Here is a 57,671-nt window from a genome sequence, read left to right on the forward strand (position 1 = left end):
GCATGAACCTGGTGACCGGCGATTACGCCCGCCAGAAGAGTGCCGCCACCGCCGGCGTGCGACCCGAGCACCTGACGCTGTCGAAAGAAACCGGCCTCTGGCAGGGCAAGGTCACGGTTGCCGAACATCTCGGCTCCGACACCTTCCTCCACCTCGATGTCGCAGGCATCGGCCCGATCACCGCCAGAACCGACGGCGAATTCGAATGCAGACACGGCGATACCGTCTTCATCACACCGGATGATACCAAAATCCACAGGTTCGATGATAAGGGCATCGCGATATCGGCCTGAGGTCAGGCCTCGCCGATCCTGACACCGTTTCTGTTAAAGACATGAAGCCGTTCCTGCGGGAAACCGACCCGCAGGGACTTGCCCGGCTGCAACAGTGCCCGATCAGACGAAAACAGCTTGAAGGGCAATCCATGCACGGTCAGATGCAGAATGATGCCGAGACCCGTCGGCTCGACGAGATCGACGGTCGCCTCGACAGCTCCATCCGCAGGCGAAACGGTGACATGTTCCGGCCGGATACCGAGTGTCACAGGTTCGCCATCGGCGAGCTTCACATCGCGGCCGAGTTCGAGGCGCGTGCCATCGCCGAGCACGACGAAACTGCCGCCATTCTCCCGTCCGAGCCGTCCTTCCAGAAAATTCATGCCTGGCGAACCGATGAAACCGGCGACGAACAGATTGGCGGGGCGATCGTAAAGATCAAGTGGCGCGCCGATCTGTTGCACGTGGCCGGCATTCATCGCAACGATACGGGAGGCAAGCGTCATCGCCTCGATCTGGTCATGGGTAACGTAAACGGAGGTGGCGCCAAGATCGGCATGCATGCGCTTGATTTCGGCCCGCATCTGCTCGCGAAGCCGCGCATCGAGGTTGGAGAGCGGTTCGTCGAACAGAAAGGCCTTAGGCTGGCGCACGATGGCGCGTCCCATGGCGACGCGCTGGCGCTGGCCGCCGGAAAGCGCCTTCGGACGACGCGCCAAGTATGGGTCGAGACCAAGCTTTGCGGAGGCACCGGCCACGGCCGCCGCGATGGTTTCCTTGGTGCTGCGGCGCAGGCGCAGGCTGTAGCTCATATTGTCGGCGACGCTCATATGCGGATAAAGCGCATAGGACTGGAACACCATGGCGATATCCCGGTCCTTGGGCTTTCGGTCGTTGACGCGCTCGCCGTCGATGGTCAATTCGCCCGCTGAAATCTCTTCCAGACCGGCGATCATGCGCAAAAGCGTCGATTTTCCGCAGCCGGACGGGCCGACGAGGACGATGAATTCGCCGTCCTCGATCTTCAGATCGACCCCGTGAAGGACCGCAAGGTCGCCATAGGTCTTGCCGACATTCTTCAGCTCGATGGAAGCCATGGAATTATCCTTTCACCGCGCCGGCCGTCAGGCCCTGCACGAGATAACGTTGAATGAGCAGGAAGAAGAGGCAGGCCGGAATGAGCGCCAGAACGCCTGCGGCCATCATCTGCCCGAAATCGACGGAAAATTTGGAAACGAAGGTCAACAGCCCGACCGGGAAGGTGGCGCTCTGGTTGCCCGAAATCAGCATCAGCGCAAAAAGCAGCTCGCTCCACGCGGCGGTGAAGACGAAGCCGAGCGTTGCAGCGATACCCGGCAGTGTCAGCGGCAGGATGATCTGGCGGAAGGCCGTGAAGCGGCTTGCCCCGTCGATCATCGCTGCCTCTTCCAGATCCTTCGGAATACCGTCAAAGAAGGACTGCATTAGGAAAGTGGCAAACGGCACGTTGAAGGCGGTGTAGACGATGACGAGACCGGTCAGGCTGTTGGTGAGGCCGAGCGGTGACAGCATCTTGAAGATCGGCGCAACCAGCATGACCAGCGGAAACATCTGGGTAATCAGCATCAGCGCCACGATCCAGTATTTGCCCTTGAAGCGGAACCGCGACAGCGCATAACCTGACAGTGACGAGAGTACCGTGACGGCAAGTGCCGTAGAGCCGGCCACGATGACACTATTCTTAAAAAACGTCGGGAAGGCACTGTTTTCTATGACGTACCGATAATGATCCAGCGTGGCGTGCGACGGCCACATCCGCACGCCTTCGCTATAAAGCAGGTCATTCGGCGTAACCGAGACCTTGAGCAGCCAGAACAGTGGAAACAGCGCAAAGACGATATAGGCAAGGATCGCGAGGCGATGGGCAAGGGTGAGGAATATCCTTGATGTCATCGGTCAGTCCTTCTCGATAAGGCGTTGGCGCAGGAGCACGATGAGCATGGAATAGGCCAGAAGTAGCACCAGAAGCACCAGCGCGATGGCCGAGGCATAACCGAAATCGAGCCGCCGGAAGGCCTGCGTGAAGATGTAGCTGGCGACGATCTGGGTGCGGTCTGCCGGTCCGCCATTGGTCATGACGATGATGAGATCGGCAAAATTGGCGATCCAGACGGTGCGCAGCAAAACGGTGATGGCGATGGTGGGTGCGAGAAATGGCAGGGTGATGGAGGTGAAGCGCTGCAACGGGTTTGCCCCATCGATGGAAGCGGCCTCATAAAGATCACGCGGGATCGCCTGAAGTGCGGCAAGCAATGTGATGGCAAAGAAGGGAATGCCCCACCAGACATTGGCGATGATCGGGCCCCACATGGCAAGATGCGGATCGGCGAGAATATTGTTGGGCGCGGAGAGAAGCCCGAGCGAGACCATCCAGTGCGGCAGCGGTCCTATGACCGGATTGAACAGCCATGCCCAGTTGAGACCGGCGAGGAAGGTTGGAACCGCCCATGGCAGAAACACCAGCGCCTGCGCCAGCCCCCTGCCCGCGAAAGGCTTGTCCAGCAGCAGCGCCAGAATGAGGCCGAAGAAAAATTGCAGGAACACTGAAGCACCGGTCCACCACAGCGTGTTCTTCAGTGCCCGGTAAAAGGCCGCGTCCTGCGACAAGGCTTCGAAATGTTTCAGGCCGACGAAGCCGCCGGAAAAAGGATTGAGCAGTTGCACATCGCGAAATGCATAGGACAGGCCGAGCACCAGCGGCACCAGCATGACGGCAACGATGAGGACGAGCACAGGCGCGCTATAGAGCCAGGGTTCGGCCCAGTCAGCAAAACGCCGCATTGCCGGCTTGCCGGCGCGGTTGCGCGAGGCCACGGGTCCGGCGCCATGGGCATAGGACATGATTGATCGCTCCTGATCGGACGGCGGGGCGGACAGGTTTTTCTAATGCTTCTGGCCAGCCGGTCCGCACGTTTTGAAATGGGGTCTGCCGTTTGAGACAGCCCGCAAGAACGGCCGCGCGGGTTCAAACCTCGCGCGGCCGACCGTGTCGGTTTATTTGGAGGCCAGGAACTTCTGCTGCGCCTTCGTCATGTAGTCTGCCCATTGCTTGGCGAGGTCTTCCGGCGAGATATCGCCAAGGAGCGCTTCCTGCGATGTCTTGATAACAAGCGAATCCTTGAAGAAGGCGAATTCTTCAAGATAGGTCGGCATCTTCGTCGGCACGGCGTTCTTGTCCGCCAGTTCGTCGAACCAGCCCTTGAACTGCTCGCTGGCATAGAAGGGGTCCTTCTCCGCCGACTTGTGCACCGGCAGCGCGCCCGTCTTCTTGTTCCACTCGATATTGCCTTCCGGCCCTTCGAGCGTCTCGACCAGTTTCCAGGAGAGGTCCTTGTTGGCGGATGCCGACATGATCGACCAGCCGGCGAAACCGATGGTCGGGAAAGTCTTGCCATCAGGTCCCTTCGGCATGGTCATGACGCCGAAATCCTCCGGCTTCATGCGCTGGGCAATGGCGATAAGGGCGTCCGGGTCTTGATCGAGGAAGGCACAGGTGCCGGAATAAAAGCCCGCAACGATCTCGTTGAAGCCCCAGTTGACGCTGTCCTTTGGCGCCAACCCGTTCTTGTAGAGATCAATCACATAAGTCAGACCCTTGACCCAGCCGGGGCTGTCGAAGGTGGAGGCGCCGTCCTTGGTGAAGAAGTCGTTGGAACCCGCCATGGACGCGCCGAACATGACCCAGCCGTTAAGCCCGCCCGGGCCGCCGCGCAGGCAATAGCCATATTTGCCGGGAAGCGCCGCGACCTTCTTCGAGGCGTCGGCGAATTCGTCGAGCGTCTTCGGCAACTCCTTCACGCCAGCCTGTTCCAGCAGTTTCTTGTTGTAGAACATGGCCCGCAGATAAAAGCCGTAGGGCAGCATATAGGCCGTGTTCTTCACATCACGGCCGAGTTCCAGCGTGCGCTCGCTCAGATCTTTGGTGTACTCCCACTTGGCGAGATACGGCTCGAGGCTTTCGAGCATGCCGTTATTGGCATAAAGCGAAAGCCAGGTGTCGGGCATTTCCATCACATCAGGCACATCGCCGGCAGAGACCATCGTTGCAAATTTCTGGAAGGCTTCACTCCAGGGCAAAGAGATGATCTCCACCTTGGTGCCGGGATTGGCGCTTTCGAACTTCGAGACGATGCCCTTCAGCGTTTCCGTCCGCTCGGGACTTGTAATGACTTCGACCAGTTTCAAGGTCGTATCCGCCAGCGCCGTTCCGGTCATCAGGGCGGTGAAGATTGCTGCTGCTACCAGTTTTTTCATGTCGTTCTCCCCTTTTATAGTCAGCTTTAAAACGCGTCAGGCGGCGGTGGAGGCCGCCTTGATCGCGGGTTCGAGATCGTTCCAGAGCGCTTCCGTGCCCTCCAGTCCGACATGCAGGCGCACCGAACGCGCGCTGATGCCGAACGTGTGGGCAGAGTTCGGCTGCGCCTTCTGTTCAAGCACCACTTCACCGGGGACAATCAGGCTTTCGTGCCCGCCCCAGGAAACACCTAGTTTGAAAAGCTTGAGGCGGTCGGCAAAGGCGCGCACATCCACCCCTTCCTTGAAAATGAAGGAAAACAGGCCGGACGTGCCGTTGAGGCCCGGCGGCAGACGGTTCGCCAGCCCCGGATGGCAAACCTTTTCCACCACATCGAGCGCCTGCAGGCGGCTTGCAATATCCAGCGCCGATGCCTGATGCGCCTTCATACGCAGCGGCAGGGTGCGCAAACCACGGATGAGCAGCCACGCATCGAAGGGTGACATCTTGCCGCCGAGATAGGGATAGGTCTCCGCCCGGATGCGGTCGATCATCGCCTTGGAACCGGCAACCACGCCGGATACCACATCGCTGTGCCCGCCAAGATATTTCGACGCCGAATGCACGACGAGATCGACGCCGAGCGAGATCGGCTGCTGGAAGACCGGGCTTGCCCACGAATTATCGATGACGGTGACGGCGCCATGGCGCTTGCCAATCGCGGCGAGTGCACCGACATCATGGGCCTCCATCACCCAGCTGGTCGGGCTTTCCATATAGAAAAGCTTCGCGCCCGGCATAGCCTTTTCAACCGCCGCCTCGTCGCGGCCGTCGACATAGACCACCTCGATATTCATCCGCTGCATGAAGGTTCCAAACAGGCGAAACGCATCGGGATAGACATGGCGCACCGCGACGATGCGGTCGCCCGGAGACACGAAGGAGAGCACGGTGGACGAAATGGCGGACATGCCGCTTGCAAAACCGAGCGCATCTTCCGCACCCTCCAGCTTTGCCAGCATTTCCTCGAACAGGCGAACTGTGGGATTCAGCCCGCGCGTATAAACTGGCCGCACCTTTTCGCCGCGATAGGTGGACACCATTTCGTCATAGCTGGAAAAGGTGAAAAGCGAGGTCTGCACAAGCGGCGGCACCACGGCTTCGAAAGCGTGGGTCTCGTCATGCGCGACGATCAGGGAGGCGGGATCGAAGAGATCGTTGCCTTGGTTCATTTCGACATGTCCTTGATATCCTCCTCGACGACGGCGAGGATTTTCAGTGTTTCTTCACGGGCGGTCTCCGCATCGCCGGCGGCGATGGCGTTGAACAGCGTGCGATGAAAGGGAAAGGAGCGGCCGGCGAAATCCGGACGGTCGAACGGCTTTGACCAGAAACGCTCGAAACCTTCGCGCATCTGCTCCAGAAGCTGCTTGAAAAGCGTATTGTGGGTGGCCTCGTAAATCGAAAGATGGAAGGCAAGATCGGCCTTGCCGGAGGTTCCTTCGGCCAGATGCACACGCTCCATCTCATCGAGCCGCGCTTCCATGGTGACAATATCCTCGACTGTCCGGCGGCGGGCAGCGGCCATGGAGGCCTCCACCTCGATGCCGCGCCGCACTTCCAGCGTCATCAACAACGCGTCGCGCAGGCTTTCGGCATCGATAGAGATCGGCATATGCACGGTGGCGGCAGAGATCGGCTTCAGCAGATAATTGCCGCTGCCCTTGCGGCAGTCGATGACGCCCAACGCCTGAAATTTGCGGATAACTTCGCGAATGGTGGAGCGACCGACACCCAGCGCTACCATCAGTTCGCGCTCAGCCGGCAGCCGGTCTCCAGCCTTCAGCCCCGCCCGCTCGACATAGTCGGAAAGTGCGGCCTCGACCTGGCGCACGCGGTCGCTCGGCGGAATAGGCTGCATCAGTTGGTGACTGGATCTGTCCAAGACGTATCCCTTAAATTGGTCTGACATCTTACCATTTCAAAGGGTAAATCGATTGTCAACAGGGGAAGGAGAAGAAGGGGGATCGCCCAAAAAAAAGAAGGTGACGCAAGTCACCCTCCCCAAGATCATACGAAACCGCGCGTCTTACTGGGTAAGAACAGCCGCCTTGATGGTATCGATATTGTGGTTGATCATATCGATATAGGTCGCGGCCGGACCATCGGCCGTGGAGAGCGCATCGGAATAAAGCGTGCCGCCAACCTTCAGGCCGGTTTCCTTGGCAATCTGGTCCATCAACCGCTTGTCGGTGATATTTTCGACGAAGATCGCCGAGGCTTTGTCGTGCCTGATCTGATCCACCAGCTTGGCAACATCCGCGGCAGAAGCTTCGGAGTCCGTCGAGATACCCTCCGGCGCCAGGAATTCGAGACCATAGGCATGCTCGAAATAACCGAAGGCATCATGCGAAGTGATGATGGTGCGCTTTTCCGGAGGAATGGCGGCGATCTCGGTTTTCACCTTTTCGTTAAGGGTGGCAAGCTTGGCGATATAGGCCTGCGAATTGGCGGTGTAAGTGGCGCAACCGGCCTTGTCGACCTCGCAAAATGCGCCAGCGATATTCTTCACGTAGATTTCCGCGTTCTTGATCGACTGCCAGGCATGCGGATCGAATTCGCCATGATGGTGTCCCTCATGGTCATGCGCTTCCGCGGTTTCATGGCTGTGGCCGGCCTCTTCCGCCTTGTGGTCGTGGCCTTCCTCTTCCTCGGCTTCCGGATGGGCGTGACCGGCCGGTTCTTCGGAGAGCTTGAGCGGCTGCACGCCCTTGGTTAGTTCCACCACCGGCGCCTTGGTGCCGCTGGTATCGATCAACCGCTTCAGGAAGCCTTCGAATGCAAGGCCGTTCACCAACACCACATCCGCCTTGCTGACGGCAACGGCATCGGCCGGGCGCGGCTCGTAGACATGCGCATCGCCATCCGGCCCGACGATGGTCGTGATATCGACGCGGTTGCCGCCGACATTTTTCGCGAAGTCGGCGATGATCGAGAAGCTGGCTACGACCTTGAGTTCGGCAGCCGTTGCCTGCGCCATCAGGACCGGGGAAAGGGAGAGAATGCTTGCGCAGGTGGCAAGACGAATGGTTCTGAACATGAAAGGGTCTCCTTTTTTCAAACGCTGTTTTCAGGCCGTTCTGTGACGGCCGGAACCGAGAAGATCGCGAAGCACACCACGTGTGCCGACGATGATGGACAGGACATAGATGACGCCTGCCGAAAGGATGATCGCCGGACCTGATGGCAGCGACGCGTGATAGGATAAAAGCAGGCCCGCAAAGCACGAGACCATGCCGATGCCGATCGAGATGAAGCACATGGGCGCGACGCGGTTGGACCAGAAGCGGCTGGCAGCGGCGGGCAGCATCATCAGACCGACGGAAAGCAGGGTACCGAGTGCCTGAAACCCGCCAACCAGATTGAGGACGACGATGGCGAGGAAGAGGAAGTGTACCGGACTGCCCCAGTTGCTGACGGAGCGCAGAAACAGTGGATCGAGGCATTCCGCCAGCAACGCCCGCCAGAACACCGTCATCACCACCAGCGTGACAACGCAGATACCGCCGATCAGGCCGAGCGCTTCATTGTTCAGCGCCAGCACCGTGCCGAAAAGTACATGCATGAGATCGACACTGGAGCCGCGCCATGAGACGAGCAGCACGCCGAGCGCCAGCGAAATGAGATAAAAGGCGGCAAGCGAGGCGTCTTCCTTCTGGATGGTGAAGCGCGACACCGCGCCCGCCCCGAGTGCGACCAGAAGGCCAACAACCAGCCCGCCGATAGTCATCGGCAGAATCTCCAGTCCATAAAAAAGAAAGCCGACTGCAGCGCCCGGTAAAATGGCGTGTGCCATGGCATCGCCCGTCAGGCTCATGCGGCGCAGCATGAGAAACACCCCGACCGGCCCGCAACTGACAGCAAGGATCAAGGCGCCAGCAAGCGCTCGCTGCATGAAGACATACTGGATGAATGGTTCGATGAAGATATCAGACATGGATATGCGAATGGGCCTGAGAGTGTTTGGGGAAATGCTGCAGCTTTTCCACTGGGTCGGCGTCGTCTGTCGTTTCCGTGGGTCCGCACCAGGGGGCGTCACCGTCCCATGCCTCGTGAAACCGCTGTGCCTGCTGCAACGTTTCGGGCCGCAGAACTTCCCGCGTCGGGCCAAAACCCACCAGCCGTCTGGCGAGCAGAAGAGTTTGCGGGAAATGCTGGCGCACCAGTTCGTAATCGTGAAGAACAGCCAGAACCGTGCGCCCCTCCGCAACCCATGTCTTGATCAGCACCATGAGGTCGGCGACGGTGCGCTCATCGACGGCATTGAAGGGTTCATCCAGCAGGATCAGCTGCGCATCCTGCAACATAGCTCGGGCGAACAGAGCGCGCTGCATCTGGCCACCGGAGAGTGAATCGATGTTGCGCTTTTCAAAACCGGAAAGCCCGACGGCCTCCAGCACATCACCCATCGCTGCCCGGTCCGACTGGCGATGGCGGCCGAGTAGGCCACGTTTCGGCCAGAGACCGAGCGCAACCAGATCTCGTACCTGCGCCGGAAAGGAGCGGTCGAGCTCCGATTGCTGCGGCAGATAAGCGACGGAAACGCTTGGGCTAACCCGACATTCACCGCCGAGCGGTTTCAGAATGCCCGCAATGCCCTTCATCAGCGTCGATTTTCCCGACCCGTTGGCGCCGACGACAGCCGTGAGCGAGCCTTTGGCAATATCACCATCAAGGTGATGCACCGCCGCGCGGCCGGCATATCCAAGTGTCAGATTTTTAAAGGCAAGGCACGGATCGCTCATCGTCCCCTCCGGGGCAGGATTTCATTCGTTAGCTCTTGATATGTAATGTTATTACATCCGTCAAACGAATACGTAATGAAATAACATTAAATCCCGTCCATGTTCGTGGGTCTGAAACCGCACAACAAAGGACGGTTGACAAATGGATATCTTGTTATGTTATTACATTACACATGATGCGTTCCAGGAATTATCCCTCCGCCAATGAGGCTATTCTCTAGTCCGTGCCCGATGTCATCGATAACGAGGTCCCATGTCGAAAAAACTTCCCGTCACCGTCCTGTCCGGCTTTCTCGGCGTCGGCAAGACGACGCTTCTGAACCATATTCTCGCCAACCGCGATGGCTTGCGGGTCGCGCTGATCGTCAACGACATGAGCGAGATCAATATCGATGCCGCACTGGTGCGCGATGGTGGCGCCAATCTTTCGCGCACCGAGGAACAGCTTGTGGAAATGACCAATGGCTGCATCTGTTGCACGCTGCGCGACGACCTTCTGAATGAGGTGCGGGCGCTCGCCGAACAGGGCCGTTTCGATTATCTGCTGATCGAATCCACCGGCATCGCCGAGCCGCTTCCGGTGGCCGCGACCTTCGATTTTCGTGACGAGAACGGCCGCAGCCTTTCCGATGTCGCGCATCTGGACACGATGGTGACGGTGGTGGATGCCGCCAACCTTCTTCATGATTACGGCTCCTCCGATTTTCTGGCCGACCGGGGCGAGACGGCGGGCGATGGCGACAACCGCACCATTGTCGATCTTCTGGTGGAACAGATCGAATTCGCGGATGTCGTCGTCCTCAACAAGGTTGGCATTGCTACACCGGAGGAGCGCGACGCCGCCCGCAAGATTATCGTCGGGCTGAACCCGGATGCGAAACTCATCGAGGCGGATTTTGGCAAGGTGGAGCTGAAAGAAGTGCTGGGCACTGGCCGTTTCGACTTTGCGAAGGCCGAGGAACATCCCCTGTGGTTCAAGGAACTGCACGGTTTCAAGGACCATATTCCCGAGACCGAGGAATATGGCATCCGCTCATTTGTCTATCGCGCCAAAAAACCGTTCGATCCCGTGCTGTTCCAGCGCTTCATCGACCGCGCCTGGCCGGGCGTCGTGCGCGCCAAGGGGTTCTTCTGGCTGGCCACCCGGCCGGATTATGTGGGTGAGATCAGCCAGGCGGGCGCGCTGGTGCGCACCGGTAAGATGGGTCTGTGGTGGTCGGCTGTGCCCAAGGAACAATGGCCGCGCGAACAGCAGTTCCTCGACATGATGAAGCCCTATCTCGACCCAGTCTTCGGCGACCGCAGGCAGGAAATCGTCTTCATCGGTTCTGATCCAATGAGCGAAGCACGCATCCGCGCCCAGCTCGATGCCTGCCTGATCGACACCGAGACCTTCACGCCCGACGCATGGCGGCACCTGCCCGACCCCTTCGCCAGCTGGGACCGGCAGGCGGCTTGATTGAAAGACGCCGTCTTGTTCGGATGAGACGAAACACCCGTACTCAGTCACCTTCACGGCGCAGACGCGCCATGAGGGTGACTGATCTAGTCCGGCATGACGAGGAGAGGTCTCAAAGAAAATTCAGCGTCACCAGCGTCAGCAAGAGATAACGTCCCACCTTGGCGATGGTGACGAGCAGCAGAAAAACCGGCAGCGGCTCTTTCATGATGCCGGCCGCAACCGTCAGCGGGTCACCGATCAGCGGTGCCCAGCTGAGAAGAAGTGACCATCTTCCGTAACGCCTGTACCAGTTCTGCGCCCTTTGCAACGCGGCTTCCCCGACGGGAAACCAGCACCTGTGCCGGAAACGCTCGATGCCGCGACCGAGCAGCCAGTTGATGAAGGAACCGGCGACATTGCCGGCACTGGCCACCAGAACCAGCAGCCAGACGGGTTGGGATTTCAGAAGAATAAGTCCGGCAAGTGCTGCCTCCGACTGCATGGGCAGGATGGTTGCCGCGATAAACGCCGTCAGAAACAAACCCGCATATACCGCCAGATCGGCCATTCCCTATCCTTCACCCTCCGCGAATCTCGCGGTCGCCCCTGAAGTGCCGGATGACGACGCCTGCCGTCAAGCGCAGCGATGCGTCTAGACAATATCGCACTTGAGCAGCGCATTTCGCACACCATGGACGTAACCACACGAGAAAACCGAAATGCCCGCGAAATGGAACAATAAAATTGTTTCCTTCACTTTCGTTTCAATCGTTCCACGTTCTATTGCATTTTCATTAGAGTTCGCTTTAAATCAGATCGCTAATGCAGAAAAGGTCGCCCGCAGCCGGATCGAGGAGGAAAGGCTGCAATAAGGGCATGTATCTTTTACTGTTTTTGAAACGGGAGGAATCACCTTGAAAAAACTCAGCTACCGCCTTGCTGCGGCATCCGCGCTTTCGTTTTTTGTCACATCGAATGCATTCGCTGCGACGGAGATCCAATGGTGGCACGCCATGACCGGCGCCAATAACGAGGTCGTGGACGCGCTTGCGAAAGAGTTCAACGACAGCCAGAAAGACTACAAGATCATGCCCGTCTTCAAGGGCACCTATCCGGAAACCCTGAATGCCGGCATTGCCGCATTCCGCGCCAAGCAGCCGCCGGCGATCATTCAGGTCTTCGATGCCGGTTCGGGTGTGATGATGGGTGCCGCCGGCGCGATCAAACCGGTGGCCGACGTGCTGAAGGAAGGCGGTTATACCTTCAACAAGGACGAATATCTGGCCGGCATCGTCGCCTACTATTCCAAACCTGACGGCACCATGCTGTCCTTCCCCTACAATTCGTCCTCGCCGATCCTCTATTACAACAAGGATACCTTCCAGAAGGCGGGCCTCGATCCGGCCAATCCGCCGAAGACCTGGCCCGAGGTTTTCGAAGCCGCCAGGAAGATCAAGACCAGCGGTGCTGCGCAGTGCGGCTTCACCTCGACGTGGCTCACCTGGATCCAGACCGAGAACTTCGCTGCCTGGAACAACGTCTCCTATGGCAGCAATGAAAACGGACTGGGCGGCACCGATGTGAAGCTTGCGGTCAACGCGCCGCTCTTCGTCGAACACTTCCAGGCCATCGCCGATCTTGCGAAAGATGGCGTCTTCCGTTACGGCGGCCGCACCTCCGAGGCCAAGCAACTGTTCATGTCGGGCGAATGCGGCATCCTGACCGAATCTTCGGGCGGCCTTGGCGACATCGTCAAGACCGGCATGAACTACGGCATCGGCCAGCTTCCCTATTATGAAGGCCATGGCCCGCAGAACACCATTCCCGGCGGCGCCAGCCTCTGGGTCTTCGGCGGCAAGAGCGATGCCGAATACAAGGGTGTGGCCGAGTTCTTCCATTTTCTCTCACAGACCAAGATCCAGTCGCGCCTGCATCAGGTCTCCGGCTATATGCCGGTGACGATCGCGGCCTATGAGGAAACCAAGAAATCCGGCTTCTACGACAAGAACCCCGCCCGCGAGACGCCGCTTCTGCAGATGATGGGCAAGCCGCCGACGGAAAACTCCAAGGGCGTGCGCCTCGTGAACCTTCCACAGGTGCGCGACATCATGAACGAGGAGTACGAGGCGATGCTGGCAGGCAAGCAGGACGCAAAAACGGCGCTCGACAAGATTGTCACGCGCGGTGATGCGGCCATCAAGCAGGCCAACGGCAACTAAGCGACCCCTGCCCCCGCCCGCATCCCTAATCCGGTGCGGGCGGCGTTCCCATTTTATCAGGAGATCGCCGTGCAAAGCGTCGTATTCCCCAACAAGATCCTGCCCTATCTGCTGGTCGCCCCGCAGATCATCCTGACGGTGATCTTTTTCTTCTGGCCCGCAAGTCAGGCGCTCTACCAGTCGATGATGCGCGAGGACGCCTTCGGGCTGAGCAGCAATTTCGTCGGGCTGGCCAATTTTTCCGCAGTACTTTCGGACGAAAGTTATCTGAACTCCCTGCACGTCACGGTCATCTTCAGCGTGCTGACAGCGCTCGTCTCCATGGGACTGGCATTGCTTCTGGCGACGGCGGCAGACCGCGTGGTGCGCGGCAAGGGTTTTTATCGCACCATGATGATCATGCCCTATGCGGTGGCACCTGCCGTCGCCGGCATGTTGTGGCTGTTCATGTTCAACCCGGCCATGGGAACCTTCTCCTACATCCTGCGCCGCAACGGCATCATGTGGGATCCGCTGCTCAACGGCAATCAGGCCATGTCGCTGGTAGTCGCCGCCGCCGCATGGAAGCAGATCAGTTACAATTTCCTGTTTTTTGTCGCAGGCTTACAGGCAATTCCTAAGTCATTGCTGGAGGCGGCTTCCATTGACGGTGCGCGCGGTGCGCGGCGCTTCTGGACCATCGTTTTCCCGCTGCTTGCGCCGACAACCTTCTTCCTGCTGGTCGTCAACACGGTTTACGCCTTCTTCGACACCTTCGGCATCATCCATGCGGTGACCGGCGGCGGTCCCGCCAAGGCGACGGAAACACTGGTCTACAAGGTCTATAATGATGGCTTCGTGAACCTGAACCTCGGCTCTTCCGCCGCGCAATCCGTCATCCTTATGGTGATCGTCATTGCGCTGACCGCCTTCCAGTTCCGCTTCGTTGAGAAGCGCGTGCATTACGGCTGAGGATTTCCTGATGATTGAAAATCGCCCGGTCGCCCGCGTGATCGCCCATCTGATGCTGGTGCTCGGCATCATCATCGTGGCCTTCCCGATCTATTACACCTTCATCGCGTCATCCATGACGTCGAACGACATCATCCGCCCACCGATGTCGCTGCTGCCCGGCGACCATCTCAGCGAGAACTACACCGAGGCCATGGTCGGCGGCGTCGAAAGGGTGGTTGGCGTCAGCCTTGAACGGCTGCTGTTCAACAGCTTCGTGGTCGCGCTGGCCATCGCCATCGGCAAGATCGTCATTTCGTTCCTGTCGGCCTTCGCCATCGTGTTTTTCCGCTTTCCCTTCCGCATGGGCTTTTTCTGGATGATCTTCATCACGCTCATGCTGCCAGTGGAGGTGCGCATCCTGCCCACCTACAAGGTCATCGTCGATCTCGGGTTGATCGACACCTATGCGGGACTGACGCTGCCGTTGATGGCGTCCGCGACGGCGACCTTCCTGTTCCGGCAGTTCTTCCTGACCATTCCCGGCGAAATGGTCGAGGCGGCGCGCATCGACAATGCAGGGCCGTTCCGCTTCATGCGCGATATCCTGCTGCCGCTGTCGAAAACCAATATCGCCGCTCTTTTCGTGATCCTGTTCATCTATGGCTGGACCCAATATCTCTGGCCGTTGCTCGTCACCAACGACGCCAAGATGAACACGATCATCATTGGCCTCAAGCGCATGGTGGATTTCACCGACGCTTCGACGCCCTGGAATTATGTGATGGTGACGGCGATCCTCGCCATCATCCCCCCTATTATCGTTGTGGTGCTGATGCAGCGCTGGTTCGTCAAAGGTTTGGTGGAGACCGAGAAGTAATGGCAAAAATTGCGCTGAAAGACGTCCGCAAGGTTTACGGCGGTAATGTCGACGCCATCAAGGGCGTATCGATGGAGATCGCCGACGGCGAGATGATCGTGCTGGTCGGCCCCTCCGGCTGCGGAAAATCGACATTGCTGCGCATGATCGCCGGGCTGGAAAGTATATCGGGCGGTGAGATCGTCATCGGCGACCGCGTCGTCAATGATCTCGAACCGTCGGACCGTGACATCGCCATGGTGTTCCAGAACTATGCGCTTTATCCACATATGACGGTGCGCCAGAACCTTGCCTATGGCCTGAAGAACCGAAACACACCGAAGGACGAGATCGAGCGGCGTATCACCGAGGCGGCCAAGGCGCTGGAAATCGAGCAATATCTGGAGCGCAGGCCGCGCCAGCTTTCCGGCGGTCAGCGTCAACGCGTTGCCATGGGCCGCGCCATCGTGCGCAAGCCTGCCGCTTTCCTCTTCGACGAGCCGCTGTCCAACCTTGATGCCAAGCTGCGTGTACAGATGCGCGTCGAAATCCGCCGTCTGCAACGCTCGCTCGCCACCACCAGCGTTTATGTGACCCATGACCAGATGGAGGCCATGACGCTGGCCGATCGTCTCGTGGTGCTGAATGCCGGCCGTATCGAGCAGATGGGCACACCGATCGAGCTTTACGAAAAACCCGCCACCACCTTCGTCGCCACCTTCATCGGCTCGCCATCCATGAACTTGCTGACCTACGGCGCGGCGGTAGCCAACAGTGCGTCCGGCTGGTCGGTGAACGGAACCGATGCACTGCCGCAAAACGTCGCCACGCTCGGCATCCGGCCGGAGGACATCACGCTGGCGGATGCAGAGCCAGCCGATGCCGCCTTCACCGGCACCGTGCAGGTGGACGCCGTGGAACTGGTGGGCGCGGAAAGCTATGTGCACGGCTCCTTCGCAGACGCCACCACCATCGTCTTCCGCGTTCCCGGCCGTTCACAGCTGGGCATCGGGCAGAACCTGCGGATTGCCGCACAGGCGAAGGATTTCCATTTGTTCGATGCGGCGGGCAAGCGGATTTAGGCTTACGACAGACAAGGAGACACCCGCCTCCCGGCGGGTGCTCGATCTACCACACCAGTTCCACCTGCGGCCGGCCGTTGGAGGTTTTTTCCACCGTGCGTCCTGACGTGTCGATGTTGCAGTGGATACGCTGCCGGAAAGCGGAGAAGCTTTCAAAGGTCACCACATCTACGGGATCGTCGAGATGCAGGGTCAGCCGGTAGCGTTCCGGGTCGCCGCCGAGCGCTTGCACGCCCAGCACGGAAGCCACGAAGGGCTGGCCGAGATAGAGGCCTTCTACCCGCGAACCCAGAAGATAGGGATTGAAGGCAGGGCGGTTTCCAGCCATGGCATGCAGGGTGTTCCAGTCGCGGAAGCCATATTGCGCGGCGATGAGTTCCAGCGCCTTTGAATGGGTGATTGCCTGCCCCTCTTCCTCAAGGGCGGCGCGCAGCCGTTTGGCCTGTTCTTTCAGTCCCTCAAGCGCGGGAAGCGGTTTGGACACGTTCATAACGGTTCTCCAATATGCGCATGCCGAATTTTCCGAAGGGGGTCCGCGTTGCCATCGACGACATGCAAGAACATGGGGATGACCGTTATTCTAAAAAGAGCTTCACCATGGGCGTAAACGCCTGCGGACGGCCGGGGCTCTTTTGCCCGTGGCCGTCCCTATAGCTCAGAAAGCGCCACCCGTCAAAGGCGGCGCGCTATCACGCCGCCTGAGGCACGAGAGTTGCCGAACCTGGCTTTTTGAGAAGCAGCACCGAGACCGCCGCAATCATGCACATCACGCCGGCAATCTGGAGTGCGGGCATGTAGGTGTCGAAGTCGCTCTTGAAGAACCCGGCGCCGAAGGCGGCGGTAGCGGCCCCCAGCTGATGGCCCGCAAACACCCAACCGAAAACGAGACCAGCTTTTTCACGGCCGAAGCTTTCAGCGGCAAGCTTCACCGTCGGCGGCACGGTTGCCACCCAGTCCAGCCCGTAAAAGACGGCGAAGACCGAAAGCTCCACGAAGCTGAACCCTGAAAGAGACAGATAGATCAAAGACAGTCCGCGCAGGCCATAAAACCAGAAGAGCAGGAAGCGATTGTCGAAACGGTCGGAAAGCCAGCCGGCGAAGATGGTACCGAAGAAATCGAAAATGCCGATCACCGCCAGCGTGCCCGCTGCCGTGATCGCAGCCATGCCGAAATCGCCGCAGATGGAAATCCAGTGCGTCTGGATAAGGCCGTTGGTGGACAATCCACAGACGAAGAATGTGCCGAAAAGCACCCAGAAAACCGGGTTACCGGACACGCTCTTCAGCGTCAAAATCGGCGAGGCCAGCGTTGCGAGAAACTTGTGGTCCTGCTTCGGCGGTTTTACCACCACCGTCTCGCCATAGGCCGGCAGGCCGACATCGGCGGGATGGTCACGCATCAAAAGCAGCACGAGAATCATGGCGATAGCAATCACCGCAACGGACAGCGTCAGCGCAGTGCGCCAGCCATAGGCTTCCGTCAGCGCCGCGAGCAACGGCAGAAAAACCAGCTGGCCGGTAGCGTTGCTGGCCGTCATCAGACCGATCACCAGTCCCCGGCGCTTAGAAAACCAGCGCGACGCCACGGTCGCACCCAACACCAGTGCCGTCATGCCGGTTCCGACGCCGATCACCACACCCCAGAGCAGCAGCAACTGCCACACCTCAGTCATGAAGAACGACGCGACGATGCCGCCCATGATCAGCGCAAGCGCCGTCGACACCACCTGGCGGATGCCGAAATGGTTCATGAAGGCGGCTGCAAATGGCCCGAGCAGGCCGAAAAGCACCAGCCTGACCGCCATGGCGGTGGAGATATCGGCGATATCCCAGCCGAATTCCTGATGCAGCGGCTGGATCATCACCCCGGCCGATCCCATTGCACCGGCTGTTGCCAGCATGGTCAGAAAGGTGGTTGCGGCAACAAGCCAGCCATAATGTATATTTTTGCCGGCCATCCAGCTGGCGAGGCGTGTGGAGAGCATGTTCAAAATCCCTTTCCAGCGGCCAATGGCCGAAATTTTACGGGTATCTACCCGTTTCATCATTAAAAAATCACAGGGCTGCGAGCAGTTCCTGCAATTGTGCTGTCTTTTCCGGCCCAAGCCGGGCTTCGATCTCGTCCTGCACCGCGTCCCAGATCGGCGCGCCCACTTTCAGGATCGCCTGCCCCTTTTCCGTTACGGTCAGCATCGCCTCCCGCTGGTCTTCGCCATGGCCGATCGCCACCAACCCCATGCGCACCAGCACCTTGGCGTTGCGGCCAACGGTGGAGCGATCCAGTTCCACACGCGCAGCCAGATCTGTCAGCGACACCGGCGCCACACGGTTTATGTTCCGCAACAGGCTGAACTGGCCGATATTGACGCCAAGCGGCGCCAGCGCCTCGTCATAATAGGACGAGACCTTGCGGGATGCTTTGCGCAACAGAATGCAGTGGCAAGTATTGTTTGACATTTTTTCGGGTATATACCCGTAAATTCTCGCGTGCAAGAGGTCACCAATATCAAGTGGCGTTGCCCGGAAATGGTCCGTCGATGATCCTATGCGATTCCATCTATCTCCTTCATCATCCTATTAGGGCGGAGTTGGACTTGGCAATCTTGGCTGATTCGCCCGAAGAAGTCATCACTGAGCGCGGGCTCAAAAGGTCAAATGGCGATACCACCCGCGCGGCCTACGTGGAGCGCCTTCGGCGCTCTTACTCCGTGCCGTATTTTGCAGCCCTACGACATCAGGCTGATCTCGTTTATCGGACTTAGACTCAGGCCGCTTTTTCACGTCGTCTGGATTGCAGAAGCTTGTGGCACTTGCTCCATAATGCCGGAATATTCTTCTTCAAAAAAAAGAAATTATACTTATTTTTGCGCAATATTATTCATGGATTATAGTCAACGATATAGCGGTCACCCAGTTCCATTTGCAGTCGCTTAACCAATTCGCTTCCTTTTTCAATATGAGCCGTTTCAAGTTGGGGTGATTTGAATGCGGAATCTGGGGGATAATCGGTATCAAACGTCGCCTGATATTCGTCATTCCACTCCTGAATCTTTTCTTTTAAGTCATGTGATATCGGCAAGTCATTGACATCGACATGCCCCATATACTGCGAGTCAGGGCAAAATATGGGATCGGCCAAATACTCTCGCCCTACTATCAATTTCATTGTCATGGCAATGGCTTCCATGTGCTAACCGGATTTGCACGAACAACAAATCCATTTGAACCGACACCAATTGCAATGTGCTGTTCGACGCCATTCTCGACAATTCGATATACCGGAGCACTCCCGTTTATGCCGACATCTGACATCAACTTCATCTTCCGGTTCGGACGGTTCATCAGACCCTGCGGCGAGTTCCTCAGCGAGCCCCACGGCCCTGTCTATATAGTTCGTCCACCTCATCCGTGTGTGCCTGCCAGCCCATCGTTTTCAGAGCGTCTGAACGTCTTTCATCTACATCGAGCTCCTCCCGGAGACGCCCTGATTTCAATGCGAATGCCGTCTGAATAATCATTGCTCACGCAATGAACACCAAGACTAAGACCAAATTCACGGGCATCCAAGGAGTGAACCACCCCGTAGAGATCACAAACGAGAAAAATCTCCTCTATTGACATCAGCTAGCACGCGTCGATCACTCGTAAATAGTTTTTGATACTCTATTGATCGCGTTCACGGCTGATTTCCGCTTGAAGAGTATGAAGTAGGCCTTCCCATCTTCGTAGAATCTCGTCTTCTCCTGTTATAGCTCCATCTGAAGCCGGCATGTACCGAACAAGCGGAGAAATATATTCTGGGTAATCGAAGTCAGCGTATATTTTCTCAACCTCTCCCAATGGGTCCTTATATTCTTCGCGACAAATGTACAGTTTCTTCAAAAAAATAAATATCCACGATCTCTTCGCGTCCGCCGTATCTATTATCATTCCGTTGGTGAGATTATTGAGTATTTCGGAAACCACAGATTCGTGCTTTGGATCACACATTGCGAGATCATATTGATAAGATGAGGAATCAATTGATAGAGACGCTGTGGCGAATTGAACTACAGAATTTGAATCTAGGTATTTGTGATCGAATCCATACTTTATATCCCCCCAATTCAACCAGGGAGCTGTGTCCAAACAAAATTTTCCGTCAAGACTAACTCTCATTATACACAGCTTTCAATTTGGCATTTTACTTGGAATTTGGTTTGGCGTGCCATTTATCCGCCCTCCGGGAATAAATCGCTGATGAGTCAATTGCTTTTGAGCGTCAACGATCCATTCGAAAATGCCGGCCTTCCCATCAACTGAACCTACCATTTGAGTTAGATTATAGGATTGCCCGTCGTTGCCTCGGATGGTGAATACTCGCCCATCCTGCGGAATCCTGTCAACGACATAGCTTGCAGCGCGATGAAGAGGATCATCTTTCAGAGCGCTACCTACAGGTTTTGCATTTAGTATTTCTTGAGCGGCATAAGTCGCTCGTTGCCGCTCAAAATTCGCAGCATTTTGTGGTGTCAGGATTTCCAAGGTTGCCCGATCAGCCGTGCTGACCTTGGCACTGTTGACGGTAAAGCGGTAGACGGCTTGACCACCGACGACGCCAAGGGTGACGACGACGACACCTGCATCGACATAGGCCTGATACTTGCGGGCATCGGCAAGGCTCAGGCCGCTCGAGGTCAAGGCCTGAACTAGGACGGTCCGTGCTTCATTACCCGTCAAAGCCTGTTGCACGTCGCCGTAGAGATGGTTACCGCTGGCAAGGGCACCAAGCGCCCCGGCTGCACAAGCCATAGTACCGACGCCTGATGCGCAGACGCCGACCCCGCCGACTACGCCGACGGCGCTGAGGAACCCGTTGACGGCTCCCTCCCGTTTCGACATGTCGACCACGAAGTCACGGATTGCAATATCAGGAGATTTCGACCCGTCCATCAGACTACGTGCCAGAAGAAGATCATAGTCGAAGATCGATTGCTTGACGCTGAACCCGCTGGCGCTGTTCGTCGGGTCGGCGAATACGAGACCGGTATCGCGTTCGCTTTCCAGCCGTGATGCAAAGCCCTTGAGATCGGCAATTCGAGATGAGCAGGCCTGTGAAGCTGGGGCGGCAAGGCATACCTGCAACAGTGTGCTGGTATTGGTCTGCGAAAGGTCAACGAAGCCCGCGTCTTTATTGATAAGCGCGGATATTTCTTCCCGAGAGCATACTGATCCGAGTTGCGTGCATCGCTCCAGAGCTTTTCGATTGGCGAGTGCCGCCTGCAGCTCTTCATGGTTCAGATAATTATACTGATGTGTCGTTGCAGCGGTGTTGGCGGCGGCATCGACAGCGCTGGATGAGCCTGTGGCAAGTGCCCCGGCAGCGCCCGCGATAAGGGACAGGAGCGCCGTTTGACGTGCCGGATCGGGAATGGCTTCGGCTATCGGTTTTCCGAGGAGTTCACCGAGGCCTGACCCAATCGCGCCAGCCACGCAATCGCCGGAACCCGCTGCACCGGCCGCACATCCGGCCAGAGCGTGCAGAACCACTTTCTGGATGTCGCCATCTTTAACGCCATTGAAAGCGGCATAGTCGCCGATCTGGTTTGCCAGCACCGTGCCGATCGTTCCGGCGGCAGCCGACCTGAATGCATTTGCAAGCGCCTTAACCGGGTTTTCTCCGCCGATCGTCATATCGACGCCGGCGCGGATCGAAGCCTCAATAAGCTTCTGCTGTGCGACGTTCACAAGGTTATCCTGGAAACTTGCGCCAGGAGAGACACCTTGCAGTTCCATCATCCCCGCGACCTGTGTCGTCAACCCGGCGGCCACCATGGAGGTGAGCAAGGCGCGGATATTGGCCGATGAGCCAAGTTCCTTGAGAGCCGCACCGAGATCGCCCTGATTGTTGACCAGTGCTACGGCAGTCTTGTTAATGAGCGACTGCACACCTGCATTCAATGCCGTCTGCATGGCGGCATTCTGAATGCCAAGAGAGGAAGCGAGCGAGTTGGAAAGCGAGGCTGTGAAGCCACCTGCACCGGCCGTGAGGGCGGTGGCGACCAACGTCACCAGCGCGGCTCCAGCTTCCGTCAGACCCTGCGACTTATAATCCCATTGCTGGAACTGAGCATCGACAGCTTTCCAGTCGACCTGCCCGGCGAGGGCGGGATCATTGCGGATTTCTCCAACCCATGCCAGTCCGGGTGACTGCGCAAGCTGATCGAGCGAGGCTTCGAGATTGCCGGTCTTGTGGTATTCGATGACGATACCGTTGCCAGCATCGATCTTGAGGCCGCCGCCGGCCTCGATTTCGACATGGCGGATCGTTTCTTCCGCCTTCCCCTGATCACGCTCGTTCCACCAGAACAGGTCTTCTTCACGCTTGAAGTCCTGCTTGAAACTCTGGTCGGTGTTGGTGAGAAGGGCAACCTTGCCTTCTTCCGCTTCGAGGCGTGTTTCGCCACCGCTTTTGACATGCGGAGCCTGGAGTGCCACATCGCCGCTTTCGGAGATGACGGACACATCCTTACCAGCGGTGATCGTCGTGGCTTCCGTCTCCACGGAAGAGGACTGGCGGCGGATATTGGTTTCGGTTCCGAGGAAGCCGCTGGTTTTGATGTCAAGCTTCAGGTCGCGGTTTTCACGGTTCTGAACCGAGGTGATGCTGACGTCGCCATCGGCTTGCAAGGTGACATTCTCGCCCGCCGAAGCCCTGGCACCACGGAGGGCCAGATCGTCACCGGCATCGATGAGTAGATTGCCGCCCGCCTGCAGTTCCGCCAGCGTATTGGTCAGGCTGTAGGCGCGGTCATATCCACCCTTGATCTTGTCGTCGCGCGACCGTTCCAGTTCGAGCGCAGATATATCGATCGCCTCGCCCGCATCCAGCGTCATGTCGTCGCCTGCGACGAACTGCCCGCCTTCTGAGACAATGGAGCCGGACGCCTTCAGGAGAAGGTCCTCGCGCGCTTCAATACGCGCTGCCTGCTGAGCACGGTCGGCGAAACCATTGGCGTAGACGTCACGAATCTTCACCGTGTCGTTGACGATAGTGTCTGCCTCAACGGTGACGTTGCGACCGGAGACCGTCCCGGAACGGTTGGAGAAGATACTGCCTGCGTCGATAACGATATCGGCACCCGCAAACAGGCTGCCACCATTGTTGAAGAGGGCAGCTGTGGTATCAATCGCGAGATTGCCGGTTGTGGAGATAGCCCCGGAATTGGTCAGCGCTGCCGTTTCGATGCTGGCCTGCCCTGCCCTGATCTGGGCACTGGCGAGGCTTGTGTTCGCGGTGGTTGAACTGGAGAGATAAACGCGGGGGACCAGCACCTCCTGTCCGTCAACGATCTGCTTTTCCAGCCAGACGATGTCCTTCGTCAGCGCGGCTCGCTGGGATGGCGTAAGAGAGACGCCGAAGGTCAGCCCCAGTTCCTGCTGTGCGTCGGCGGCATTGTCATAGAGCGCCTGCACCAGCCGGTACGGATCGAGGCCGGAGCCGACCGAGCGGCTTCCGGTCAGATTGAATATCTGGTCACGGATGAGGCGATATTCGACATAGGCATCGCCGAGCCGTTTCAGCGGCACGTCAGGATTGTAGCTGCCAATCGTTTGGAGGAAGTAGTCCGAACCGAGGAATTTGGAAGGATCGATGAACTCGGAACGGGTCTCGATGAGATACGGCATGTTGGGTGCCGCGACCTGCTGGAAGGTCGCCTGACGCCCTATAAGCGCGTTGATGCTGACATCGATGGCGGAGAGGCTGGCAAGATTGCGGGCCTGCGATGCGGACGCTACGTCCGCTGCCGAAAGCGCCCGGTCGCCGGAGGAAAGCCCGATTTGGCCAGCCTGGCTTCTAACAGCATTGTTATTCAGATAGCCGGTGACATTGGCGCTGAGAGCACCACCTGCCTCTATGGTGCCGAAGACGGCATCATACGTCCGCGACGAGGTACTGGAGTCCGTGGTTGTCCAGCGGCGAGTATCGTGGTCGACACAAATACCAAGGATGCGCTTCGCGCAATAGCGCTCAGAATGCTGGGTGACAGCCGTCGTCTCGACTGTTTCAACGAGGTCACGGCCTTCATTCAGGATCGAAGCGGCCGTAATCGCGATGTCGCCATTGGCCGCAATCTGGCTGTAGCTGTTGGTCAGCACACCGGTGTCGATGGTGATGTCGCCGCCAGCCAGAAGCTGGGAGGCTGGACCATTGGCGGTTGCCATCTCGCGTTTGGTCACGACGGTCGTGGTCGTGTCGCCAGACTGCGTGATTTCGGTCGTGGTGTCGACGGTCGAGGTCAGGCCGTCGCGACGGTTGGTCAGAGATGCGACATTGAACGCCATATCGCCTGCCACAGCCTCGATTGTGCCGGACCTGTTATCGAGCGCGCCAGCACGGGCACCGCTCAGTCCCTTGATCGCCAGGTCTGTTTCAGCGAGCACATCGGCATTGACGTTGGTGAAGCTGCCGTCAAGCAGGTAGCTTGAGGACGTGCCGGAATAGAGAAGCCCTGTATTGGAGAGGTTGCCGGCAAGTTCGGCGAGCAGGGAGCCGCTGGCAGAGCCCACGCTGCCTGCATTGTCGAGCGAAGCGGCGCGCAGGGAAAGCGCAGTGCCGCCATTGACGACACCGCCCGCCAGAACCGACACACTTCCGGCTCTGCCGTTGTCGCGACCGGTAAGACTCAGTGTGTCATTGGATTTCAGCGTACCCGAAAGCGTGACGTTGCCATCGACCGCAAGGCCAATGGCGTTACGGGCCGAGATTTCTCCGGCGTTTTGCAGGTTGCCGGACAGGGAAACGGCCACGGACTGGTCATGTGCCGTGAGAAGTCCCTGATTGACGAGGGATGCAGCTTCGAGACCGATCGCTCCGGCATTGATGGTGCCGCTGTTGGCGACGATGCTGTTTGCTGCTCGAAGTGAAAGCGCATCCTCGACAAGCAGATCACCGGAGTTACCAATCTTGCCACCGGCGGTAACGCTGGCACCCTTCATGCTCAACAGCTTCCCGGCATTGGAAATATCGTTCTGCGCTGTAACGTCGAGCGTCCCGCCCTGCGCGGCAATCGAGCCGTCGTTGGCAATCGAGCCTGCCGAGACGGTGACGCCGCCGTCAGCGGCGACAAGGCCAGCGGAATTGTTGCGCAAGGTGCCTGCAGTGGCCAGCGTCACCTTGTCCGTCGAAACGACCCGGCCGGAATTTGTAATATCCTGTGAGGATGACAGGACTGTACCGCCGTTGCCTGCGATTTCCCCGGAATGGTTCAGATTTCCGTTCAGCGTCTCCAGCTTTGCTACTGATCCTGCCGCAAGGCTGGCGCTGGAGGTCAGCTGCGCCGCCTGTGCTAGCAGCATGCCGCCAGCGACATAACGCCCATCCGTCATGGTGAGGCTATTGGCGGACTTTACGGTCAGGCCCCCGCCAGCCGTAATACGCCCTTTCCGCGCGTCGATGCTGGCTGCCTCGATCACGATGTCCGAACGGGACCGGAGCGTGTCGCGCCCTGTATCTGCCGCTTGCGCCAGATCGATGGTGTTCGCCTTGATCGACAGCAGCCCGCCAGCAGCAAGCTGTCCCTGACCGGCGGAGAGCGCTGATGCCTCTATGCTGAGCGTACCCGTGGCCGCCTGCTGTCCGCTGCTGTCGGTTCCAGACGCGGCAAGCGCGTCTACCCCGAGGGCGACGGTCTCACCCCTGAGCGAGACGTCGCCCTTGGCAACGACAAGGGCGCTATCCGCAAGCTCGACGCCGCTCAATCCTTCTAGCGTGATTGCCTCATCAGAGAACAGCGTGCTCTCAACCCGCACCGCCTGTTTTTGCGAGCGAGCAGTGATCGCCTGTTTTGCCTGTGCCTTGCCGAGCGTCAGCTTGCCGTTGGAACTGAGCGTCATCGCTCCGGCATTGGCGGCCATCTGGCCGGACATTTTGACGCCCGCGCCCTTGTCGGTGGAGATGATCTTGATGCTGCCGGCATACATGCCGCCGAGCAGAGAGGAATCGATAGCGATTGCCGGTTCGTCGCCGTCCGAAGCAAGCGGTGTGACGAGACCCGACTGATAGGCGTAGGAATTGCGTCCGGCGACCAGAGTGAGGTCGCCACCCGCTTTGACTGGCCCGTCAATGGCGATCCTGCGCGAAACGATATCGAAGATGTTGACCGAGCCGAGGTCGGCCCCGTTCGCCCCGATGCGCACATCACCGCCTTCGACCCGGAGTCCTGAAAGCGAGCCGTCGGCCCCAATTTCCGGCACGCCGGTAGAAAGCGTCACGCGTGGTGTATTGATAAAACCGCAGCCGTTGCACGTCAGTCCGTGCGGATTGGCAATCACGACATTGGCCGATTTGCCATGGACTTCGACCGCACCTTCAAGGACGGAACGGCTTGAGCCGGTCACTTCATTGAGGATGACGCTGGCCGGACCGGAATTGCGAAGATTGCCATTGCCCTGAACCAGGCCGCCAAGCTGTGATCTTAACAGGTCCTGGTTTGAATTGTTCAGGATCGCCCCGTTTGGGCCGACATTGAAGTCACTGTATTTGTTGTGGGAGAGGCCAGCGCCATTTGGCGTGACGATGTTTATGAGCGGCACGCCATTGCCGCTTGCGCCGACGCCCGGTTGATTGGCCGCATTGGCTGCCTGATCGGCCCGGATTTCCTGCGCCTGCACCATGAGAGGCTGCGTTGCGACAAGGATGCTGAGGGTTAAGGCGAGAGATTTTCGCGCAAACAGGACAAGACGGGAGCCTTGCCGGGACGACTGCAGATCGCCATTCTGCCTTATGCGTTTTCTGTCTCTTGCCATGTCATCACCTGTGCACTGTAGACCACGACCGGCGGGTGTTCCCCCGCATTCTTAAAATGAAACCGACACCCGCGCCTGAACGAGACCCGAGGACGGTTTGGCGTCGCCGGGTAAGTCAGGCATGGAGAGAATATCGGTATAGGACAGATCAAAATTGATCCGCCCGCCTCTGTTGCGAATACCTATGGCAGCGCCGACAATATTGCCACCGAGGCTGTTTCCGCGACTGTCCGAAACGCTATGTCCGAGATCGAGAGCGACGTAGGGTTCAAGCCTTCCAATCACCTCGACCGATCCGGCGTCGTTTATCGGCGGCAGCAGGAACGACAATTCGTTACGCATGAGGACGGCCTTGTCGGCGTAAAGAACCGCCTCGCGCACGCCGCGAACGGTTGAATAGCCACCGAGCGACATTTGCTCGGAACCGAACAGAGGGTCAGGGGACCATTGCCCGGAAACATTCGTGCTGAGAATCATCGTGGACGCGCCAACGTCCTGGGTCCGGAAATAGCCGAGCGAGGCCGTCACCTTGTCGAACTGGCCCCGAGGCGAGCCATCGGGTGCGGTCGCGTCGTCAAAAGCCCCGAGAATGTCTAGGCCACGATGATAGCCGACGCTGGCGCTCGCCTGTCCGCCGAACAACTGACGGGAATGGCCAAGTTCGAAGCTCGCGACCGACAACACACGGCTGGAAACGTCAATACGGCTGCCGAGCAGGAAGTTATCTGTTTCCTTCCATGTCAGCCGACCCGTAGCCCATGTCTTTGAGGTCTGATCCCGGTAAAGGATACGCGAGATATAAGGCGAAAGCGATTTCGACCCACCAGACGTGTCGATGGCGGAAAGCGGGCCTGCCAATGACGAGTGGTAATCGCTCCAGGAGCCGTTTATACCAACAGTCCAGTAACCGTAGGGAATGGACAGTGAGCCGGTCAACGTGTTGCTGTTGGGGCGCTCGTTGCTGAAGAACAGCGGATGATGATCCATCGAGCGCTGGTAGCCGAATTGCCATTCGTCATTGATGCCGAATAGATTATCGAGACCAAAATCGGCCCGCGACTGATAGATACCAGTAGCGACACCGCCGAGGTTGTCCGAGGAAAGGCTTGCATGCCACGGGCGACCCTGCTCGACTTTGACGTCCAGTACTGAACCACCCTGTTCCTTGCCGGACTGGAGCGCTATCGTCGCCTTGCTGGAGCGCAGGCGGTTGATCTGGTCAAGGCCCTGCTCGATGTCGCGCAGGTTGGCCGGCTTGCGCCGCATGCCCGGGAATGCCGTTGCTATCCGATTATCGGTCGAGATTTTACCGTTTAACGTGATGTCTTCGAGACTTCCTTCGATCACGGAAACATCGAGCGAGCCATCAGACAAATCCTGTTCCGGAAGATAGGCGCGTGACGCAATGTAGCCGCGTTCGACATAGAGATATGTCAGCGCTTCGAGGACGCTATTGAGTGCGGCAAGGCCGAGGCATTGCCCTTCGAAGCGTGCCGCTGTGCGCCGGAGTTCATCCCCTGGAATGAGTGTCGCGCCACCCACCGAGATGCTGTTGACTGAAATACAGGTCTCGCCGGGGCCAGAAGTCGTTACTTCCGGCGGTGCGACCGCTTTACCGCTCGGTGCGCGCGTCGTCTTGCGCAAGGTTTGCGCTTCGCGAAGGCGCTCCTGTTCGGCTTGTAACCGGTCGATCTGATTTGCCTGACGTGCGGCATCGTCGCGGATGTTCTGCGCGAGAGCGGTGTCCCCCAACGTAGCAGTGAGCACAACACCCGCTAAAAGAGCGCGGTGGAGGCTGTTCGTTCCATATCGTAAAGCGGGTACCTTCAATTATTGGCACCCTCTTTGCCAGCGTCCATCGGTGTCTCTCCGGTCGTTTTTCCGGTGGCAGGCACAATTCCAGCTGACAGTGCGTCGAATGCCCTGGTGAACCCCTTGAGCGAAAACGAGACCTTCACGGCTTGGCCGTTCAGAAGCCGAAAGAACGTGGCACCGTCCGATGCCTGTTTCATCTGGCTGATGCGATTGTTGTCCAGTGGAATTATGACGAAGCAACCGGCATGGTTGCAGTTACGATAACGCACCAGTGACGGCTTTGCGCTGCCCGCGCCAAAACCGAAATCGGATGCAAGATGAACATCGAGCGGCGTCAGCGCAACCAGCACCCAGTTCGCCTTGCCTGCCTTGTCGTTGGCACGGGAAATGGCGAGGTTCAGCACCTCGACAGGCTTGCCGCCCTGATCGACCATCAATGGCTGGGCGATTTCGCAGGAGGCTTTTTCTGGCACGTTGTGGTCCACTCCGGCTGCAATGACACAGCGCAACGTCCAGTCATCGAAGCGTTCAGTACGAACTTCCGTGGACGGCTGTTTTGCAGCATCGGATTGCGCAGCAGATTCCTGCGCATGGACAGTCGAGGTCATCAGTGAGAGTAAAACGGCAGTTGCCGAAGCCACCAGAGCTTGCCTTTTCGACACTAATGAGCAGACCCGCAACGGGCTCTTGCTGAACACTGGCCCTGCGCGGAAAAACTGTACAGGCATTGCAAATGTCATTCGGACCGCTTCTTCAATGCTCTAGGAAATCTGCTTTTGCCGTAGCAAAAGATGAACGTTCTTCCAAGGTATGAATCAAAAATTAACGCCCGTAAGTTGAAAAATATCACCAGAACTCACGTTCCGATGTTTTCCCTCTAGTGATGATAGTGCTCATTCCGTCTCTGTCCCGACGGGGAACGGACATGCTATCTGGCTGATTATTCAGTTATCGGGAAGGCAGCTATGTCCGCATTTGGTGCGCGCAGCGGTAAGACGCCCCTCGGCGCAAATCGGTCATCGCATGCTCGGTGGCGGCCCTACCGCACACCAATAAATGGTGCCTTCCGAGCTAGATATTCCTTGATTCCGTGTGCATTCGCAGATTCCAACTCTAGCTTCAGGTCCTGATATTCCTGCCGCAGGTAGTCATCTCATCCTGCCTGAGCATGTCGGGGAAGCAAAGCATCCTGGAAATCTGCCAATGCCCTAGAAGGCAACCGTTACAGTGCGTGACTTCTGGGCTGCCACGACAGGATGTTCGACCGCTTATTCCAAGCTTGGCACACATACATTCGCGACACTCCGGCAGATTTGAACTGGTTTAAATTGTCCGCACTATCGATCAACCGGATTTGCGACCTTCGCTTTGTGAAGAGCAAACGGTGCTGGGAGCGCACTCAGTCGCTGCGCGTCGATCATTTTCTCTAGCTGCAGGATCGCCCGTTCCAACGGGCTGGCGGCAGCCGCCGGCATCTTTGGCGTCGAAATCCTAGCGGAGGCTAGTAGTTAGTTTTAGTCAGGTGTATCCATCGCAGGTTGTTATCAGCGTGGCAGGTTCGGAGGCACCGAATGCATCTTCAACATGGACAGCGCGACGGGCCGGTGGAGGGCGATGAGCTCGATCGAATCGGAGCGATCGGCGAAGTGCATTTCAACGCCCTCTGCTTGAAGGCCAAGCTGAAGTGTAGCATCGTGTTCCCCGACAAGACTGGAAAAGACTTCGTCGTAGAGACATCGTTGCAGCCTGCGACGCCCGAGCGATCCCTAGACAAACGGCCTGCGCCCACGCAGATCATCGCTCAGGTCAAGACAATCCTTGCCAAGAACAGCACCGTACGCATCTCGATGTCGGTCGCCGAGCGCCTCACGAAAGACACTAGGCCGGCGATTATATGCGTTTTCAGGATTGGGGCTGACGACACCATCAAATCGATGGCGATCATACATCTACTGAATGACCAACTCGCGTCGATCCTCAAGCGCATGCGGCGCGCGTCGACAGGTGGACGCGTTCAGCCCCATAAGAATTCGATCTCGATCAAGGTGCCGAATGCCTCATGGGTCGAGGCCTCGAAGACCGAACTCGCCCGGATATTGATGGCGCTGCCCGGCGCAAGCATGGCCGACTATGCAAAGGAAAAGATACGGCAATTGGACGAACTTGGGTTCGACAAGGCGAGGTTTACAATGCACTTCAGCGTGACGACGAGGTCGAAAGATGATCTCGCGGACAAGTTTCTAGGCCTATCCCCCCTATCCGCCGAAAACGTCAATCTCTTCGAGAACCGATTTTCGATTCCGCTTCCCATCGAGGATGCTTCTGGTCCGGGCACCCTGCATTTCGAACCGCACCACAGCCTCCATGGTACACTCGAACTCAAGTCGACGGTCACCGGAACAACGGTGAAGACAATAGCTAGCATTGCGATGATCGGCCCTCCAATCTTGAGCGAAGACAACATCAGGGTCTCGGTGCAAACCCCGCTCGGTCGCTTCATCCTTGGCGGCGGAGGATGGACCTACAAGTGCCCTGATGACTTCTCCTTGGCCGATCACCATACGGCCAAGACATGGGAGGACTACCTTCTATTCAACGGCATCCTCGCCCGCGGGAGGTTCCGTGTCACGTTGTTTGCAGACGACCGCGAACCGCTCGCCATGGAAGTCGACGAACCGCCGCGAGCATTCGACAAGTTTGACCAGTACGCAAACCTTGCAGGCCTGGTTCGCAAAATCTTGTCGCATGCCGATCTGGAGGACGTAGGATTTCCGATGGCTCGAGCGCGCGACGAGAGTAGACAGTTGAGCTACCTCGCGCGCGTCTTGGAAACGACCGATGGCATGTTCAGTGTCGTGGACGACAGCGAACCGCCCATCGAACTCAAAAGCGAAAAAACGGCCTATGTTTCGGCCCTTGATCTCATGGGCACGTGGGTCGGTGTCTTCTTCCCGATGACGGTGAACACGGAGGAAGTCGGCGGCGTGAGGTCGTTGGTCGGCAAGCAGTGGAGCAAGGCGATAGTTGAGAAGCTCAACGACGCGAAGCTGGAGGCATCCTTCAAACGCTTCCGGGAGAAATACTCATCGATCAGTGGCGTGACGTCGATTTTTGTCCAAGCGCCGGGCGAATTCTGGTCGTCAAAGGTTGCGGTCGTCATCGATTAACCGACGGCAGCCCAGTTCTGGAGGACGTGATGGCCCGCTAGATGCACGCGCAGAGTCTGCGTTGCGCCAATACTGGTCATTGACAACGTACAACCCTGACCAACTTGCACGTGAAGTCGCAGCAAGTGGTGCCGAACTGATCACATTCAACAGCAACGGCGGCAACGTTGTGACGGCGATGGCGTATGGGAGAATGATCAGGTCGCTCGGGCCGGCATTTTATTGTTTCACGCTTTTCTGCCCACGTGAGCTTGAATTGCCAGATGCAGTGCGACGCTTGGAACGCCTATGGCTTCGCTGCTGTACATGTCCAAAAACATTCCGTCGTCTTCTGCATCCGCGAACCGAACCGAAAGCAGCTTAATGGCCAACTCGACGCCGCCATCTTTAGACGGATCATCCTCGTTCGATGATGGGAATCCTCGCCCACAAGGCGAGGATTGGTAAGACTTGGTCAGATCTAAGCTGACGGGCTATCAGGCAAAGAGCCGGCGGCCGCTTGCGACCAGCATGCCGGCCGCACCTTCCAGCCAGCCGGATTTCAGTTCCAGCGCCAGAAAACGGCTGCGCTCGAACGGGCCGGGCATGATCAGGTGCTGGGCCTTGTCGGCGAAAAAGCCGAAACGCTCGTAATAGGACGCGTCGCCAACCAGGAGAATGCCGCCGTGGCCGCGCTTGGTGGCTTCGGAGATCGCCGCACGCATCAGCGCCGAGCCGATGCCCTTGCCCTCATGGGCGGCATCGACGGCCAGCGGGCCAAGCAGCAGCGCTTCGACGGCGCGGCCTTCGCGCGAAATGCCGGCTTCGACATTCCAGAGGCGCACCGTGCCGATGACATGGCCGTCCTCATCGCGGGCGACGAGCGCCAGACCTTCGGCCGGAACGCGGCCGGCGCGCAGCTTTTCGGAAGACTTGCGGCGGCGGCCAGCGCCCATGGCGCGGTCGAGCAGGTTTTCACGGGCGACGACATCGCCCGGATTTTCCTGATCGATATGAAATGTCTGCGGTGTGAAAAATGCACGTACCGAATTCAGAAGAGCGGCCATCTCTCGGCCCTCCATCACACAACCGCCCACACGCGGCCCTTGATCAAAAATGGTGGAGCCGTTCCGGCCCGCCGACACGCTTTCCTCGGCTGGAAGAGGAGCAGCAAGCAGGGATTTGCGCGACAGCACAATCGGCAAAGCCGGAACGGAAGCTTGTTCGAGACGCCGCCCTGTTCAGCGGACGGCGTTCGGTTTAGATGACGTAGGCTTTCAGCGGCTCGAAACCGTTGAAGGCAACCGCCGAATAGGTCGTCGTATAGGCGCCTGCGCCTTCGATCAGAACCTCATCGCCGATGGTCAGAGAGACCGGCAGCGGATACATGTTCTTTTCATACAGCACGTCGGCGCTATCGCAGGTCGGACCGGCCAGAACGCAGGGCTCCATCTCATCCTGATCGCGCTCGGTGCGAATCGGGTAACGGATAGCCTCATCCATCGTTTCGGCGAGACCGCCGAACTTGCCGATATCGAGGAACACCCAGCGGTGGTTGTCATTGTCGGACTTACGCGACACGAGGACGACTTCCGCCTTGATGACGCCTGCATTGCCTACCATGCCGCGGCCCGGCTCGATGATCGTCTTCGGGATCTGGTTGCCGAAGTGCTTGCGCAGCGCCGTGTCGATCGCGTGGCCGTATTCTTCGGCAGCAGGAACGTCGCGCAGGTACTTGGTCGGGAAACCACCGCCCATATTAACCATCTGCAGGTGGATGCCCTGCTTGGCAAGCGAAGCGAAAACGCGCTTGGCATCGCCCAGCGCCGCATCCCATGCGTCGAGATTCATCATCTGCGAACCGACATGGAAGGAAACGCCGTAGGATTCGAGACCGAGCTGATGCGCGTAGACCAGAACGTCGACAGCCATCTGCGGCACGCAGCCGAACTTGCGCGACAGCGGCCATTCGGCGCCTTCGCCATCCGTCAACACGCGGCAGAAGACGCGCGCGCCGGGAGCGGCACGGGCAACCTTCTCGACTTCCTCGTGGCTGTCGACGGCGAAGAGGTCGATGCCGAGCGCGTAAGCGCGGGCGACATCACGTTCCTTCTTGATGGTGTTGCCGTAGGAGATCCGGTCGGAGGTCGCGCCAGCATCGAGCGCCATCTGGATTTCAGCCACGGAGGCGCAATCGAAGTTGGAGCCGAGCGAAGCGAGCAGCTTCAGGATTTCGGGAGCCGGGTTCGCCTTGACGGCATAATAGATCGCGCTGTTCGGCAGGGAATGCCGGAACGCGTTGAAATTGTCGCGCACGACGTCGAGATCGACCACAAGGCAAGGACCTTCGGGGCGTCGGGTTTTGATGAAGTCGAGAATGCGTGCAGTCGTCATCGATATATTCCCTATAAAACCGGCTCCGGAAAATCCGGAGGACAAAGGACGCTCGAGATATGCTTTCGAATCAGCCGGTGGAGGCGCAGAATCGATAGCATACGCTCAAGGCGCGAATGTGAATGACGCCCTGCCAGAGCATCATTCGGCTTTGTCTGCCATCGATTGGAGGGAATGACCCGACCGCACTTCAGGCAATGATGGTGTGCCTCTTCAGTACCCCGGCTGATGGAAAGCCGGCAGAGAACCAGAAAGGCCCGCACCGTCGTTGCTTCATATGTCCTCGCATTTCCCGGTTGGCCGGAATAGCGACTGGAGGGGTTAGTTCCAGGTACCTTACCGAACTCCTCACCACATCGAGGACTCGGCGGACACACATGGGCACGTGCGACTTTGGGCAGCACGGGAGATAAGAATATTCGCCGTCATAATCAAGAGGATTTTTTCACCAGAGAGCGGATTTTTTCAGCAACCATTTTACGGGTTGAACAGTGACCCCTCACCGTTCAATTATATGGAACGAACCGGAGGATTTTTATGGACACGCTCACCCGCATCCGCGCCTTTATCGATGTCGTCGAAGCGGAGGGTTTTTCCGCCGCCGCCCGCAAGACCGGGCGTTCCAAGGCGCTTTTGTCCAAATATGTCCGGGAACTGGAGGATGATCTCGGCGCATTGCTTCTCAATCGCACCACCCGGCAATTCTCGCTGACCGAGGCCGGCCACACCTATTACCGCACCGCCTCCGATATTTTGAAGGAAATCGACAATCTCGCCGATCTCGTGCGCGAGAAGAATGCCGATCTGAAGGGCAAGCTCAGGATTTCGGTTCCCCGCACCTTCATCGACGCCGATGTCGGCCAGAGCCTCATCGATTTCGCCAAGGAAAACCCGGAACTAACGCTGGAAATCGTCGCCGATGACCGATTTGTCGATCTAATCGAGGAAGGCTTCGATCTTGCGGTTCGAATCACCCGGCTGGAGGATTCGGGCCTCATCGCCCGCAAGCTTTCCGATTTCCGGGTCTATGCGGTGGCGACGGCGGATTTCGTGGCCAGGCACGGCCCGCTCGATGGCCCGCAGGATTTTTCCCGCGTGCCCTTCATCATCGATACCAACACCCGCTTCCACAATACCGTGCGTTATTTCGAACCGGATGGCGGTTCGAACTCGGTCACGATCAGCGGGCCGATCGAGGTGAACAGCCCGCAGGCGACGCTGCGCGCAGCCCGTGCCGGGCTCGGCATCGCCATGGTGCCGGATTTCATCGCAAGGCCCTACATCCAGTCCGGCGAACTGGTGACGCTGTTCGACGACTATATTTCCAAGGACCGCGGCATCTACGCGGTCTATCCGCACCGCCGTTACCTGCCCGCCAAGGTGCGCAGCTTCGTGGACTATCTGTCAGCCTGGTTCAGGAAGAACGGGTGAAAAGCGGGGAACTGATGGCTTTCGCGAACCGTGCCTCAGTCATGCCAGACTAACTCCGGCATCCAGCCACGGCGCGTCCGCGCCGTGAAAGGACTCTACTGCGATCAAGGACTTGATCACGCTGGACCTCGGAACTAGTCCGGGGTGAGGAGTGCGGATGCAACGCCCGCCTTCCAGCGGCCGTCGCATAGCCGGACCCCGCTTATCAGAACGGCGAATCCGGGAAGTAGAACTGCTCGGCATTGTCCTTGGTGATCAAGGTCGCGTCGAGAATATACTCACCGGCAACCGGCACCTGGTCGTAGAAATGCCCGGCCGTCAGCTGCATGGCGGTCGCCACCATCGCCGGCGGGTAGAGCACGTCGACAGGCACCAGCTTGTCGCCGTCCATGACCTTCTTGATCATGTCCTTGGAGCCCGCACCCGCAACGATGTACTGGACATCGGTGCGTTTCGCCTGCTGGATTGCCTCCAGCACGCCGATCGCCATGTCGTCGTCCTGACACCAGACCACGTCGATCTTCTTGTACTTCGTCAGATAGTCCTGCATCACGCGGAAAGCGTCGTCACGGTTCCAGTTGCCGTATTGGCGGTCGAGAACCTTGACGTTCGAGCCGGCGATACCCTTGTCGAACCCATCCTGGCGCTGCTGGTCGATCGGGATCGGCAGGCCGCGAATGACCACCACTTCCGCGTCAGGCGTGGTCTTCTTGATGTATTCGCCCGCCACTTGCCCGAGTGCCGGATTGTTACCCGCGACGTAAAGATCGCGGATCGAATTGTCGTTGACGCTCGGCGCGCGGTCAACGAGCGCGACGAAGGTGCCCTTGTCCTTGATTTCCTTGATGGCGTTGACGAGCGGATCGGGATCCGACGGCAGCACGACCAGTGCGTCCAGCCCCTGCACGGCAAGATCCTGAAGCGCGTTCGCCTGATTGGCGGCATCCGGCGAGGTCTTGACGATAATGTTCAGACCCGGATGCTCCTTCATCAGAAGCTTTGCCACCCGCTCGGCATGGTAAACGACGCCCGCCGTCCAGCCGTGGTCGGCTGCCGGGATGGATACGCCGATCGTGACCTTCTTGTCCTGCGCATGGGCAGAACCTGAAAGGACGACAGCCAGCGCGGCAAATGCCACGCCGATGAATTTTCTACGCATAGTCTCTTTCCTCCCAAGACCGGGGCGTTCCTCCGCTTAACGACCGCGTCTGCCCCATAACGCGACCAAACTTCCCATCCTCCCTGCTACCTGCGGCTCAAAGAGCGCTGCACCAGCATGGCGATGATGATGATCGCGCCCTGAATGGCGCCGATCAGATATTCGCTGACGAAGTTCGACAGGATCATGATGTTGCCGACGATCTCCAGAATGAAGGCGCCGCAAATCGTACCCCAGATGCGCCCGACGCCGCCCCGCAGCGCCGTGCCGCCGACGACGACGGCGGTGATGGCCTGCAGCTCCCACAACATGCCTGTCGTGGCAGAGGTAGAGGCGAGGCGCGGCACGTAAAGCAAAACCGCGACGGCAACACAAAGCCCCTGAACCACATAGGCAATCGTGCGTACCCGGACGACCGAAATACCGGAATAACGCGCTACATCCTCGCTGGAACCGACCGCAGTCAGATGCCTGCCGTAACGGGTGCGATAAAGCACGAAGGCGGCGATGGCGGCGGTGACGAAGATGACGATCACCGGGACAGGCACACCGAAGACGTTGCCGAAATAGACCGGGCGATAAAGCGCCTGGATTTCCGGGTTGCGTAGCGTGATCGCCCCGCCCTGCGACAACCAGGTGGTCAGCCCGCGATAAATGCCCATGGTACCGAGCGTGGCAATGAAGGGTTCGATGCGGCCGATGGTGGTGATGAGACCATTGGCCAGCCCGCAGGCCGCACCGATGGCTATAGCCAGCGCCATGGCGGCGAGCAGCATCGCCAGCGGATGCGCGATGACGCCGCTGTTCATGAACAGGATCATCAGGCTGGCGACGAAAGCCACCATCGCGCCGACGGACAGATCAAGCCCACCGGAGGTGATGACATAGGTGGCGCCAAGCGCAATGATGGCGATGAAAGCGCTGCGGGTCACGACATTCAGCAGATTGTCGATGCCGATGAAATTCGGATTGGCGATAGCGCCGAGAACCAGAAGCAGAGCCAGCGCCACGAACGGCGCGACAGCGCGCAGGTCCCAGTCCTTCGAGGTCTTCGGCGTTTTGCCGTTATCAAGTGCGGCCTCAGTCATTTTTCCCCTCAGTCTTCTTCCCGTCAGGCATTGCCCTCAGGCAACCTCTTGCGTGTGAACGCCCGTCGCAAGCGCCACGATATCGTTTTCGGTCATGCGTTCCCCCGTTACCTCGCCGACGATCCTGCCGGAGCGCATCACAAGCACGCGGTCGCAAATGCCGATCAGTTCCGGCATTTCCGAAGAGACGACGATGATCGATCTCCCCTCGTCCGCAAGCTTCGCGATAAAGCGGTAGATCTGCTCCTTCGTGCCGATATCGATGCCACGCGTCGGCTCGTCGATGATGACGATGGACGGATCGAGCAGCATCATCTTGGCGAGCAGCAGCTTCTGCTGGTTGCCACCGGAAAGCTGGCCGGCGAGCAAATCCTTGCTGCCCGTGCGGATATCGAAATCACGCACAGCATCGTCGAGCGCTTGCGTCTCCCGGCGGGTATCGATCTGGAACAACCGGCTGAATTTGCCGAGCGAGGCAAGCGTGAGATTGACCCGCAAATCCTTCGTCAGCAGCAATCCCTTGCCCTTGCGGTCCTCGCTCAGATAAACGATGCCGGCCTTCAGGCTGTCTTCAGCCTTTGCGAAATGTACCGGCTTGCCGAGATGACGGATCGTCCCCCGCCCTGGACGCAGGCCAAGTACGCCCTCCATAAGTTCCGTTCTGCCCGCACCGACGAGACCTGCGAAACCGAGGATTTCTCCCCTGCGCAGGCTGAAACCGGCATCCTGCGCATAACCGGGAACGGTGAAATGCTCCACCTGCAGGACAGGCTCATGCTCGCCGCCGGCATTTCGGTCCGGATAGAGCTTGGCCACATCGCGCCCCACCATCAGCCGCGCCATATCGGCCGGCTCAAGCGCCGATGCCGGGTGCGAAGCGACCAGCCTGCCATCGCGCAGGACCGTCACCCGGTCGGCGATCTCCTTCACTTCCGGTAGCCGGTGCGAAATATAAAGCACGGCCACGCCCTTTGCCCTGATGTCGCGAATGACGTTCAGCAGCGCATCGGTTTCGATGGGTGTGAGGCTCGCGGTCGGCTCGTCGAAAATGACGACGCGATGCGGCACGAGCAGAACGCGGGCAATCTGCACCAGTTGCCGCTGGGCAATCGACAGACTGCCGACGATGGCGTCCGGATCGACCGTGCTGCCGAGATCGGCTATCGCCTTGCGGGCGCCGATGCGCATGGCGCGGTCGTCCATCATCGGACCTCTACGCAATTCGCGACCCAGATAGATATTCTGAGCCACCGTCAGATCGGGAGCCAGCAATATTTCCTGATGCACGAGAACGATGCCGCGATGTTCGGCGTCAACCGGGCCGCTCAGCGTAACGGCCTCGCCGTCGATCCGGATTTCACCACCCGACGGCTTCTCATTGCCGGCAAGCAGCTTCATCAGCGTCGACTTGCCAGCGCCATTCTCGCCGATGATGGCGTGAACCTCACCGGCGCGCACGGCAATCTCTATATCCTTCAGAACCTGTACCGGGCCGAAGGATTTGGACAGCCCGACAGTCTCTATAAGAACCTGATCTGGAGATTCGTCAGCATAAGCCATTGCCGTCACCGGTATCCGGCACGAATGAAAGGCGCCTGCGTCTCGGTTTTACTTGAAATGACCATATGCGAACTCCTCCCAAAGCTCTTGAGAAGAAGCTAACGTCCGTTTTGAGGTACGTAAAGCAAATTTCGCTGGCCTTTTGGAATACACTCAAATTTGACCAGGATGACAACGCGAACGCCGCGCCGCCTGCGCTCAGAAGAGGCGTTTCACGGACGTGATTTCTGGTGGCGGAGAGGTCTTCGTCACGTCGCTATTATCGGCAGACCTGTTGCGCTGTGCGGCATAATAGGCATTTTTCTGTTCGTACATATGCATATCGGCACGGCGCACCAGCGATTCCATCGTCTCGCCGGTCTCGCTGGTCGCCACACCCAATGAAAGACTGAGCGGCGCACTGGAGTAAAACTGGTTGTTTATCTTCAGCAGTTCGTAAACGGTTTCGACCATCGCGGCGGCGATCTGTTTGTCAGCGCCGGGCAAAAGGATCGCAAATTCATCGCCGCCGATGCGCGCGGCATGGTTCGGCGCGGTGACGACGCCGTTCAGGACCTCGCCCAGGCGTCGCAACAACGCATCGCCGGCATCGTGTCCGAGCTTGTCGTTGGCATCCTTCAGGCCGTTGAGATCGATGACGATGGCCGAAACGGGTCGGAGCGCGCTGCGCTCCAGCCTGTTCATCTCGTCCGAATAGAAGGCGCGATTGTGCAGCTTGGTCAGCACATCATGCTTGCCGAGATATTCGAGATAGGCTTCCGCCTTCTTGCGCGCCGTAATGTCCGTCAGCGCCACCTGCACCAGCGACCAATCATGTTCATGGCCGGGGAAAACGGAAAAATGCAGCAAGACATGTCGCTCCGAACCATCCAGCGCATAGTTCACCACCTCGCGATGGTGATTGAGATTGCCGTTCCAAAGCTCCATCAGCTGTTCGCGGAAAGGCTTTTCCATTTCACCACGGAAAATATCGCCAAGCCGCTGCAACAGAACCTGCCGGTCCGGCGCGCAAAACAGGTCCAGCGTCGCCCGGTTGACGTCGATCACGCGGATTTCGCTCATGCATTGCCGCACGAATTCGGGATGCACATCCATGAACACCCGGAAGTCGACGATGCCGCGTTCCCTGACCTCCTCGATCAACCGCCGCACCCGGCTGAAATCCTCCACCCACAGGGAGACCGGCGAATGCTTGAACATGCCTTCGGCATAACGGCGGTTGAAAAGCTCCTTGCGGCGGGCTTCCTCGCGTTCCGTCACATCCTCGGTGGTCAGGAGCAGCCGTCCCAGCGTCCGTTCGTGGCCCGGAATGACCGCACCGCGCAGCTGGATATCCAGCCGCTTGCCGCCAATCGAATAATTGACGGCATTGCTGATGAATTCCGTCTTGCCGACCCACAACTCGGAAAGCTCGTTCACATGGCTTTCGAGCATGTCATCGCGGAAAATCCGGTGCAGATTGTCGACGAGATGCGCCTTATCCCGCGCCTCGAACAATTCCAGCGTCTTCGCATTGACCTGAATTACGCGGATTTTCTGCGAGCAGGTCGCCACCCGTGACAAATCTTCCAGCAGAAACGCCCGGATATCCTCGACGCCCTGCTGCCGCCAGATGTCGAACTGGCCCTTCACCTCGCTGAAATCCTCAATCCACATCGCCACAGGGGCGAGATCGAAGATATTGGTATCGATCGTTTCAATCATACGGGCGGTCTTCTTAAGGATAGATGCGGGAGAGCGGATACCGAATGCCGAAATCGTGCGAGACAGCAATGGCTGCCCGCATATCCGGATTTATTAGGGATATTCGATTTAACGCAAGCCCTTATCGCGCAAGCCACCGGATTGCGCGATAAATCTCGGTTTCGCCACGATGCCGCCCGTTACCAGAGCTTCACGTGCCGGTTCACATCCTTGTAGAGCAGGTAGCGGAACCGGCCCGGCCCGCCCGCATAACAGGCCTGCGGGCAATAGGCGCGCAGCCACATGAAATCGCCGGCCTGCACTTCTACCCAATCCTCGTTCAACCGGTAGACGGCCTTGCCTTCCAGCACGTAGAGGCCGTGTTCCATCACATGGGTTTCCATGAAGGGAATGGTCGCACCCGGCTCCAGACTGACGATGTTGAGATGCATGTCGTAACGCACGTCTTCGGGATCGATAAACCGGGTGGTCGCCCATTTTCCGTCAGTGTCAGGCATCGCCGACAAAGCGTGCTCATCCTCATGCGTGAAGATCGCCGGCGGCGGCTCCAGACCGTCCACCGCCTGAAACGCCTTGCGAACCCAATGGAACTTCACGGATGTTTTGCCCGAATTGCGCAGCTGCCAGTGCGAACCGGCGGGCAGGAAAGCGAAGGAGCCCTCCCGCAACGCATGCCGCGCGCCCTCGAACTCCACGGTCATTTCACCGTCCACGACAAAGATCGCCGCCTCTGCCCTCTCATCGGGCTCCGGCCGCTCACTGCCGCCGCCGGGCTGCACTTCTACGATGTATTGCGCAAACGTCTCGGAAAAGCCTGTCATTGGCCGGGCGATGATCCAGGCCCGCGTGCCGGTCCAGTGCGGCAGCACACTTGTCACGATATCGGACATCACGGTTTTGGGGATGACCGCATAAGCGGTCTTGAATACAGCTTTGCTCGACAGCAGTTCCGTCTGCCCCGGCAGACCGCCCATATCCGAATAATATTTCTTCATTTCAGCCATTCCACTCCGCAACGCATTTCGCGCGAATTCTTAGGCCTGCGGCGGCGTTTAATCAAATAGTTATTGGCGTGCGCAGGGCTTGCCGCCCGCATGGCAAAATGCGGGCCGCCTATTTCGCCCAGACATGCGAAACGAAGTCCGGATCAGCCCTTTTTGCGCATCGTGGCGTAAACGATATTGTGGTTTTCGCCGAAGAACACCTCCGCTTCGATGCTTGCGGGATCGGCGCTGGCGTTGACGATCCGCCACATATCCGCTTTCGAGCGCAACAACAGCGCCCAGTTCATGAAGGTTTCCATGTAGCCGTCGACCACGATATCCTCGGAGAAGTTGGCGAAGAGGAACATTCCGCCGGGCTTCAGCATCTCCATGCAGCGCCGCGTGAGCTTGATCGCCACCCTGTCGTTCAGATAGTCGTAGAGGCCGGCGGCATAGACCAGATCGAATGTGCCGAGGTCTTGAGAACGCAGGACGATATCGCGCACGGAGCCGTCGATCGCCTCGATGCAGCTGCCGTTGAAATCACGGGCGACGGAACCGACGCTGAGGGGGTCCTGATCGAGCGCCACCCAGCGCCGGATGCCGCCTTCTTTCAACGCCATGGATGCATCCGCCTCGCGCAGATGTCCCGACGCGATGGTGAGGATCTCCGTCTCGTTCCCATGCCGGGCCGCAGCCTCGTCAACGAACCGCGTCAGCAGATCCCGCCGCTCGCGGACGGCGACCGAGGAACTGGCGTCCTTCGTATAGTCGTAAAGAGCCGCGCCAAGCGGCGTGGCGGTCTTCACTATGTCGGCGACGCTGTCGTGACCATAGATGAAGTCGAGAAGCTGGGCATCGCCCGAATAACCTCTCGGTTTTTCAAACGACCAGCGCGTGAAGGGATCTTCTAGGAAATAGTCGGACACGGAGTGATTCTGCACCAGAGGAATCAGCTCTGCCCACACGCTGGAGTGGAGCTTCTCCCGCAGGCCATGCAGAGCACCCGCTGTTCGATGTATTATCTCGCGTGCTGAAACACCATTTTCAAATTGCTGTTGTGCCAATTCAAGAATGATCGCGACCTCTGCTTTCGCAACTGCGAAATGCTCATCGAACGTTTCCATTTTCCGTGCAAAAATCTCTTTTGCGACAGTATCCGGTGTGATCAGACTTGCTCCGTCCAGATTTCTTTTCTTTACCTGCCTCACTTCAGCCTCCAGTATTAACACATTGTTAACTATACGTTTCTGGGAGACGGAAGGCCACTCGCTTTCGATTTTTGAGCGGTGTAGGGATAGATTACTTTATTAGCGTATTTTTTTGGCCACACTCATGGGCCGGAGGAGAAAGCGGATACGCGATTCAGCGAAACTTAATGTTGCGAGCGTATGATGCGCTCTTCCTTTCCATGTTTTCCGCCCGCATGGGGAGAGATCGGCAGGAACTCGCGTTTTGCGCGAAAGTACACGCAAAAGTGGAATAAGCAGTTACTTGATAAAGTATACGCAACACTATGGGAAAGTGCATGAAGCACACATTGGGAGTGGTGAGTGGACAGCAAGAATATCGGCGGCCGGACAACCGGTTTTCTGATGAACTTCTTGCCCTTTACCAGCAGGAAGGTGAACGCAGCCGCCGGGGTACGATCAGGCGCGGCCTGTGGACGGCTGTCTTCATCTATCTGCTGTTCGCCATTACCGACATCATTCTCGTACCCGACGTCGCTTTTTACACCATTACCGCGCGATTATTCGTCGTTCTGATATCTCTGCTGACGCTAGAAATCCAGCTGCGCATGGGCGCGCGCACCACAGCGCTCGACCTGACCTGCGCGACCGCGCTCGTCATGGGATATATCGGCTGGCTGGTGCCTTCGCTTTTGACCGACAATCTCGAAAACATGTCCTATTACATGGTTTTCGGGGCGATCTTCATGATGGGCGCCAATCTGTTTTTCACCTTCCGCTTCCATCTTTCGCTCGTGTCTTCGGGTATCATTCTCGTCACCTATTTTCTGGCGGCGACGCAGTTTCCCGAAGATGCATTCTACAAGCTCGCTTTCGGCACCTTCTATATCTCCTGCTTCGTCTTCACCTCTTACGTGAACTGGAACCTGAACCGGGAACGCTACCACGTCTTTCTCAACGGGCTGGAGGCCAAGGCCCAGCAGAAAGCGGCGGATGAGCGGGGTCAGGCATTGTTGCGGCTCTCGAATACCGATTCCCTGACCGGGCTTCAGAACCGCCGCGCCATCGACCATCATCTCCGCCTGTTGTGGGATAACTGGAGCAAGAAGGAAGAAGGCTTTTCCGTTTTTCTGATCGATGTCGACTTCTTCAAGAAATACAACGACCGGTATGGCCATCAGGAAGGCGACAAGTGCCTGGTAACGGTAGGCAACGCCCTGCAGGACGCGATTACCGACCATGGCACCTCCATCGGCCGTTATGGTGGTGAGGAGTTCATCGTGCTGGCGCCATTCAAGTCGAGGCAGCAGGTGGGCGAACTTGCCGAAACGATCCGCCACACCGTCGAACACCTGTCGCTCGCGCATGACCAACGCCGGGACGGCACCTTCATTGTCACCGTCAGTATCGGCGCGTCCTTCACCCGTCCCAATCCGGACGGCAAGCTCGAAAAAATCATCAACGAGGCGGACCGGGCGCTTTATATCGCCAAGGGCAATGGCCGCAATTGCATGAAACTGTTCGATCCGGACGATCCGCAGACCAGCGACGAGACGGAAAACATAGCGGCACTTCTGAAAATCGCCGTTGCGGAAAATCTCGTTTCCCTCGTCTATCAGCCTATCCTCAACATATCGACCAACGAGACGGTAGGGGCCGAGGCGCTGATGCGGCTTCGCCTGCTCGATGGCGGCTCCGTCTCGCCCGGCATATTCATCCCCATTGCCGAACGCACCGGCACGATCATGGAGCTGGGCCTCTGGACCATCAAAACCGCCTGCCGGCAGATACTGGCCGATGACAAGGCCGCGGTGGTCAGCGTCAACGTTTCGCCGATGCAGCTGAAAAACCCCGGCTTTGCCACCTCGGTCGCAGCAATCCTTGTCGAAGCGGGGATCGGCGGCGGCAGGCTAGCCTTCGAAATCACCGAAGGTGTGGACCTGGAGATGCATTCGGATGTGCTGCGCTGCCTTAACGACCTGAAGACGCTCGGCATCAAGATATGGCTGGACGATTTCGGAACGGGTTTTGCCGGCCTTTCCTGGCTGCGCATGACGGATTTTGATACCGTCAAGATCGACCGATCCTTCCTGCACGACAGCAAGACGCCGCGCGGCCGGGCGATGTTGCAGGACATGATCCGCCTTATCCGCAATCGCGGCCACAAAATCCTGATTGAAGGCGTGGAGACGGAAGAGCAACTGCGGCTCGTCCGTCAGCTCGAGATCGATTATGCGCAGGGCTATTATATTGGACGTCCTGTCGTGGCTGAACGGCTGAACGGGGTTGCGGCCGCCCCCTATGCGCGTCCCAATATGCTGGTACGTCCCGCCTGAGCGGACGAGGGTGGCGGCAGATCGCTTTAATGATAGGCGGGTGGGCTGATCGAGAATTTTGCCGCAAGATCGGAAAACGTCGCACGGGTGACGGGATCGACAGGTGCGCCTTCCCTCTCCCGTCTTGCCGCTACCGCCCATTCCCGGTCGCCCGGCGCCATGACCTTGCAATCCTCCCGGACCGGTGATCCCCGCAGCACCTCGAGGTAACGTTTCATTCCCTCGTCGAAGACCTCACGTTCAAGGAAGGCTTCCGGCTTCAGCGCCAGCACGAAGGCGCCCAGCCCGCGCGGCGTGGAAAAATCCGGCCCCGGCATGGGAGCGATATCGAAACTGAGCTTCATGCCGCTGAGAACAGCGCTGAAAATCTCGACCATTCCCGCCAGCGCAGCGCCCTTGAAGCCGAACTCACCACCAACAGGCGCGAGCATCTCAGCAGCATTGGGATCCCGCGTATCGACGCCGTCGCCATCCGAGGCGACACCATCAGGCAATTGCTGCCCCAGGCTGCGGTAAAGCAGAACGCGGTTATAGGGCACGGCGCTTGTAGCCATGTCCAGAAGCCAGGGCAAGTCATCGGCTACCGGCACACCCACGGCAATGGGGTTGGTGCCGTGAAAACGCATCGCGCCGTCATGCAGGCGCACGAAGCTGTCGGAGTTACAGAAGGCGAGGCCGATATAACCCCGCCGCGCCGCCTCCAGCGCGTAAGCGCCAGCCGGTCCGAAATGCGAGGAATTCCTGATCGCGACGGCACCGATGCCGAATTTCTCCGCAAGCGCCATGGCGCTGTCCATGGCCGCATAGGTGGCGCGGGCGCCATGGGCGTGGTCCGCATCGATCGTCTCCACCGCGCCGAAACCGGACACACGGCTGATCTGCGGCCGCAGATTGAGACGTCCGCCTTCCAGTGCTGTGATGTAATGGGCAAGCAGGCGCACGCCGTGGCTGTCGACGCCCAGCCGCGTGCCATGCATCATGGCGCGGGTCGCCGCATCAGCCGTTTCATCATCGGCACCAACAGCCAGGAAAACGGAACGGCAAAACCGCTCCAGCTCATCAAGCCTTGCCAGAACAGCGACATTTTCATTGCTATGCGACATCAGGGGAACCTCCCGATTCCAGAATCCATGCCGCACAAGCTAGTCACGGGGCGCGTTTTTGCAATCGAATATCGCGCCCCGAATGGATCAATCAATCGTCGCCGCCAATTGCCTCGTAAGTATCACGCTCACCGGCAATGATGGCGCGCTTGCCGACATGGTTGGCAGGGCCGACAATGCCTTCCTGCTCCATGCGTTCGACCAGCGAGGCCGCGCGGTTGTAGCCAACGGACAGGCGGCGCTGGATATAGGAGGTCGAGCACTTCTTGTCGCGCATCACCACCTTCACGGCCTTTTCGTAGAGATCGTCGCTGTCGTCGTCGCCCATCGAGGTCTTGTCGAAGACGGCCGTTTCCTCTTCCGCCTCGTCATCGGCCTCGTCGGCGTCCTCAGTGACGGTGCCGAGATATTCCGGGCGACCTTGGGTCTTCAGATGCGCCACGACCTTTTCCACTTCCTCGTCCGATACGAACGGGCCGTGGACACGGGAGATGCGGCCGCCACCCATCATGTGCAGCATGTCGCCCTGGCCGAGCAGGTGTTCCGCGCCCTGTTCACCGAGGATGGTGCGGCTGTCGATCTTCGAGGTCACCTGGAAGGAAATGCGGGTCGGGAAGTTGGCCTTGATCGTGCCGGTGATGACATCGACCGAGGGACGCTGGGTGGCCATGATGAGATGGATACCGGCAGCACGCGCCATCTGCGCCAAGCGCTGGATCGCGCCTTCAATCTCCTTGCCCGCGACCATCATCAGGTCGGCCATCTCGTCGACGATGACGACGATATAGGGCATGGCGGTGAGGTCCATTTCCTCCTGCTCGTAGACAGCCTCGCCGGTGGCGCGGTCGAAGCCGGTCTGCACGTTGCAGAACACGGTCTCTCCCTTGGCGCGGGCGGCAGCGGCCCTTGCATTATAACCGTCGATATTGCGCACGCCGAGACGCGACATCTTGCGATAGCGGTCTTCCATTTCGCGCACGGCCCATTTCAGCGCCATGACCGCTTTCTTCGGATCGGTCACGACCGGCGTCAGAAGATGCGGAATGCCGTCGTAAACGGAAAGCTCGAGCATCTTGGGATCGACCATGATCAGGCGGCATTCCTCCGGCTTCAGCCGATAGAGCAGCGACAGGATCATGGTGTTGATGGCGACCGATTTACCCGAACCCGTGGTGCCGGCAACGAGCAGATGCGGCATCTTTGCCAGTTCGGCAATGACGGGTTCGCCGCCGATGGTCTTACCGAGGCAAAGCGCGAGCTTCTGGCGGGTCTCGCTGTAATCCGTCGCTTCGATCAACTCGCGCAGATACACCGTCTCGCGCACCGGGTTGGGCAGTTCGATGCCGATGACATTGCGGCCGGGCACGACGGCGACACGCGCCGAAAGAGCCGACATGGAACGGGCGATATCGTCAGACAGGCCAATGACGCGTGAGGACTTCACACCCGGAGCAGGCTCGAACTCGTAAAGCGTCACGACAGGACCGGGGCGGACATCGATGATCTCGCCCTTGATGCCGAAGTCTTCCAGCACGCTTTCCAGCAGGCCGGCGCTCTGTTCCAGCGCTTCGGGCGTCATGGTCGTGGTCTGCTGGACGCGGGCCTGCTGCAAAAGATCGATGGAGGGGTATTCATATTCACCGTCTGCAAAGACCGGCGCTTCCCGGAACATCGGCTGCGAGGCCTGAATGGGTGCGCGCGGCGTGAAACGCGGCTCGGCCACGATTCTTTCGACCGGCTGAACCTGCTCCACGGGCCTCACCGGCTCGGCAACCACGGCCGCCTCGACGATGGGCTGCGGCACGATCTCGGGTTCGGAAACCTGAATTGCGGGATGATGCACGCCGATTTCGCGGTAGAGCCTGATCGCGGAACCGCCCGGAATTCGGACGACAGGCGGTACGGTGGAAAGCCGGATGGCGGGGGCAGCAGGAGATGCAGGGGCTGCCGCAGCAATCGCAGGCGCCGTCAGCAACGGGTTTGCAAGAATGGTGCGCGCGGATACGGGAAGGCCTTCGCCGGCGTCGCCCGGCAGATCGAGCGTCATCACCTCCCAGAAAAGCTCATCCGGAAGATTGGCGGCAAAGGCTGGAATGGATGCCTGGGGCGTGGCTACCCGTTCGACAGATGTAAACGGCCCCGCGGACAGCGGCCGAGCGGACAAAGACATTTCCGGCACCGGCGTTTCGAAGACAACGGCTGCATCTGCCGTCGCTGGCATCAGCGCTGCGGCGGCGGCTTCTTCCGCCTGCTTGCGGGCAAGCTCCAGCCGCAATTTGTAAGTCAGCGCCCTAGCGCCCCGCGCATCGGGCGGCTGCGGCAGAAACGGCATGCGTTGTGGCTGAACGCGTGGTTCCGGCGAATTTGCGATCGGCTGAGAGGCGATCTCCTGTTGCACCACCACCTGAGGCAACTCGACCACCTCAGGTTCGGCAGATTCGGGCGGGACCACAGCGGGGACTTCCTCTTCCGCAAGATGCGGCGTCTCGACCGGCATGCGCCGGGTAAAGACGCTTTCCGGCGTGCGGGTAAAGCGGACATTCGGCCCGAGCACGAAAGCATTCTGCCAGCCCGGCATTTCGGCACGGCCTTCGATAGCATCGGCAGCGCTGACATCGGCATTCGGCCGGGGCGTGACGCCGGCTTTTGTTGCCGTGGCCTGCTCCTGGCCTGCAGCAGCCTTGCCGCCGGCATGACGAGCCTTATCGCTCCCCTCCCCTACGCTATTGGACGAATTCTGGAATCTGGATCGGGAGAAACTCATGGCAGCGTGCACACTCATCATAAACGTACATATTTCGGTCTCCTTGAAATAGAAAATAAAGGTTAATTACCCCTTTCCAAACGGGGTCATGGAGGCAGAATTTCACTTTGCCCACAGGCGGGATACAACATGACTGGCCAAGGCAGAGGTATCCCAAGCCGTTAAATTTATTGCGTTAAATCAAGTTTCCGTCGATGCCGGCCAGTGATCGGCGTGGCGAAAGAAAAGGGAATTGCGGCAGTAAAGCATATTGTTTCTGCAAAGGGCCGCGCAACGTAAAATCATTGCTGTAAAGCCCGCGAATTAACGTGGACAGTGCCGAGGTTGCAGTCTTAAGATCGGGCAGGCTGCGGTCCAGCGGAAAGGCCGCCCCGCCCTCATTCCGGAGTGAATTTCATGTCGCTTGTCCACCTGTCCCGCCGCTCGCTTCTCAAGACCTCACTGCTTCTTGCCGGAACCACCGGACTTGCGGGCATTGCCACCGCGCAGCAGTCAAAGCCCGGCGGGCGGTTGATCGTTGCGGCCGATTCGGAGCCTAAGAACCTCAATCCCGCAATCGTCGCTTCCAACGGCGTGTTCTATATTGCGAGCAAGATCGTTGAGCCGCTGGCGGAAGCCTCTTTCAACGGCAGGGACGGGCTGGAGCCAAGGCTTGCGACGGAATGGCACGGATCGGAGGACGGCTTAAGCGCCACCTTCAAGCTGCGCGAAGGCGTGACCTGGCATGACGGCAAACCCTTCACTTCGGCGGATGTGGCCTTCTCTGCTCTTTCAGTATGGAAGCCGCTGCAAAATCTCGGGCGGCTGGTCTTCGCCAATCTTGAAAAAGTGGATACGCCGGACGAGCACACGGCCATCTTCCGTTTTTCCAAGCCGACACCTTTTCAGCTTATCCGCAATGCGCTGCCGGTCGTCACCAGCGTCGTGCCGAAACATCTTTATGAAGGCACAGATATCGCCACCAACCCAGCCAATACCAAACCGGTCGGCACTGGGCCTTTTGTTTTTGCGGAATACAAGCCCGGCGAATATTATCGCCTGACCCGCAACCCGAATTATTGGGGCAATCACCAACCACAGCTCGACGAGATCATCTATCGCGTTCTGCCCGACCGCGCGGGTGCCGCCTCCGCGCTGGAGGCCGAGGAAATCCAGCTCGCCGCCTTTTCCGCCGTGCCGCTTGCCGATCTTGCCCGCATCGCGAAGGAGCCGGGCATCAAGGTCATCCCGGAAGGTTACGAAGCTCTCACCTATCAGCTCGTCGTGGAAATCAACCACCGCCGCAAGGAGCTGGCCGATCTCAGGGTTAGAAAGGCCATCGCCCACGCCATCGACAAGAAATTCGTCATCGACAAGGTCTTCCTCGGTTACGGCACGGCATCGACCGGCCCGGTCCCGAAAAATGCGCCCCAGTTTTACACAAGAGACGTCGAGACCTACGATTTCGACGTCGCCAAGGCGAACGCCCTGCTGGATGAGGCAGGTTATCCGCGCGGTGCAAACGGAACACGTTTTTCGCTGAAGCTTCTACCGGCACCATACTTCAACGAAACCAAGCAGTTCGGCTCTTATCTTCGCCAGGCGCTGCAGGAAATCGGCATCGATGCCGAGCTGGTCAATAATGACGCTGCCGCACACCAGAAAGCCGTCTACACCGACCATGCCTTCGATCTTGCCATCGCGCCGCCGGTCTTCCGTGGCGATCCGGCGATCTCCACCACCATTCTCGTGCGCTCCGGTATCCCGGCGGGCGTTGGCTTCTCCAATCAGGGCGGTTACGAGAACAAGGCGCTCGACACACTGATCGATAAGGCGGCTGAAACCGTGGACACGGCCGCCCGCACGGTGCTCTACAAGGACTTCCAGAAACAGGTCGCCGCCGATCTACCGTTGATCAACGTCGCCGAGTGGGGTTTCATCACGGTGGCGCGCGATACGGTCAAGCATGTCGCCAGCAATCCCCGCTGGGCCGTTTCCAACTGGGCGGATACCGTGGTCGGCACCTGAGAAGCGCCGTGAGGCGCGCGGCGACATTGCTGCGGCGAAGGGCGATCAGCGCCATTCCGGTGCTGCTGATCGTTCTGGTCTTCACCTTCGTCCTGCTTGAAAACGCATCCGGCGACGCGGTTGACGCCTATCTCGTCTCCATCGGCGGCGGCGATGCCGGGCTGCGGGATGTGCTACGCGAGCAATATGGGCTGAACGGTTCGGTGCTCGCCCGCTTCTGGCTTTACGCCAGCTCGGTACTGCGACTTGATTTCGGCTGGTCGCTTGCCTTTGACCGACCGGTGCTGGGGCTGATCCTAGAACGGCTGCCGAACACGCTGCTCCTGATGGGCAGCGCCACGGCGTTGGCTTTCATTACCGGCACCGCGCTCGGCATCGTGGCGGGCGCACGTCCGGGCGGGTTGACCGACCGGGTGCTCTCCACCCTGTCGCTGGCGCTCTACGCCACGCCCGGCTTCTGGCTCGGCCTCGTGCTCGCCATCGTTTTTGCCGTGCAGTTCCGATGGCTTCCGACATCCGGCATCGAAACCATCGCATCCGGAAAACAGGGATTTGCAAGGGCGCTCGATATTGCGCGCCATCTCGTCCTGCCAGTCGCCAGTCTCGGGCTGATCTATCTGGCGCTGTTCCTGCGCGTCATGCGCACCGCCATGGCCGCTGTCTGGCCGCTGGATTTCGTGCTGTTCGCCAAGGCCAAGGGGCTTTCGAGACGCCGGATCGTGCTGCGTCATGTCGCCCGCAACGCCACCCTGCCCCTCGTCACCGTGCTTGGCCTGCAAGCGGCCACCATGCTCGGCGGCAGCGTCGTGATCGAGAGCGTTTTTGCCATTCCGGGTTTCGGCCGGCTTGCGCAGGAAGCCGTCAGCGGCCGCGACACGCCGCTGTTGATGGGCATTATTCTGACAAGCGCCATCTTCGTCATTCTCATCAATCTCGTTGTCGACATTCTCTATGCCGTCCTCGATCCGCGCATCGGCAGCGGGGAGCAACAGGCATGAGTTTCGCTCTCCGGCTCCTGCGCAGTTTCGAAGGTGCAACGGGCATCATCATCCTGACGCTGCTTGCGGTAACGGCGCTCGCCGCTCCCCTCCTGTTTCCCGGCGACCCGCTGTCGATCGTCGGCGAGCCGCTCGTCGCACCCTTCACGGACGGTGCCTCCCTCCTCGGCACCGACAGGTTGGGCCGCGACGTGCTGGCCGGAATTGCCCATGGAGCGCAGGCATCCCTGCTCGTCGGCATCGGTGCGGCTGCTGCGGCACTACTGATCGGCACCGTCGTCGGCACCATTGCCGGATTTGCCGGCGGCCTCATCGACGAAGCCCTGATGCGCGTTGCCGACGCCTTCCAGATCGTGCCGAATTTCCTGCTGGCGCTTGCCTTCGTCAGCACCATCGGCCCATCCATGCCCATCGTCATCCTTGCGATTGCCCTTGGCGCCTGGGCGGATCCGGCGCGACTGATGCGGGCGCAGGTCCTGAGCATCCGCGAGAGGGATTATGTACAATCCGCCCGCGCCATCGGCATGCATCCGCTGGAGATAGCCTTCCGGCAAATCCTGCCCAATGCCCTGCCGCCGGTGCTGGCGCTCGCCGCCATCATCGTCGCCGCCGCAATCCTCACCGAAGCGGCACTGTCCTTCCTCGGTCTTGGCGATCCGAATATCGTCACCTGGGGTTCGATGATCGCGGAGGGGCGCAACGTCCTGCGGTCTGCGGCGTTTCTTTCCGTCATCCCCGGCATCGGCCTTCTGGTCACGGTCCTCGGCGTCTATCTTCTCGCAGAAGGCATCAATAGGGCGATGGCGACAGAGAAAGAAGCGTCATGAGCGGCAATGCACTCTGCCGGATCGACAATCTCAGCGTCCGCTATACGGCAGACGATGCACCCGCGTTGCAGGACATTTCATTGACGATCAGGCAGGGACAACGACTGGCGATCATCGGCGAAAGCGGTTCGGGAAAATCGACGCTTGCCAAAGCCATTGCCGGGCTTCTGCCTGCGAATGCGCGTGTTTCCGGCGATATTTCCTGGAGCCGCGACAGCGGTCTCTTCCCGGACAGGCCGATGCCGGGCCGCGATATCGGCTACATCTTTCAGGATACCGGCGCGACGCTGAACCCGGTTCTGACCATCGGCGAACAGGTGGCGGAAGGTGCCGTGCGGCATCTTGGCATCTCATGGAAGCAAGCGCATGATCTCACCCGTGACCTTCTGGAGCGGGTGCGGCTGCCGCACCCCTCGCATCTTGTCTCAGCCTATCCACACCAACTTTCCGGCGGGCAAAGGCAGCGTGTGGCGATTGCCGCCGCCATTGCCGCGCATCCCGCGATCCTGATCGCCGACGAAGCGACGAGCGCGCTCGACACGGTGAGCCAGGCCGCCATCGCCGTCCTGCTGGACAATCTCGTGCGCGAGGAAGAAAGAACACTGGTCTTCATCACCCATGATATCGGCCTCGCCTCCAGCCTTGCCGACGAGATCGCGGTTCTGCGTGGCGGGTGGCTGGTAGAACATGGCACAACCCGGCAGGTGCTTTCCGCACCTGCGCATGACTATACGCGCGCGCTGCTTGCCGATTATCTCGATCTTTCCACGCCGCCGCTCATCAGCGAGGCTGTGTCATGAACGAAGCCCTTCTGAGTGTCGAAGACCTCTCGAAAACCTACCGGACCGGCGGACGCACGGTGGAAGCGCTTTCCGACATCTCCTTTTCGCTTCAGCCCGGCGAGACGCTGGGGCTTGCCGGCCCCTCCGGCTGCGGAAAATCGACGCTGGCGCGCATCCTGATGCGGCTGATCCCGGCCGACGAAGGCACTGTCAATTTTGAAAACCGCGACTGGCTTGCACTTGACGGCGGCGAACTGCGCACTGCACGACGGCATATGCAGATGGTGTTTCAGGATACGCACGGCGCGTTCAACCCGCGCGCCAGCGTCGAGGACGCCATAGGCGAGCCGCTGCGTATCCACCACATCGTCGAAAGACGCGAACGCCCGGCAGAAATCCGCCGTCTTCTCGACCGTGTCGGCCTGCCCGCCAGCTATGCCGGCCGCTCCGTCTTCAAGCTTTCGGGCGGCCAGCGGCAGCGCGTGGCGATTGCGCGGGCGATCTCGCTCAAGCCATCCCTGCTCATTCTGGACGAAGCGGTTTCAGCGCTTGATGTTTCCGTTCGTCGGCAGATTCTCGAACTGCTGGTGGAAATACAACGGGAGACGGCCGTTGCCTGCATTTTCGTTTCCCATGATCTCGCGGTCATCCGCGCCGTCTGCCACCGCGTCGCCATCATGGAGGCGGGGCGGATTGTTGAAATCGGCAGGACTGCAAATATCATTTCCGCGCCGCAATCTTCAACTGCCAGAACCCTGATCGAGGCTGCGCCGCGCCTGACCATCACCGCACAAGGATAAGACATGCCCGCCCCTGACTACGCATTGCTTCTCGACCCGCCCGCCTTTCCCGCAGAGCGTTACGCCGTGCTGGCCGACCGGCTGGCGGGTTTGATGGGCACGAAGAACAACGTGCTGCTGATACAGGCGGAAGCCGTGCTGGCGCTTGAGGCGGCAGCCACCAGCCTCGCGCGGCCGGGTCTAAGGGCGCTCAACATCGTCACCAGCCCCTATGGCGCGTGGTTCGGCGGCTGGCTGGAAAGAGGCGGCGCCACGGTCCGCAACCTGACCGCCAGCCCCGCAAAGCCAATCGCACTTCACGAGGTCGAGCGGGCGCTGGACGAAGGCCCCGGTTTCGATCTTCTCGTCATCGTGCATGCGGAATCGGCAAGCGGCATTCTCAACCCCCTGCCCGCCATCGCGACATTGGCCAAAGACAGAGGCATCGTCACCGTGGTCGATGCCGTCGCTTCCATCGGCGGCCATACCTTCGAGGCAGATCGGCTCGGCATCGATATCGCGGTCATCGGCCCGCAAAAGGCGCTGGCCGGCCCGGCCGGGGTGTCCGCCATCTCGGTCAGCCAAAAGGCATGGGAACTTCTTTCGCATGGTGCCGCACCGGAAAACTCCATGCTCTCGCTTCTCGACCAGAAGAAACTCTGGCTCGAAACCGGCCGCAGCGCGCTTCCGGGAACACCCGCCCCGCTGGAATTCTTCGCATTGGAAGCGGCGCTCGACCGGATCGAGGCGGAGGGTCTCGCATCCACCAACGAACGCCACAAACGGGCAGCCTTCGCTACCCGCGCCGGTATAAGGGCGCTCGGCATCGGGGCGTGGGTGGAGGAAGCCCACGCTTCAGCTCTCGTTTCCACGGCAATATTGCCTGATACGGTCGAGACCGGTGCGTTTCTCGCGGCTGCTGCCGGACAGCAGGGGGCGGATATTTCCGGCGGTGTCGGTCCCGGAGCGGAACGGCTGATAAGGCTCAATCACACCGGCCGGCGCGCAAATCCGGATGCGGTGAAAGCCAATATCGCCGCCGTCTCAAGCGCCCTGAAAAGCCTTGGCCACGCCACAGACAGCGATTCCGCACTGGAAGCGGTCGAAAGAAGCTATTCGGAAGCTCCTGCGCGCCGTCTGTAACAGCGCAGATAAACGTTCATTGCGTAAAATCCGGCACTGGCGGAACGTCAGTCACGCTATTGTTGTTAAAAATGGTAGACAAATTCCCCGGCCAATCTTGACGAAATCATGGCAACGCGCGAAACTTAACGTACTGTTAACTCGCGTGAAGAAGGGAAATGGCCATGGTAGCAGGGTTCAACATGCTCTCCTTTGACCTCTTTGGCATTGGCCGAAGAACGCCCGCCATAAACGAGCGGGTCGAGAAGGATTTGCAGGACAGGACGCCGCGCAGACCGGACGACCAGTCGAACGATGACGACCGTGACCAGGAATATGAACTGTTCTTCTGGTCGCTTTATCCGGTAATTTGAATTTGTAGCGGCAGCCCACAGGGACGCGCAATCCGGCGGCGATTCGTGTCGCGGATTCAAGACAAGGCGGCCTGCGGTTGTTCCGCCGGCATTGAACCTTGTCAAGAAGCGCCAGTTCATTCAATGATTGCCGCATGCGCCGGTCCGGAAATGAAAACAACTCTGCCAACAGGGATTTGAAGCTGCTGCGCCGTCTCCTGCGCGCCAAGGATCATATGGACGCGGCACCACACGAGGCATGGCCTGTTTCGCGCCTCGCGAGCGTCAGTGGCGCCTCGCAGGCCCACTTCGCAAGATCGTTTCGAGATGCTTTCGGCATACCGCCTCACCGCTATCTGCTGACCCGCCGGGTCGAGCGTGCGGTGGCTCTGTTGCGCGACACGGACCTCCCAATCATCGAAATCGCTTTTGAAACCGGTTGGAACAGCATCGGCACTTTCGGCCGCATTTTCCGTGACGTGACCGGAGAAAATCCGAGCGAATTGCGGCGGCGGATGCGGATATCACCGGGTGATCTTGAACCGGTTCCCCATTGTTTCGTCAGCGCCGCGCATCGCCCCCATCTCAAAATGGCAGTTTCGGAGAAGCGCCGACAAACGGAAAGCGCTAGGCACGACGGGCGAAACGGAGATATCTCATGAAAAATGGTGTTCAGGTTGTCGGGCTTTACGTTCTTGATCAGGAAGAAGCACTGCAATTCTATGTCGAAAAACTTGGATTTCGTGTGCACACGGACGCACGCAATGGCGATTATCGTTGGCTGACCGTCCAGCACCCTGACCAGCCGGACTTTCAGTTGGGCCTGTTTCGGCCGCAGGCCCCAACCATTGATGACGCGACGGTACAGAACCTCATGGAAGCCGTGGCCAAAGGCGCAATGCCGCCGCTGGTTCTGGTGGTCGATGATTGCCAGGCAGCCTTTGACGCCATGCACAAACGCGGCGTCGAATTCACCCAGGAACCGATCGCCCGCTACGGCTCAGTGGATGCGAGCTTCCGCGATCCTTCCGGCAATGGCTGGAAGCTCGTTCAGGCTCGATAAAACGCAGATCAGCCCCGGGGTGAACCCCGGGGCTGATGAAAAAAAGAGGTCAGCCGAACCGGCCCTGCCTTAGTGGTTGTCGCGCGGCAGGCCCTTGGTCTGGGCGATGCGCTGATACTTCACGGCCGGTTCCAGAACCGCGCCGGTTTCCATCTGGCTGACGATGCCGCGCTGGATTTCCTGCCATGGCGTCTGGTGATCGGGGAACTTGAAACCGCCCTCGGCAGCCAGCGCCTCGTAACGCTTGGCGAGTTCCTCGCCGGAAATCAGGATATCGGCCTTGCCGCGACCCACATCGACGCGAACGCGGTCACCCGTCTGCAGGATCGCAAGACCGCCGCCGGCCGCCGCTTCCGGAGAAGCGTTGAGGATGGACGGGCTGCCCGACGTGCCCG

The 57,671-nt window shown here is 59.0% G+C and carries 47 protein-coding genes (1 of these 47 running past the window's edge); 18 read left to right on the forward strand and 29 right to left on the reverse strand.

The window, feature by feature from the left end; all coding sequences use genetic code 11:
- On the forward strand, positions 1–293 hold a 293-nt coding region (locus RS75_RS14850; RefSeq protein WP_045021810.1), incomplete at its 5' end, for a TOBE domain-containing protein.
- A gap of 2 nt (positions 294–295) precedes the next feature.
- Here RS75_RS14850 and RS75_RS14855 read toward each other — a convergent pair.
- From RS75_RS14855 to aztA, 9 genes are all read right to left on the reverse strand, one after another.
- Positions 296–1,372: an ABC transporter ATP-binding protein gene (locus RS75_RS14855; protein WP_045021811.1), complete on the reverse strand. Its 1,077-nt coding sequence runs from the start codon at positions 1,370–1,372 to the stop codon at positions 296–298.
- A 4-nt stretch (positions 1,373–1,376) separates the two neighbouring features.
- Entirely contained in the window at positions 1,377–2,207 is an 831-nt protein-coding gene (locus RS75_RS14860) for a carbohydrate ABC transporter permease (protein WP_003510396.1), read from the reverse strand.
- 3 nt (positions 2,208–2,210) lie between these two features.
- Positions 2,211–3,155 (reverse strand): carbohydrate ABC transporter permease, encoded by a 945-nt coding sequence (locus tag RS75_RS14865; protein ID WP_045021812.1) that lies wholly within the window; start codon positions 3,153–3,155, stop codon positions 2,211–2,213.
- Positions 3,156–3,308: 153 nt separating this feature from the next.
- Positions 3,309–4,568, reverse strand: coding sequence for an ABC transporter substrate-binding protein (locus tag RS75_RS14870; protein WP_045021813.1), 1,260 nt, complete (start codon positions 4,566–4,568; stop codon positions 3,309–3,311).
- 36 nt (positions 4,569–4,604) lie between these two features.
- Positions 4,605–5,780 carry a PLP-dependent transferase gene (locus tag RS75_RS14875; RefSeq protein WP_045021814.1) on the reverse strand — a complete coding sequence of 392 codons (1,176 nt, stop codon included), beginning with the start codon at positions 5,778–5,780 and terminating at the stop codon, positions 4,605–4,607.
- A complete protein-coding gene (locus tag RS75_RS14880) occupies positions 5,777–6,469 on the reverse strand; it encodes a FadR/GntR family transcriptional regulator (protein ID WP_045021815.1) in 693 nt (230 codons plus the stop codon). The genes RS75_RS14875 and RS75_RS14880 overlap by 4 nt, the downstream gene beginning before the upstream one ends.
- Positions 6,470–6,637: 168 nt before the next feature.
- Positions 6,638–7,648, reverse strand: coding sequence for a zinc ABC transporter substrate-binding protein AztC (aztC, locus tag RS75_RS14885; protein WP_045021816.1), 1,011 nt, complete (start codon positions 7,646–7,648; stop codon positions 6,638–6,640).
- Between the two features lie 30 nt (positions 7,649–7,678).
- Positions 7,679–8,545 carry a zinc ABC transporter permease AztB gene (gene aztB, locus RS75_RS14890; protein ID WP_045021817.1) on the reverse strand — a complete coding sequence of 289 codons (867 nt, stop codon included), beginning with the start codon at positions 8,543–8,545 and terminating at the stop codon, positions 7,679–7,681.
- Entirely contained in the window at positions 8,538–9,353 is an 816-nt protein-coding gene (gene aztA, locus RS75_RS14895) for a zinc ABC transporter ATP-binding protein AztA (RefSeq protein WP_045021818.1), read from the reverse strand. The genes aztB and aztA overlap by 8 nt, the downstream gene beginning before the upstream one ends.
- Positions 9,354–9,606: 253 nt before the next feature.
- Between aztA and RS75_RS14900 the strand changes: the two genes are divergently transcribed.
- Complete coding sequence (locus RS75_RS14900; protein WP_045021819.1) at positions 9,607–10,812, forward strand: GTP-binding protein; 1,206 nt, start codon at positions 9,607–9,609, stop codon at positions 10,810–10,812.
- A gap of 112 nt (positions 10,813–10,924) precedes the next feature.
- Here RS75_RS14900 and RS75_RS14905 read toward each other — a convergent pair whose 3' ends face one another.
- Entirely contained in the window at positions 10,925–11,362 is a 438-nt protein-coding gene (locus RS75_RS14905) for a YqaA family protein (protein WP_045021820.1), read from the reverse strand.
- A gap of 340 nt (positions 11,363–11,702) precedes the next feature.
- Here RS75_RS14905 and ugpB point away from each other — a divergent pair, with 340 nt between their 5' ends.
- From ugpB to RS75_RS14925, 4 genes are all read left to right on the forward strand, one after another.
- On the forward strand, positions 11,703–13,013 hold the full coding sequence (gene ugpB / locus RS75_RS14910; RefSeq protein ID WP_200893643.1) for a sn-glycerol-3-phosphate ABC transporter substrate-binding protein UgpB: 1,311 nt from the start codon (positions 11,703–11,705) through the stop codon (positions 13,011–13,013).
- A 69-nt stretch (positions 13,014–13,082) separates the two neighbouring features.
- The gene (gene ugpA, locus RS75_RS14915) at positions 13,083–13,964 is read left to right on the forward strand and encodes a sn-glycerol-3-phosphate ABC transporter permease UgpA (protein ID WP_045021822.1); all 882 of its coding nucleotides are present in this window, start codon (positions 13,083–13,085) and stop codon (positions 13,962–13,964) included.
- A 10-nt stretch (positions 13,965–13,974) separates the two neighbouring features.
- Positions 13,975–14,823: a sn-glycerol-3-phosphate ABC transporter permease UgpE gene (gene ugpE / locus RS75_RS14920; RefSeq protein ID WP_045021823.1), complete on the forward strand. Its 849-nt coding sequence runs from the start codon at positions 13,975–13,977 to the stop codon at positions 14,821–14,823.
- Positions 14,823–15,884, forward strand: a complete 1,062-nt coding sequence (locus tag RS75_RS14925; RefSeq protein ID WP_045021824.1) for a sn-glycerol-3-phosphate import ATP-binding protein UgpC — start codon at positions 14,823–14,825, stop codon at positions 15,882–15,884. The genes ugpE and RS75_RS14925 overlap by 1 nt, the downstream gene beginning before the upstream one ends.
- Positions 15,885–15,930: 46 nt before the next feature.
- Here RS75_RS14925 and RS75_RS14930 read toward each other — a convergent pair whose 3' ends face one another.
- The 8 genes from RS75_RS14930 to RS75_RS14970 all read right to left on the reverse strand — a co-directional run bounded on the left by RS75_RS14930 (position 15,931) and on the right by RS75_RS14970 (position 29,227).
- The gene (locus tag RS75_RS14930; RefSeq protein ID WP_045021825.1) at positions 15,931–16,374 is read right to left on the reverse strand and encodes a glyoxalase superfamily protein; all 444 of its coding nucleotides are present in this window, start codon (positions 16,372–16,374) and stop codon (positions 15,931–15,933) included.
- Positions 16,375–16,573: 199 nt separating this feature from the next.
- A complete protein-coding gene (locus RS75_RS14935) occupies positions 16,574–17,869 on the reverse strand; it encodes an MFS transporter (protein ID WP_045021826.1) in 1,296 nt (431 codons plus the stop codon).
- 70 nt (positions 17,870–17,939) lie between these two features.
- A complete protein-coding gene (locus RS75_RS14940) occupies positions 17,940–18,341 on the reverse strand; it encodes a MarR family winged helix-turn-helix transcriptional regulator (RefSeq protein WP_045021827.1) in 402 nt (133 codons plus the stop codon).
- A 421-nt stretch (positions 18,342–18,762) separates the two neighbouring features.
- A complete protein-coding gene (locus tag RS75_RS14950; protein WP_052679700.1) occupies positions 18,763–19,071 on the reverse strand; it encodes a hypothetical protein in 309 nt (102 codons plus the stop codon).
- Positions 19,072–19,547: 476 nt separating this feature from the next.
- A complete protein-coding gene (locus RS75_RS27445) occupies positions 19,548–20,042 on the reverse strand; it encodes a DUF2247 family protein (protein WP_084686931.1) in 495 nt (164 codons plus the stop codon).
- A gap of 12 nt (positions 20,043–20,054) precedes the next feature.
- Positions 20,055–26,672: a two-partner secretion domain-containing protein gene (locus RS75_RS14960; RefSeq protein ID WP_084686933.1), complete on the reverse strand. Its 6,618-nt coding sequence runs from the start codon at positions 26,670–26,672 to the stop codon at positions 20,055–20,057.
- A 51-nt stretch (positions 26,673–26,723) separates the two neighbouring features.
- Entirely contained in the window at positions 26,724–28,439 is a 1,716-nt protein-coding gene (locus tag RS75_RS14965) for a ShlB/FhaC/HecB family hemolysin secretion/activation protein (protein ID WP_045021831.1), read from the reverse strand.
- A 59-nt stretch (positions 28,440–28,498) separates the two neighbouring features.
- Positions 28,499–29,227 carry an invasion associated locus B family protein gene (locus tag RS75_RS14970; protein WP_084686937.1) on the reverse strand — a complete coding sequence of 243 codons (729 nt, stop codon included), beginning with the start codon at positions 29,225–29,227 and terminating at the stop codon, positions 28,499–28,501.
- Positions 29,228–30,058: 831 nt separating this feature from the next.
- Here RS75_RS14970 and RS75_RS14975 point away from each other — a divergent pair.
- Positions 30,059–31,654, forward strand: a complete 1,596-nt coding sequence (locus RS75_RS14975) for a hypothetical protein (RefSeq protein WP_045021833.1) — start codon at positions 30,059–30,061, stop codon at positions 31,652–31,654.
- Positions 31,655–32,130: 476 nt separating this feature from the next.
- Here the strand turns inward: RS75_RS14975 and RS75_RS14980 are convergent, their stop codons facing one another.
- Positions 32,131–32,700, reverse strand: coding sequence for a GNAT family N-acetyltransferase (locus RS75_RS14980; protein WP_045021919.1), 570 nt, complete (start codon positions 32,698–32,700; stop codon positions 32,131–32,133).
- Positions 32,701–32,893: 193 nt separating this feature from the next.
- Positions 32,894–34,027: an ornithine/lysine decarboxylase gene (gene odc2, locus RS75_RS14985; protein ID WP_045021834.1), complete on the reverse strand. Its 1,134-nt coding sequence runs from the start codon at positions 34,025–34,027 to the stop codon at positions 32,894–32,896.
- Between the two features lie 537 nt (positions 34,028–34,564).
- Between odc2 and RS75_RS14990 the strand changes: the two genes are divergently transcribed.
- Positions 34,565–35,458 (forward strand): LysR family transcriptional regulator, encoded by an 894-nt coding sequence (locus RS75_RS14990; protein ID WP_045021835.1) that lies wholly within the window; start codon positions 34,565–34,567, stop codon positions 35,456–35,458.
- 205 nt (positions 35,459–35,663) lie between these two features.
- On the opposite strand, the gene RS75_RS14995 is transcribed toward RS75_RS14990, so the two are convergent.
- The 6 genes from RS75_RS14995 to RS75_RS15020 all read right to left on the reverse strand — a co-directional run bounded on the left by RS75_RS14995 (position 35,664) and on the right by RS75_RS15020 (position 43,163).
- Positions 35,664–36,617 (reverse strand): substrate-binding domain-containing protein, encoded by a 954-nt coding sequence (locus RS75_RS14995; RefSeq protein WP_045021836.1) that lies wholly within the window; start codon positions 36,615–36,617, stop codon positions 35,664–35,666.
- Between the two features lie 86 nt (positions 36,618–36,703).
- Positions 36,704–37,705, reverse strand: a complete 1,002-nt coding sequence (locus tag RS75_RS15000; protein WP_045021837.1) for an ABC transporter permease — start codon at positions 37,703–37,705, stop codon at positions 36,704–36,706.
- A gap of 36 nt (positions 37,706–37,741) precedes the next feature.
- Positions 37,742–39,265, reverse strand: a complete 1,524-nt coding sequence (locus tag RS75_RS15005) for a sugar ABC transporter ATP-binding protein (RefSeq protein ID WP_045021838.1) — start codon at positions 39,263–39,265, stop codon at positions 37,742–37,744.
- 198 nt (positions 39,266–39,463) lie between these two features.
- Positions 39,464–40,969, reverse strand: coding sequence for a sensor domain-containing diguanylate cyclase (locus RS75_RS15010; RefSeq protein WP_045021839.1), 1,506 nt, complete (start codon positions 40,967–40,969; stop codon positions 39,464–39,466).
- 179 nt (positions 40,970–41,148) lie between these two features.
- Positions 41,149–41,973, reverse strand: coding sequence for a bifunctional allantoicase/(S)-ureidoglycine aminohydrolase (locus RS75_RS15015; protein ID WP_045021840.1), 825 nt, complete (start codon positions 41,971–41,973; stop codon positions 41,149–41,151).
- 143 nt (positions 41,974–42,116) lie between these two features.
- Positions 42,117–43,163, reverse strand: coding sequence for a class I SAM-dependent methyltransferase (locus RS75_RS15020; protein WP_045021841.1), 1,047 nt, complete (start codon positions 43,161–43,163; stop codon positions 42,117–42,119).
- 317 nt (positions 43,164–43,480) lie between these two features.
- Here RS75_RS15020 and RS75_RS15025 point away from each other — a divergent pair, with 317 nt between their 5' ends.
- Complete coding sequence (locus RS75_RS15025) at positions 43,481–45,478, forward strand: putative bifunctional diguanylate cyclase/phosphodiesterase (RefSeq protein WP_045021842.1); 1,998 nt, start codon at positions 43,481–43,483, stop codon at positions 45,476–45,478.
- Positions 45,479–45,504: 26 nt separating this feature from the next.
- Here the strand turns inward: RS75_RS15025 and RS75_RS15030 are convergent, their stop codons facing one another.
- Positions 45,505–46,581 (reverse strand): Ldh family oxidoreductase, encoded by a 1,077-nt coding sequence (locus tag RS75_RS15030; protein ID WP_045021843.1) that lies wholly within the window; start codon positions 46,579–46,581, stop codon positions 45,505–45,507.
- 91 nt (positions 46,582–46,672) lie between these two features.
- Positions 46,673–49,366 (reverse strand): DNA translocase FtsK, encoded by a 2,694-nt coding sequence (locus RS75_RS15035; RefSeq protein ID WP_045021844.1) that lies wholly within the window; start codon positions 49,364–49,366, stop codon positions 46,673–46,675.
- A 375-nt stretch (positions 49,367–49,741) separates the two neighbouring features.
- Between RS75_RS15035 and RS75_RS15040 the strand changes: the two genes are divergently transcribed.
- The 9 genes from RS75_RS15040 to RS75_RS15080 all read left to right on the forward strand — a co-directional run bounded on the left by RS75_RS15040 (position 49,742) and on the right by RS75_RS15080 (position 57,276).
- Positions 49,742–51,352 carry an ABC transporter substrate-binding protein gene (locus RS75_RS15040; protein ID WP_045021845.1) on the forward strand — a complete coding sequence of 537 codons (1,611 nt, stop codon included), beginning with the start codon at positions 49,742–49,744 and terminating at the stop codon, positions 51,350–51,352.
- An 8-nt stretch (positions 51,353–51,360) separates the two neighbouring features.
- Positions 51,361–52,350: an ABC transporter permease gene (locus RS75_RS15045; protein WP_045021846.1), complete on the forward strand. Its 990-nt coding sequence runs from the start codon at positions 51,361–51,363 to the stop codon at positions 52,348–52,350.
- The gene (locus RS75_RS15050) at positions 52,347–53,177 is read left to right on the forward strand and encodes an ABC transporter permease (RefSeq protein WP_045021847.1); all 831 of its coding nucleotides are present in this window, start codon (positions 52,347–52,349) and stop codon (positions 53,175–53,177) included. The genes RS75_RS15045 and RS75_RS15050 overlap by 4 nt, the downstream gene beginning before the upstream one ends.
- Positions 53,174–53,977, forward strand: coding sequence for an ATP-binding cassette domain-containing protein (locus RS75_RS15055; protein ID WP_045021848.1), 804 nt, complete (start codon positions 53,174–53,176; stop codon positions 53,975–53,977). Before RS75_RS15050 ends, RS75_RS15055 begins: the two co-directional genes overlap by 4 nt.
- Positions 53,974–54,759, forward strand: coding sequence for an ABC transporter ATP-binding protein (locus RS75_RS15060; protein ID WP_045021849.1), 786 nt, complete (start codon positions 53,974–53,976; stop codon positions 54,757–54,759). Before RS75_RS15055 ends, RS75_RS15060 begins: the two co-directional genes overlap by 4 nt.
- Before the next feature lie 3 nt (positions 54,760–54,762).
- Positions 54,763–55,881, forward strand: coding sequence for a pyridoxal-phosphate-dependent aminotransferase family protein (locus RS75_RS15065; protein WP_045021850.1), 1,119 nt, complete (start codon positions 54,763–54,765; stop codon positions 55,879–55,881).
- A gap of 158 nt (positions 55,882–56,039) precedes the next feature.
- On the forward strand, positions 56,040–56,234 hold the full coding sequence (locus tag RS75_RS15070) for a hypothetical protein (RefSeq protein WP_013761494.1): 195 nt from the start codon (positions 56,040–56,042) through the stop codon (positions 56,232–56,234).
- A 134-nt stretch (positions 56,235–56,368) separates the two neighbouring features.
- Positions 56,369–56,875, forward strand: a complete 507-nt coding sequence (locus RS75_RS15075; RefSeq protein WP_045021851.1) for a helix-turn-helix domain-containing protein — start codon at positions 56,369–56,371, stop codon at positions 56,873–56,875.
- Complete coding sequence (locus RS75_RS15080; RefSeq protein ID WP_045021852.1) at positions 56,872–57,276, forward strand: VOC family protein; 405 nt, start codon at positions 56,872–56,874, stop codon at positions 57,274–57,276. Before RS75_RS15075 ends, RS75_RS15080 begins: the two co-directional genes overlap by 4 nt.
- A 69-nt stretch (positions 57,277–57,345) precedes the next feature.
- Here the strand turns inward: RS75_RS15080 and RS75_RS15085 are convergent, their stop codons facing one another.
- A protein-coding gene (locus tag RS75_RS15085) for an IlvD/Edd family dehydratase (protein ID WP_045021853.1) crosses the window boundary here: on the reverse strand, positions 57,346–57,671 show its final stretch. It continues 1,486 nt past the right edge of the window; only the last 326 of its 1,812 coding nucleotides appear in the window; the start codon falls outside the window, past its right edge; the stop codon is at positions 57,346–57,348.

Source organism: Rhizobium nepotum 39/7 (assembly GCF_000949865.1).
Lineage (GTDB): Bacteria > Pseudomonadota > Alphaproteobacteria > Rhizobiales > Rhizobiaceae > Agrobacterium > Agrobacterium nepotum.

What these genes read in the sequence shown, in the direction of transcription:
- RS75_RS14855 (WP_045021811.1), bottom strand. Translation starts at nt 1,372, where the DNA reads ATGGCTTCCATCGAGCTGAAGAATGTCGGCAAGACCTATGGCGACCTT.
- RS75_RS14860 (WP_003510396.1), bottom strand. Translation starts at nt 2,207, where the DNA reads ATGACATCAAGGATATTCCTCACCCTTGCCCATCGCCTCGCGATCCTT.
- RS75_RS14865 (WP_045021812.1), bottom strand. Translation starts at nt 3,155, where the DNA reads ATGTCCTATGCCCATGGCGCCGGACCCGTGGCCTCGCGCAACCGCGCC.
- RS75_RS14870 (WP_045021813.1), bottom strand. Translation starts at nt 4,568, where the DNA reads ATGAAAAAACTGGTAGCAGCAGCAATCTTCACCGCCCTGATGACCGGA.
- RS75_RS14875 (WP_045021814.1), bottom strand. Translation starts at nt 5,780, where the DNA reads ATGAACCAAGGCAACGATCTCTTCGATCCCGCCTCCCTGATCGTCGCG.
- RS75_RS14880 (WP_045021815.1), bottom strand. Translation starts at nt 6,469, where the DNA reads ATGCAGCCTATTCCGCCGAGCGACCGCGTGCGCCAGGTCGAGGCCGCA.
- aztC (WP_045021816.1), bottom strand. Translation starts at nt 7,648, where the DNA reads ATGTTCAGAACCATTCGTCTTGCCACCTGCGCAAGCATTCTCTCCCTT.
- aztB (WP_045021817.1), bottom strand. Translation starts at nt 8,545, where the DNA reads ATGTCTGATATCTTCATCGAACCATTCATCCAGTATGTCTTCATGCAG.
- aztA (WP_045021818.1), bottom strand. Translation starts at nt 9,353, where the DNA reads ATGAGCGATCCGTGCCTTGCCTTTAAAAATCTGACACTTGGATATGCC.
- RS75_RS14900 (WP_045021819.1), top strand. Translation starts at nt 9,607, where the DNA reads ATGTCGAAAAAACTTCCCGTCACCGTCCTGTCCGGCTTTCTCGGCGTC.
- RS75_RS14905 (WP_045021820.1), bottom strand. Translation starts at nt 11,362, where the DNA reads ATGGCCGATCTGGCGGTATATGCGGGTTTGTTTCTGACGGCGTTTATC.
- ugpE (WP_045021823.1), top strand. Translation starts at nt 13,975, where the DNA reads ATGATTGAAAATCGCCCGGTCGCCCGCGTGATCGCCCATCTGATGCTG.
- RS75_RS14925 (WP_045021824.1), top strand. Translation starts at nt 14,823, where the DNA reads ATGGCAAAAATTGCGCTGAAAGACGTCCGCAAGGTTTACGGCGGTAAT.
- RS75_RS14930 (WP_045021825.1), bottom strand. Translation starts at nt 16,374, where the DNA reads ATGAACGTGTCCAAACCGCTTCCCGCGCTTGAGGGACTGAAAGAACAG.
- RS75_RS14935 (WP_045021826.1), bottom strand. Translation starts at nt 17,869, where the DNA reads ATGCTCTCCACACGCCTCGCCAGCTGGATGGCCGGCAAAAATATACAT.
- RS75_RS14940 (WP_045021827.1), bottom strand. Translation starts at nt 18,341, where the DNA reads ATGTCAAACAATACTTGCCACTGCATTCTGTTGCGCAAAGCATCCCGC.
- RS75_RS14950 (WP_052679700.1), bottom strand. Translation starts at nt 19,071, where the DNA reads ATGGAAGCCATTGCCATGACAATGAAATTGATAGTAGGGCGAGAGTAT.
- RS75_RS27445 (WP_084686931.1), bottom strand. Translation starts at nt 20,042, where the DNA reads ATGAGAGTTAGTCTTGACGGAAAATTTTGTTTGGACACAGCTCCCTGG.
- RS75_RS14960 (WP_084686933.1), bottom strand. Translation starts at nt 26,672, where the DNA reads ATGGCAAGAGACAGAAAACGCATAAGGCAGAATGGCGATCTGCAGTCG.
- RS75_RS14970 (WP_084686937.1), bottom strand. Translation starts at nt 29,227, where the DNA reads ATGACATTTGCAATGCCTGTACAGTTTTTCCGCGCAGGGCCAGTGTTC.
- RS75_RS14975 (WP_045021833.1), top strand. Translation starts at nt 30,059, where the DNA reads ATGCATCTTCAACATGGACAGCGCGACGGGCCGGTGGAGGGCGATGAG.
- RS75_RS14980 (WP_045021919.1), bottom strand. Translation starts at nt 32,700, where the DNA reads ATGGCCGCTCTTCTGAATTCGGTACGTGCATTTTTCACACCGCAGACA.
- odc2 (WP_045021834.1), bottom strand. Translation starts at nt 34,027, where the DNA reads ATGACGACTGCACGCATTCTCGACTTCATCAAAACCCGACGCCCCGAA.
- RS75_RS14990 (WP_045021835.1), top strand. Translation starts at nt 34,565, where the DNA reads ATGGACACGCTCACCCGCATCCGCGCCTTTATCGATGTCGTCGAAGCG.
- RS75_RS14995 (WP_045021836.1), bottom strand. Translation starts at nt 36,617, where the DNA reads ATGCGTAGAAAATTCATCGGCGTGGCATTTGCCGCGCTGGCTGTCGTC.
- RS75_RS15000 (WP_045021837.1), bottom strand. Translation starts at nt 37,705, where the DNA reads ATGACTGAGGCCGCACTTGATAACGGCAAAACGCCGAAGACCTCGAAG.
- RS75_RS15005 (WP_045021838.1), bottom strand. Translation starts at nt 39,265, where the DNA reads ATGGCTTATGCTGACGAATCTCCAGATCAGGTTCTTATAGAGACTGTC.
- RS75_RS15010 (WP_045021839.1), bottom strand. Translation starts at nt 40,969, where the DNA reads ATGATTGAAACGATCGATACCAATATCTTCGATCTCGCCCCTGTGGCG.
- RS75_RS15015 (WP_045021840.1), bottom strand. Translation starts at nt 41,973, where the DNA reads ATGGCTGAAATGAAGAAATATTATTCGGATATGGGCGGTCTGCCGGGG.
- RS75_RS15025 (WP_045021842.1), top strand. Translation starts at nt 43,481, where the DNA reads ATGAAGCACACATTGGGAGTGGTGAGTGGACAGCAAGAATATCGGCGG.
- RS75_RS15030 (WP_045021843.1), bottom strand. Translation starts at nt 46,581, where the DNA reads ATGTCGCATAGCAATGAAAATGTCGCTGTTCTGGCAAGGCTTGATGAG.
- RS75_RS15035 (WP_045021844.1), bottom strand. Translation starts at nt 49,366, where the DNA reads ATGATGAGTGTGCACGCTGCCATGAGTTTCTCCCGATCCAGATTCCAG.
- RS75_RS15040 (WP_045021845.1), top strand. Translation starts at nt 49,742, where the DNA reads ATGTCGCTTGTCCACCTGTCCCGCCGCTCGCTTCTCAAGACCTCACTG.
- RS75_RS15050 (WP_045021847.1), top strand. Translation starts at nt 52,347, where the DNA reads ATGAGTTTCGCTCTCCGGCTCCTGCGCAGTTTCGAAGGTGCAACGGGC.
- RS75_RS15055 (WP_045021848.1), top strand. Translation starts at nt 53,174, where the DNA reads ATGAGCGGCAATGCACTCTGCCGGATCGACAATCTCAGCGTCCGCTAT.
- RS75_RS15060 (WP_045021849.1), top strand. Translation starts at nt 53,974, where the DNA reads ATGAACGAAGCCCTTCTGAGTGTCGAAGACCTCTCGAAAACCTACCGG.
- RS75_RS15065 (WP_045021850.1), top strand. Translation starts at nt 54,763, where the DNA reads ATGCCCGCCCCTGACTACGCATTGCTTCTCGACCCGCCCGCCTTTCCC.
- RS75_RS15070 (WP_013761494.1), top strand. Translation starts at nt 56,040, where the DNA reads ATGGCCATGGTAGCAGGGTTCAACATGCTCTCCTTTGACCTCTTTGGC.
- RS75_RS15075 (WP_045021851.1), top strand. Translation starts at nt 56,369, where the DNA reads ATGCGCCGGTCCGGAAATGAAAACAACTCTGCCAACAGGGATTTGAAG.
- RS75_RS15080 (WP_045021852.1), top strand. Translation starts at nt 56,872, where the DNA reads ATGAAAAATGGTGTTCAGGTTGTCGGGCTTTACGTTCTTGATCAGGAA.